At 67.4% G+C, this 54,935-nt stretch carries 55 protein-coding genes and 1 pseudogene (2 of these 56 only partly in view); 17 read left to right on the top strand and 39 right to left on the bottom strand.

The window, feature by feature from the left end; translation table 11 throughout:
* Together HPA01S_RS08945 and HPA01S_RS08940 are read right to left on the bottom strand one after the other, a co-directional pair.
* Nucleotides 1-953, bottom strand: the 5' portion of a protein-coding gene (locus tag HPA01S_RS08945; protein WP_084360566.1) for an ABC transporter substrate-binding protein. Its footprint begins 109 nt before the window's first position; 953 of the gene's 1,062 nt are visible here — the first part of the coding sequence; the start codon lies at nt 951-953; the stop codon falls past the left edge of the window.
* Nucleotides 954-1,380: 427 nt separating this feature from the next.
* A complete protein-coding gene (locus HPA01S_RS08940; protein ID WP_218005332.1) occupies nt 1,381-1,809 on the bottom strand; it encodes a BON domain-containing protein in 429 nt (142 codons plus the stop codon).
* 254 nt (nt 1,810-2,063) lie between these two features.
* Between HPA01S_RS08940 and HPA01S_RS08935 the strand changes: the two genes are divergently transcribed.
* The 3 genes from HPA01S_RS08935 (at nt 2,064) to HPA01S_RS08925 (ending at nt 5,288) form a co-directional block, all read left to right on the top strand.
* Entirely contained in the window at nt 2,064-3,092 is a 1,029-nt protein-coding gene (locus HPA01S_RS08935; protein WP_066269007.1) for an extracellular catalytic domain type 1 short-chain-length polyhydroxyalkanoate depolymerase, read from the top strand.
* A 146-nt stretch (nt 3,093-3,238) separates the two neighbouring features.
* Nucleotides 3,239-4,168: a S1 family peptidase gene (locus tag HPA01S_RS08930; protein WP_084360565.1), complete on the top strand. Its 930-nt coding sequence runs from the start codon at nt 3,239-3,241 to the stop codon at nt 4,166-4,168.
* A 31-nt stretch (nt 4,169-4,199) separates the two neighbouring features.
* Entirely contained in the window at nt 4,200-5,288 is a 1,089-nt protein-coding gene (locus HPA01S_RS08925) for a pyridoxal phosphate-dependent aminotransferase (RefSeq protein WP_066269006.1), read from the top strand.
* A 16-nt stretch (nt 5,289-5,304) separates the two neighbouring features.
* On the opposite strand, the gene HPA01S_RS08920 is transcribed toward HPA01S_RS08925, so the two are convergent.
* The 6 genes from HPA01S_RS08920 to HPA01S_RS08895 form a co-directional block, all read right to left on the bottom strand.
* The gene (locus HPA01S_RS08920; protein ID WP_066269003.1) at nt 5,305-7,035 is read right to left on the bottom strand and encodes an AMP-binding protein; all 1,731 of its coding nucleotides are present in this window, start codon (nt 7,033-7,035) and stop codon (nt 5,305-5,307) included.
* Between the two features lie 140 nt (nt 7,036-7,175).
* Nucleotides 7,176-8,060, bottom strand: coding sequence for a 2-hydroxy-3-oxopropionate reductase (gene glxR / locus HPA01S_RS08915; protein ID WP_066269002.1), 885 nt, complete (start codon nt 8,058-8,060; stop codon nt 7,176-7,178).
* A gap of 47 nt (nt 8,061-8,107) precedes the next feature.
* The gene (locus HPA01S_RS08910) at nt 8,108-8,896 is read right to left on the bottom strand and encodes an HpcH/HpaI aldolase family protein (RefSeq protein ID WP_066269000.1); all 789 of its coding nucleotides are present in this window, start codon (nt 8,894-8,896) and stop codon (nt 8,108-8,110) included.
* A gap of 37 nt (nt 8,897-8,933) precedes the next feature.
* Nucleotides 8,934-10,262, bottom strand: a complete 1,329-nt coding sequence (gudD, locus tag HPA01S_RS08905) for a glucarate dehydratase (RefSeq protein ID WP_157084942.1) — start codon at nt 10,260-10,262, stop codon at nt 8,934-8,936.
* Nucleotides 10,263-10,398: 136 nt separating this feature from the next.
* Entirely contained in the window at nt 10,399-11,349 is a 951-nt protein-coding gene (locus HPA01S_RS08900) for a Bug family tripartite tricarboxylate transporter substrate binding protein (RefSeq protein ID WP_084360574.1), read from the bottom strand.
* A gap of 160 nt (nt 11,350-11,509) precedes the next feature.
* A complete protein-coding gene (locus HPA01S_RS08895; RefSeq protein ID WP_066268993.1) occupies nt 11,510-12,547 on the bottom strand; it encodes a LacI family DNA-binding transcriptional regulator in 1,038 nt (345 codons plus the stop codon).
* A gap of 79 nt (nt 12,548-12,626) precedes the next feature.
* On the opposite strand from HPA01S_RS08895, the gene garD reads away from it, so the two are divergent.
* Complete coding sequence (gene garD, locus HPA01S_RS08890; protein WP_066268988.1) at nt 12,627-14,270, top strand: galactarate dehydratase; 1,644 nt, start codon at nt 12,627-12,629, stop codon at nt 14,268-14,270.
* A 194-nt stretch (nt 14,271-14,464) separates the two neighbouring features.
* On the top strand, nt 14,465-15,844 hold the full coding sequence (locus tag HPA01S_RS08885; protein WP_174525288.1) for a phospholipase D-like domain-containing protein: 1,380 nt from the start codon (nt 14,465-14,467) through the stop codon (nt 15,842-15,844).
* A gap of 14 nt (nt 15,845-15,858) precedes the next feature.
* Here HPA01S_RS08885 and HPA01S_RS08880 read toward each other — a convergent pair whose 3' ends face one another.
* From HPA01S_RS08880 to HPA01S_RS08865, 4 genes are all read right to left on the bottom strand, one after another.
* Nucleotides 15,859-16,431 (bottom strand): hypothetical protein, encoded by a 573-nt coding sequence (locus tag HPA01S_RS08880; RefSeq protein WP_157084941.1) that lies wholly within the window; start codon nt 16,429-16,431, stop codon nt 15,859-15,861.
* Nucleotides 16,432-16,556: 125 nt separating this feature from the next.
* The gene (locus tag HPA01S_RS08875; protein WP_066268981.1) at nt 16,557-16,994 is read right to left on the bottom strand and encodes a hypothetical protein; all 438 of its coding nucleotides are present in this window, start codon (nt 16,992-16,994) and stop codon (nt 16,557-16,559) included.
* An 89-nt stretch (nt 16,995-17,083) separates the two neighbouring features.
* Entirely contained in the window at nt 17,084-18,481 is a 1,398-nt protein-coding gene (locus tag HPA01S_RS08870; protein WP_066268979.1) for a sensor histidine kinase, read from the bottom strand.
* 154 nt (nt 18,482-18,635) lie between these two features.
* Complete coding sequence (locus tag HPA01S_RS08865; protein ID WP_066268976.1) at nt 18,636-19,145, bottom strand: GNAT family N-acetyltransferase; 510 nt, start codon at nt 19,143-19,145, stop codon at nt 18,636-18,638.
* Between the two features lie 162 nt (nt 19,146-19,307).
* On the opposite strand from HPA01S_RS08865, the gene atpE reads away from it, so the two are divergent.
* Entirely contained in the window at nt 19,308-19,550 is a 243-nt protein-coding gene (gene atpE / locus HPA01S_RS08860; RefSeq protein WP_066268974.1) for a F0F1 ATP synthase subunit C, read from the top strand.
* Nucleotides 19,547-20,089 (top strand): beta/alpha barrel domain-containing protein, encoded by a 543-nt coding sequence (locus HPA01S_RS08855; protein WP_066268972.1) that lies wholly within the window; start codon nt 19,547-19,549, stop codon nt 20,087-20,089. Before atpE ends, HPA01S_RS08855 begins: the two co-directional genes overlap by 4 nt.
* A 25-nt stretch (nt 20,090-20,114) precedes the next feature.
* On the opposite strand, the gene HPA01S_RS08850 is transcribed toward HPA01S_RS08855, so the two are convergent.
* The 3 genes from HPA01S_RS08850 to HPA01S_RS08840 form a co-directional block, all read right to left on the bottom strand.
* Complete coding sequence (locus HPA01S_RS08850; RefSeq protein WP_066269121.1) at nt 20,115-20,846, bottom strand: alpha/beta fold hydrolase; 732 nt, start codon at nt 20,844-20,846, stop codon at nt 20,115-20,117.
* 22 nt (nt 20,847-20,868) lie between these two features.
* The gene (locus HPA01S_RS08845) at nt 20,869-21,906 is read right to left on the bottom strand and encodes a Rieske 2Fe-2S domain-containing protein (RefSeq protein WP_157084940.1); all 1,038 of its coding nucleotides are present in this window, start codon (nt 21,904-21,906) and stop codon (nt 20,869-20,871) included.
* Between the two features lie 66 nt (nt 21,907-21,972).
* On the bottom strand, nt 21,973-22,452 hold the full coding sequence (locus HPA01S_RS08840; RefSeq protein WP_084360564.1) for a MarR family winged helix-turn-helix transcriptional regulator: 480 nt from the start codon (nt 22,450-22,452) through the stop codon (nt 21,973-21,975).
* Between the two features lie 215 nt (nt 22,453-22,667).
* On the opposite strand from HPA01S_RS08840, the gene HPA01S_RS23035 reads away from it, so the two are divergent.
* On the top strand, nt 22,668-22,844 hold the full coding sequence (locus tag HPA01S_RS23035; RefSeq protein WP_169801515.1) for a hypothetical protein: 177 nt from the start codon (nt 22,668-22,670) through the stop codon (nt 22,842-22,844).
* 13 nt (nt 22,845-22,857) lie between these two features.
* Here the strand turns inward: HPA01S_RS23035 and HPA01S_RS08835 are convergent, their stop codons facing one another.
* The 8 genes from HPA01S_RS08835 to HPA01S_RS08800 form a co-directional block, all read right to left on the bottom strand.
* Complete coding sequence (locus HPA01S_RS08835) at nt 22,858-23,682, bottom strand: TOBE domain-containing protein (protein ID WP_066268966.1); 825 nt, start codon at nt 23,680-23,682, stop codon at nt 22,858-22,860.
* Between the two features lie 106 nt (nt 23,683-23,788).
* Nucleotides 23,789-24,562, bottom strand: a complete 774-nt coding sequence (locus tag HPA01S_RS08830) for a sulfate/molybdate ABC transporter ATP-binding protein (RefSeq protein ID WP_245638603.1) — start codon at nt 24,560-24,562, stop codon at nt 23,789-23,791.
* 4 nt (nt 24,563-24,566) lie between these two features.
* Nucleotides 24,567-25,241 (bottom strand): molybdate ABC transporter permease subunit, encoded by a 675-nt coding sequence (gene modB / locus HPA01S_RS08825; protein WP_066268964.1) that lies wholly within the window; start codon nt 25,239-25,241, stop codon nt 24,567-24,569.
* Nucleotides 25,242-25,276: 35 nt separating this feature from the next.
* Nucleotides 25,277-26,032, bottom strand: a complete 756-nt coding sequence (modA, locus tag HPA01S_RS08820) for a molybdate ABC transporter substrate-binding protein (RefSeq protein WP_066268961.1) — start codon at nt 26,030-26,032, stop codon at nt 25,277-25,279.
* A gap of 156 nt (nt 26,033-26,188) precedes the next feature.
* On the bottom strand, nt 26,189-27,247 hold the full coding sequence (locus HPA01S_RS08815) for an NUDIX domain-containing protein (RefSeq protein WP_066268959.1): 1,059 nt from the start codon (nt 27,245-27,247) through the stop codon (nt 26,189-26,191).
* Nucleotides 27,248-27,273: 26 nt separating this feature from the next.
* Nucleotides 27,274-28,986, bottom strand: coding sequence for an NAD+ synthase (locus tag HPA01S_RS08810; protein ID WP_066268957.1), 1,713 nt, complete (start codon nt 28,984-28,986; stop codon nt 27,274-27,276).
* Nucleotides 28,987-29,021: 35 nt separating this feature from the next.
* Entirely contained in the window at nt 29,022-30,254 is a 1,233-nt protein-coding gene (gene pncB / locus HPA01S_RS08805) for a nicotinate phosphoribosyltransferase (RefSeq protein ID WP_066268954.1), read from the bottom strand.
* 32 nt (nt 30,255-30,286) lie between these two features.
* Entirely contained in the window at nt 30,287-31,102 is an 816-nt protein-coding gene (locus HPA01S_RS08800; protein ID WP_066268952.1) for a cysteine hydrolase family protein, read from the bottom strand.
* Between the two features lie 160 nt (nt 31,103-31,262).
* On the opposite strand from HPA01S_RS08800, the gene HPA01S_RS08795 reads away from it, so the two are divergent.
* Complete coding sequence (locus HPA01S_RS08795; protein WP_245638602.1) at nt 31,263-31,913, top strand: NUDIX hydrolase; 651 nt, start codon at nt 31,263-31,265, stop codon at nt 31,911-31,913.
* A 64-nt stretch (nt 31,914-31,977) separates the two neighbouring features.
* Here HPA01S_RS08795 and HPA01S_RS08790 read toward each other — a convergent pair.
* From HPA01S_RS08790 to HPA01S_RS08750, 9 genes and pseudogenes are all read right to left on the bottom strand, one after another.
* A pseudogene (locus HPA01S_RS08790) lies at nt 31,978-32,141 on the bottom strand (IS21 family transposase); the annotation flags it as partial.
* Between the two features lie 227 nt (nt 32,142-32,368).
* Nucleotides 32,369-33,349 (bottom strand): Bug family tripartite tricarboxylate transporter substrate binding protein, encoded by a 981-nt coding sequence (locus HPA01S_RS08785; protein WP_066268945.1) that lies wholly within the window; start codon nt 33,347-33,349, stop codon nt 32,369-32,371.
* A gap of 15 nt (nt 33,350-33,364) precedes the next feature.
* A complete protein-coding gene (denD, locus tag HPA01S_RS08780) occupies nt 33,365-34,360 on the bottom strand; it encodes a D-erythronate dehydrogenase (protein WP_066268943.1) in 996 nt (331 codons plus the stop codon).
* Nucleotides 34,357-35,145, bottom strand: a complete 789-nt coding sequence (gene otnI / locus HPA01S_RS08775) for a 2-oxo-tetronate isomerase (protein WP_066268938.1) — start codon at nt 35,143-35,145, stop codon at nt 34,357-34,359. The genes denD and otnI overlap by 4 nt, the downstream gene beginning before the upstream one ends.
* A 13-nt stretch (nt 35,146-35,158) precedes the next feature.
* Nucleotides 35,159-35,830, bottom strand: a complete 672-nt coding sequence (locus tag HPA01S_RS08770; protein ID WP_066268936.1) for a class II aldolase/adducin family protein — start codon at nt 35,828-35,830, stop codon at nt 35,159-35,161.
* The gene (otnK, locus tag HPA01S_RS08765) at nt 35,827-37,101 is read right to left on the bottom strand and encodes a 3-oxo-tetronate kinase (protein WP_066268934.1); all 1,275 of its coding nucleotides are present in this window, start codon (nt 37,099-37,101) and stop codon (nt 35,827-35,829) included. The genes HPA01S_RS08770 and otnK overlap by 4 nt, the downstream gene beginning before the upstream one ends.
* Complete coding sequence (locus HPA01S_RS08760; protein ID WP_066268933.1) at nt 37,094-38,539, bottom strand: FAD-binding oxidoreductase; 1,446 nt, start codon at nt 38,537-38,539, stop codon at nt 37,094-37,096. The genes otnK and HPA01S_RS08760 overlap by 8 nt, the downstream gene beginning before the upstream one ends.
* Nucleotides 38,536-39,513, bottom strand: a complete 978-nt coding sequence (locus tag HPA01S_RS08755) for a Bug family tripartite tricarboxylate transporter substrate binding protein (RefSeq protein WP_066268930.1) — start codon at nt 39,511-39,513, stop codon at nt 38,536-38,538. Before HPA01S_RS08755 ends, HPA01S_RS08760 begins: the two co-directional genes overlap by 4 nt.
* A 24-nt stretch (nt 39,514-39,537) precedes the next feature.
* Nucleotides 39,538-40,323: an HpcH/HpaI aldolase family protein gene (locus HPA01S_RS08750; protein ID WP_066268929.1), complete on the bottom strand. Its 786-nt coding sequence runs from the start codon at nt 40,321-40,323 to the stop codon at nt 39,538-39,540.
* Nucleotides 40,324-40,394: 71 nt separating this feature from the next.
* On the opposite strand from HPA01S_RS08750, the gene HPA01S_RS08745 reads away from it, so the two are divergent.
* Both HPA01S_RS08745 and HPA01S_RS08740 read left to right on the top strand, forming a co-directional pair.
* Nucleotides 40,395-41,312: an NAD(P)-dependent oxidoreductase gene (locus HPA01S_RS08745; RefSeq protein WP_066268928.1), complete on the top strand. Its 918-nt coding sequence runs from the start codon at nt 40,395-40,397 to the stop codon at nt 41,310-41,312.
* Nucleotides 41,309-42,025, top strand: coding sequence for a FadR/GntR family transcriptional regulator (locus HPA01S_RS08740; RefSeq protein ID WP_066268926.1), 717 nt, complete (start codon nt 41,309-41,311; stop codon nt 42,023-42,025). Before HPA01S_RS08745 ends, HPA01S_RS08740 begins: the two co-directional genes overlap by 4 nt.
* A gap of 470 nt (nt 42,026-42,495) precedes the next feature.
* Here the strand turns inward: HPA01S_RS08740 and glmS are convergent, their stop codons facing one another.
* Nucleotides 42,496-44,352 carry a glutamine--fructose-6-phosphate transaminase (isomerizing) gene (gene glmS, locus HPA01S_RS08735; protein WP_066268925.1) on the bottom strand — a complete coding sequence of 619 codons (1,857 nt, stop codon included), beginning with the start codon at nt 44,350-44,352 and terminating at the stop codon, nt 42,496-42,498.
* 134 nt (nt 44,353-44,486) lie between these two features.
* Here glmS and HPA01S_RS08730 point away from each other — a divergent pair, with 134 nt between their 5' ends.
* On the top strand, nt 44,487-44,975 hold the full coding sequence (locus HPA01S_RS08730; protein ID WP_066268923.1) for an Lrp/AsnC family transcriptional regulator: 489 nt from the start codon (nt 44,487-44,489) through the stop codon (nt 44,973-44,975).
* 162 nt (nt 44,976-45,137) lie between these two features.
* Nucleotides 45,138-45,899, top strand: coding sequence for a DUF2726 domain-containing protein (locus HPA01S_RS08725; RefSeq protein WP_066268920.1), 762 nt, complete (start codon nt 45,138-45,140; stop codon nt 45,897-45,899).
* Between the two features lie 55 nt (nt 45,900-45,954).
* Here HPA01S_RS08725 and glmU read toward each other — a convergent pair whose 3' ends face one another.
* A complete protein-coding gene (gene glmU / locus HPA01S_RS08720; RefSeq protein WP_066269113.1) occupies nt 45,955-47,376 on the bottom strand; it encodes a bifunctional UDP-N-acetylglucosamine diphosphorylase/glucosamine-1-phosphate N-acetyltransferase GlmU in 1,422 nt (473 codons plus the stop codon).
* On the opposite strand from glmU, the gene HPA01S_RS08715 reads away from it, so the two are divergent.
* Nucleotides 47,375-48,295 (top strand): DUF6279 family lipoprotein, encoded by a 921-nt coding sequence (locus HPA01S_RS08715; RefSeq protein ID WP_157084938.1) that lies wholly within the window; start codon nt 47,375-47,377, stop codon nt 48,293-48,295. The genes glmU and HPA01S_RS08715 overlap by 2 nt on opposite strands.
* Before the next feature lie 32 nt (nt 48,296-48,327).
* Here the strand turns inward: HPA01S_RS08715 and HPA01S_RS08710 are convergent, their stop codons facing one another.
* The 3 genes from HPA01S_RS08710 to HPA01S_RS08700 form a co-directional block, all read right to left on the bottom strand.
* The gene (locus HPA01S_RS08710) at nt 48,328-49,617 is read right to left on the bottom strand and encodes an SLC13 family permease (RefSeq protein ID WP_066268916.1); all 1,290 of its coding nucleotides are present in this window, start codon (nt 49,615-49,617) and stop codon (nt 48,328-48,330) included.
* Between the two features lie 176 nt (nt 49,618-49,793).
* Nucleotides 49,794-50,774 carry an MBL fold metallo-hydrolase gene (locus tag HPA01S_RS08705; protein ID WP_066268912.1) on the bottom strand — a complete coding sequence of 327 codons (981 nt, stop codon included), beginning with the start codon at nt 50,772-50,774 and terminating at the stop codon, nt 49,794-49,796.
* Nucleotides 50,775-50,864: 90 nt separating this feature from the next.
* On the bottom strand, nt 50,865-51,467 hold the full coding sequence (locus tag HPA01S_RS08700; protein WP_066268911.1) for a TetR/AcrR family transcriptional regulator: 603 nt from the start codon (nt 51,465-51,467) through the stop codon (nt 50,865-50,867).
* 38 nt (nt 51,468-51,505) lie between these two features.
* Here HPA01S_RS08700 and HPA01S_RS08695 point away from each other — a divergent pair, with 38 nt between their 5' ends.
* On the top strand, nt 51,506-51,898 hold the full coding sequence (locus tag HPA01S_RS08695) for a TfoX/Sxy family protein (RefSeq protein WP_066268907.1): 393 nt from the start codon (nt 51,506-51,508) through the stop codon (nt 51,896-51,898).
* Nucleotides 51,899-51,908: 10 nt separating this feature from the next.
* Here the strand turns inward: HPA01S_RS08695 and HPA01S_RS08690 are convergent, their stop codons facing one another.
* On the bottom strand, nt 51,909-52,442 hold the full coding sequence (locus HPA01S_RS08690; protein ID WP_066268905.1) for a DUF2917 domain-containing protein: 534 nt from the start codon (nt 52,440-52,442) through the stop codon (nt 51,909-51,911).
* Nucleotides 52,443-52,570: 128 nt separating this feature from the next.
* On the opposite strand from HPA01S_RS08690, the gene HPA01S_RS08685 reads away from it, so the two are divergent.
* Entirely contained in the window at nt 52,571-53,617 is a 1,047-nt protein-coding gene (locus HPA01S_RS08685; protein ID WP_066268903.1) for a LysR substrate-binding domain-containing protein, read from the top strand.
* A 110-nt stretch (nt 53,618-53,727) separates the two neighbouring features.
* Nucleotides 53,728-54,642 carry a DMT family transporter gene (locus HPA01S_RS08680; protein ID WP_066268900.1) on the top strand — a complete coding sequence of 305 codons (915 nt, stop codon included), beginning with the start codon at nt 53,728-53,730 and terminating at the stop codon, nt 54,640-54,642.
* Between the two features lie 33 nt (nt 54,643-54,675).
* Here HPA01S_RS08680 and HPA01S_RS08675 read toward each other — a convergent pair whose 3' ends face one another.
* Nucleotides 54,676-54,935: the 3' end of a 5-formyltetrahydrofolate cyclo-ligase gene (locus tag HPA01S_RS08675; RefSeq protein WP_084360573.1), read on the bottom strand. 391 nt of this gene lie beyond the right edge of the window; 260 of the gene's 651 nt are visible here — the last part of the coding sequence; the start codon falls outside the window, past its right edge; it ends in the stop codon at nt 54,676-54,678.

The raw sequence follows: 54,935 nt of genomic DNA, 5'->3' as shown, positions 1-54,935 counted from the left end.
ACGGCCTGGCCCTGTTGCGCCAGCCGCGGCGGGTCACCGCTGAGCAGCTGCAGCGATTCGACCGGGGTGTAGAAGCGCAGACCCTTCTGCACGGCTTCGTATTGCGCTGGCGTGAGGCCGGCACCCGGTGCCAGCGCCGCGGCCGCGCCGATCGGGTCTTGCTGCAGCGCCGCCAGGCCGGTGGCCCAGCTCGCCATCAGCGCGTCCACCGCCTTGGGCCGGTTGCGCAGCACCTCGGTGCGCACGACCAGCACGTCAACGATCTCACCCGGCATGGCCCGGCTGTCGAAGATCGGGCGGAAACCTTCGCGCTGCATCGGTTCGTCGATCGGCGCATAACTCACGGCGGCGGCCACGCGCCCGCTTTGCAGCGCGGTCAGGTGCTGGGTGGCGTCCAGCCGCAACACAGTCACCTGCTCGCGGCGCAACCCGGCCTGGTCCAGCAGGCGGTCGAGCATCAGCGTGCCCACGGTCGCGTCTTCCACCGCGATGCGCGCGCCACGCAGGCCGCCCAGCTGGCGGATATGGGGCGCGACCAGCACCACGTCGGCACCGGCGGAGGTGTCGAGCACGGCGACGATGCGCGCGTCAAAACCGCTGTCGATCAGGCGCAAGGCCTCGCCCATGGTCAGGCCGGCGGCGTCCAGCAGGCCGTTGCGCAGGTGGCGCAAGGCCTCTGCGCTGGAGATCAGCTCGACCACCTTGACCTGCTGCGGATCGGCCAGGCCGCGGTCGCGCGCCAGCACCAGCGGGTCGTAGCCGATCCGGGTGTTGATGCCCACCAGCAGCGGCGGCGCGGGCACTTCGCTGCAGGCCAGCACAACCATGGCCAGTGCCGCCAGCGCGGCGCAGCGCAGCATGCGCAGGCCGCGCGTGCGCCACGCCATGCTGGAGGCCGTACGCCCACAGCAAAACCCACCGAACACCGGCATCACGTGCAATCCGTTTGACATGGAAACATTCTGTCACTTGAACGCTGCATTTCAGCCGGATGCGATGGGGAATGCTGCCCGGAAGCGCCAAGCGGCAGTCCCCGCGCAGGAAAGTGTGCCTTTTTCGCCATCCGCAGCCCTGCCCGTCCGGCTCACATCACCCTGTGATGTGCCGGCTGTAGGGCGCGCCTGTCGAGCTTGCGGCGTGCGCGGTGCTTGGCGTTGCGTGGGGAAAACTTGCGTGGGGAAAGGTTGCTGGGGGGGGTGATTGCGGACGCGGCCCAACGCCGGCAGCGGCTTGTGGCGCTGGTGCTGGTCCGCCCGACCGAAAAAAGACCAGCGCGCTCAGCCAAGGCTCGGACGCACGACCTGTTGCCGCACACATGCGGCGAGACCCGGAGACGCTGCCGTGCAGCAGCACCTTGGCCGGATCAACACCGCAGTGTCGTCACGGCTTGAGGGTGACGCCGTTCTGTACCCGAAGGACGCCTTCCACACCCTTGGCCACCTCCACTGCGCGGTCGATCTGCGCCTGACTGGCGACGGCGCCCGAGAGCTGCACTTCACCCGCCACCGTGGTGACAGAGATATCGGCTCCCTTGACGGCTTCGTCGGCCAGCAGGGCGGTTTTCACCTTGGTGGTGATCACGGTGTCGTCGATCTTCTCGCCCATGGTGGTGGACGGTGCGGCGGACTCGGTGCTGGCGCTCGGCGGTGTGGGCATCACCGGCGGTGCTTCGGCCGGGGCCGAGTTCGGGGGCGGAGCCGCAGGGGCTTCCATCGGGGTTTCGGCCCGGTTGCAGGCGACCAGGGTGGTCATGGCCAAGGCCACTGCGGCGGCAAACACCGGACGGTAAAGGGGGTGCGGCTTGCGCATGGGACTTCTCCTTGTCAGGGGCACCGACCTGGTGCCCTGCGTTCACTGTCGGGCGCACGGCGCACCTGTGTCGGTTCGACAGCGCACACAACACCGCGTGCCCCGGGGAGCGCACACACAGGGTTACACAAGCCTGCGGCACACTGGGTTCCACACCCCTGCTCCATGAACGGAACGCCCATGCGACGCTGCCACCGCCTGCTCTCCTGCCCCACCCGGTCCACCGCCGCTCCACGCACCCGGCGCGCCGGCGCATGAGCCGCCGCCGCGGCAGCGCCAGTTGGGTACGCGCCTTCAACCGCAGCCTGCGCGCCGTGACGCGCGCCGCACTCACACCGCCGCGTGCAGCGCCCAAGAAGAAGCCGGTGCGCGCGGCCACCCCGGCGCCGCGCAAGGCGCCAGCGGCCGGCGCGGGCGACTGGCAGCCCGGCCTGGCCATGGGCCCAGGTGGCGCGCGCCGCTACCGCCTTTACCGCCCGCCCGATCTGCTGCCCGGTGAACGACTGCCGCTGCTGGTGATGCTGCACGGCTGCGGCCAGGACGCGGCAGGTTTTGCCGCCAGCACCCGCATGAACACGCTGGCGCGGCGCGAACGTTTCATGGTGCTCTACCCCGAGCAGGACCGGCTGGCCCATCCGCAACGCTGCTGGAACTGGTATGCGCTGCGCAACGGCCGCGCGCAGAGCGAGATGGCCTTGTTGATGCTGGCCATCGACCAAGTCTGCCTGCTGCAGCCGGTGGACCCGGCGCGCATCGCCATCGCCGGCCTGTCGGCCGGTGCCAGCATGGCGGCCCTGCTGGCCACGCGCCACCCGGCACGCTTCCGCGCGGTGGTGATGCATTCGGGCGTGGCGCCCGGCGCGGCCGAATCCACCGCCACGGCTTTGGCCGCCATGCGTGGCCAGCGCCTGCCGGCACCGGGCACCGCCAGCGCCGGGCCATCCACCGTGCGCTGGCCACCGCTGCTGGTGATCCAGGGTGCGGACGACGGCGTGGTGTCACCGCGCAACGGCACCGCCGCCGCCCTGCTGTGGGCCGAACACGCAGGCGCCAAACCAATGGCGCCACGCGTGCTGCGGCGCGGCCAGCGCCACCCCATGGCCGTGACCGATTTCAAACAGCGCGCGCGCGTGGTGGCTTCGCTGGTGGACGTCTCGCGCCTGGGCCACGCCTGGAGCGGCGGCGCGGCCAGCCAGGCCTTCAGCGACGCCAACGGGCCCGACGCCACACGCATGGCATGGGCCTTCATCGAGAAGCAGTTCCGCCTGCCACCACCGGCCTGATCCGTGCAAGAGCGTGTGATGACGCACAGACCTGCGCACGGCCTGCGCATTAGCCTGACCGCCACATACACACACCGACCATCACCACAAACCCCCAGGCGGAACGGGCTTGCCCGTGCGGCCAGCAAGGGTGCGACACTCCCCACATGACCAGGCCACCCTTTGTCCCCGAAGACCCGCAAACCGCCGTGCCCGCAGCCCACATCGACGCCCCCGTGGACCCGCTGTTCCTCTCGACACCCCGCGTCTCCACCTTTCACGGCCTGCAACCCCTGACCAACGCCAGCGGCTTTTTCTTCGAGCGCGAAGGCCGCCTGTACCTGGTGACCAGCCGGCACGTGGTGATCGACGATGTATCGCAGCATTTCCCCGACCGGCTGGAGATCGAACTGCACATCGACGGCACCAACCTCACGCGCTCCACCGGCTTCTCGATCCCGCTGTACGACGACGGCCAGGCGGTGTGGCGCCAGGGCCTGGACAGCGGTGGTGACATCGACGTCGCGGTGGTCGAGATCGACCGCAGCGCCCTGCCCGAGGCCACCGTCATCCGCGCCTTCACGCCCGACCACCTGCAGACCGCCTTCAACGAAGTGGTGCCCGGCCAGTCGCTGCTGGTGGTGGGTTTTCCGCTCGGCTTCCACGACGGCCTGCACCACCTGCCGGTGCTGCGCCAGGCGGTGGTGGCCTCGCCCTACGGCATCCGTTTTCAGGGCCACGGTTATTTCCTCACCGACGCCCGCACCCACCGCGGCACCAGCGGCGCGGCGGTGGTGATGCGCGACCTCGGCGCGCCCACCGACGGCTCGGCCATCCTGCCCTGGAAGCTGCTCGGTGTGCACTCGGCGCGCATGGACATGGGCAACCGCGACCTGGTGCTGGACGAATCGCTCGGCCTGAACTGCGCCTGGTACGCCGACATCCTGCTCACGCTGACCGAAGCGCGCGAGGCGGTGGCTGAACAGGAGGTGGTGGCCGCACCGCCCGCACCCGACGTGGTGACCGTGTCCGACCAGGCCGACGCCGCCGCCCCGGTGAACACCCGCACGGCAAAGGGCAAGGGCAGCCCGTCCTGAGCCCCTGCGCGTTTGGCGGGACAATGCCCGCATGTCCCTGCCCATTCGCCCGGCCGTGCTGGCCAGCCCCGACTACCCCTTCGCCCCCATCTCGGCCCCGGTCAAGCTCGACCAGAACGAGTCCTTCGCCGACTTCCCCGACGCGCTCAAGGCACTCGCGCTGGAGCGCCTGCGCCAGTTGCCCTGGCACCGTTACACCGACCTCAACGCCGAAAGCCTGAGCGAGGCGCTGGCGCGCTTCGAAGGCTGGTCACCGGCGGGCACGGTGATCACCACCGGCAGCAATGTGCTGATCTCATTGCTGATCCAGCTCAGTGCACTGGGCGGTGGCCGCGTGCTCACGGTCACGCCCAACTTCGCGCTCTACGGGCTGGACGCGCAGCTGCTCGGCGCCCGGCTCACCGAGGTGCCGCTGCGCGCGGCCGACCAGTCGATGGACTTCGACGCCCTGATCGCCGCACTCGACGAGCAGAGCCCCGACACCGAGACACAGCAGCCACAAGGCGTGATCTACCTGCCGCGCCCACATGCCCCCACCGGTTCGCTGTGCGCACTGGACGAACTCGAACGCCTGGCCACCGCCAGCCGCAACGGCTGGCTGTTGGTGGTCGACGAGGCCTATCATCACTTCATCGGTGGTGAAGACGCGCGCGCGCTGGCGCGCCGCCACCCGCACGTGGTGCTGCTGCGCACCTTCTCCAAGGCCTGGGGCCTGGCCGGCCTGCGCCTGGGTTACGCACTGACCTCGGACGCCGTGGCGCAGCAACTGCGCAAGCTGGTGCCGCCGTTCGGCGTGTCGCTGCTGCAATCGGTGAGTGCCGAGGTGGCGCTGGCACACGCCGACTACCTGCACGAACGCGTGGCGCAGACGCGGAGCGAGCGCGAGCGCCTGTTCCAGGCCTTGCGGCAACACCCGAGCTGGGTGCCGCTGTCCTCACACGCCAACTTCCTGCTGGTGCGCACGCCCGATGCCGCGGCCGCGCACGCGCAGCTGCTGGCCGGCGGTGTGCTGGTGCGCCGGCAAGACCGCCTGCACGGCCTGCAGGGCTGCATCCGCGTGACCGTGGGCACGGTGGACGAGAACAACACCTTCCTGCGCGCGGCCGGGCTCACGCCGTAGCCGCACCCAGGCCGGATCAGCCCGCCTGCCGCAACGCCGGGAAGTCTTCTTCCAGGTACTCGGCCTCACCGCGCGTGCCGGCCAGTTGGCGCTCGACTTCCTGCTTGCGCAACTGCACGCGGCGGATCTTGCCGGAGATGGTCTTGGGCAGTTCGGCGACGAACTCGATGCGGCGCACGCGCTTGTAGGGCGCGAGTTGCTGCCGTCCGAACGCCAGGATGGCTTCGGCCAGCGCGGGGCCTGGCGTGGCGCCCGGCGCCAGGATGAGATAGGCCTTGGGCACCGCCGTGCGCACCGGGTCCGGGCAGGGCACGACCGCGACCTCGACCACCGCCTCGTGTTCGATCAGCGCGCTCTCCAGTTCAAACGGGCTGATGCGGTAGTCCGAGGCCTTGAACACGTCGTCGGCGCGGCCGACGAAGGTGTAGTAACCGTCGGCGTCGCGCGCTGCAGTGTCGCCCGTGTGGTAGTGGCCGTCGCGCATCACATCGGCGGTTTTCTCGGCGCTGTCGAGGTAGGCGTCCATCAGGCCGAGCGGGCGCTCGTCGAGCGCAATGCAGACCTCGCCTTCGTCGGCCTCGCGGCCATCGACATCGAGCAACACGATGCGGTAACCCGGCAGCGGTTGCCCCATGGAGCCGGCCTTGAGCGGCTGGCCGGGGGCGTTGCCGATCTGCGCCGTGGTTTCGGTCTGGCCGTAGCCGTCGCGCAGCGTGAGGCCCCAGGCCTTTTGCACCTGCTCGATGATTTCGGGGTTGAGCGGTTCACCGGCGCCGATCACTTCGCGCAGCGCCAGCTTCGGCCGCCACGCCGCCAGGTCTTCCTGGATCAACATGCGCCACACGGTGGGCGGCGCGCACAAGCTGGTGACGGCGCAGCGCGCCAGCGTGGTCAGCAGCTCCTGCGGGTTGAAGCGCGGCGTGTTGTGGATGAACACGCAGGCGCCCGCGTTCCAGGGCGCGAAGAAGCAGCTCCAGGCGTGTTTGGCCCAACCCGGCGACGAGATGTTGAGGTGCACGTCGCGCGGGCGCAGGCCGAGCCAGTACATGGTGGAGAGGTGGCCGACCGGATAACTCTGGTGCGAGTGCAGCACCAGCTTGGGCAGCGCGGTGGTGCCGGAGGTGAAGTACAGCAGCAGCGGGTCGGTGGCCAGGGTCTGGCCTTCGGGCTCGAACACCGTCGCTTGCTCGCGTGCGCGCTCGAAGTCCAGCCAGCCCGGCTGCGGCGCGCCGACGCAGATGCGCGTGAAGCCGCCCTGCAACGCCGCGAACTTGGGCACCTGGGCCGTGCCCGCCACCACGTGGCGCACGTCGCCGCGCGTGATGCGGTCGTGCAGGTCGTCGGCGGTGAGCAGCGCGGTGGCCGGGATCAGCACCGCGCCGATCTTGATGGCGGCCAGCATGGTTTCCCACAGCGCGAATTCGTTGCCCAGCACCATCAGCACGCGGTCACCGCGCCGCACGCCCTGCGCGCGCAGGAAGTTGGCAACCTGCGCCGAGCGCGTCGAGAGCTCGGCAAAGCTCAGGCGCTGCTCGCGGCCGTCGGCCTCCAGGATCCACAGCGCCGGGTCATTGGCCTGCGGACCTGCGGCCAGCGCGTCAAAGTGGTCGAGCGCCCAGTTGAAATGCCGAAGCCGCGGCCAGCGGAAACCCTCCACCGCGGCAGCGCGGTCCTCGCGGGTCTGCAGCAGCAGGTCGCGGGCCTGCAAAAAACGGAGGGTGTCGGCGGAGGCGGAAGCAGCGGGCATGGCGGGGCGAAAAGATGGGTTGTGGGCATGGAGGGGGACAGCCCATCCTGCCGTACGCCCTGCCGCACCGGGAGCCGGGGATTACCCTAGCACCGAGTGTTCCGCCATGGCACACCCGGCGGCATCACCGGCCCGCAGGCTCAGCCTTGCGCGACCTCGTGGTTCGCCATCAACTCCAGCGCCTTCACCAGCGCCGAGTGGTCCAGCTCGCCCATGCCGTTGGCGGCGCAGGCTTGCATGAGCTGCGCGGCGTTGGCGGTTTGCGGCAGGCCGACGCCGAGTTCCTTCGCGCCTTGCAGCGCGAGGTTCAGGTCTTTCTGGTGCAGCTTGATGCGGAAGCCCGGGTTGAAGGTGCGCTTGATCATGCGTTCACCGTGCACTTCCAGGATGCGGCTGGCGGCGAAGCCGCCCATCAATGCCTGGCGCACCTTGGCCGGGTCGGCGCCGGCCTTGCTGGCGAACACCAGGGCTTCGCTCACGGCGGCGATGTTAAGCGCCACGATGATCTGGTTGGCCACCTTGGTGGTCTGGCCGTCGCCGTTGCCGCCGACCAGGGTGATGTTCTTGCCCATCAGTTCCAGCAGCGGGCGCACGCGTTCGAACACGGCCTCGTCGCCGCCGCACATGATGGTGAGCGATGCGGCCTTGGCGCCGACTTCACCACCGGACACCGGCGCGTCGATGTAGTCGCAGCCGAGTGCGTTGATCTTCTTCGCAAACGCTTTGGTGGCCATGGGCGAGATCGAGCTCATGTCGACCACCACCTTGCCTTTGCTCAAGCCCTGCGCCACGCCGTTCTCGCCGAACAGCACGGCCTCGACGTCGGGTGTGTCGGGAACCATCGTGAAGACCACCTCGGCCTCGCGGGCCACGGCGGCGGCGTTGTCGCAGCGCACACCACCGGCGGCCTGGATGGCTTCGGGCACCTGGCTGCGGGTGTGCACGTACAGCGTGTGGCCGGCGTTGACGAGGTGCAGTGCCATGGGCGTGCCCATGATGCCGAGGCCGATGAAACCGATCTTCATGTTTTTCCTTTGTGAACACCCCGCCGCGCTGGGTGGGGTTGTGGGGATCAATAGCCGCTCACGCCCTTCGGCGCTTGCGAGGCGCGCAGGGTGGAGAGTACTTGCTGCGAACCGGCGGCCATGAGGCGGGCGTCGGAGCCGATGGTGACGAACTGGAAACCCATGGCGATGCGGCGTGCCGCGGCCTCGGGCGAACCGTTGTGGATGCCGGCCACCAGGCCGTGCGCCTTGGCGCGCGCCAGGATGTGCTCCACCGCCTGTGCGGCCTTGGGGTCGAGGTCGTCGAAGGTGGGATTGCAGCCGAGCGCGAGCGACAGGTCGGACGGCCCGATGTAGATGGCGTCCAGGCCGGGCACCGACAGGATCTCTTCGAGGTTGTCGAGCGCCTGCGCGGTCTCGATCATGGCGAAGGTGACGATGGTGTCGTTGGCGTGTTTGGGGTAGTCGGCGCCGCCGTAGAGCAGCGCGCGCACCGGGCCGAAGCTGCGTGTGCCACGCGGCGCGTAGTGGGTGTAGGCCACCAGCTTCTGCGCGTCTTCGCGCGTGTTCACCATCGGGCAGATGACACCGTAGGCACCGGCGTCGAGCGTCTTCATGAGAATGCCGGGCTCCAGCCAGGGCACACGCACCACGGGCACGGTGTCGGTGGTGGAGATGGCCTGCAGCATGGTCACCATGGTCTGGTAATCGACCACGCCGTGTTGCAGGTCGATGGTCAACGAGTCCCAGCCCTGGTGGGCCATGGTCTCGGCCGAGAAGCTGTTGGGAATGGCCAGCCAGCCATTGGCCACCGCACCTCCCTTGGCCCAGATTTCGCGCAGACGGTTGGGTCTCATCGCAGTCCTTGTTTCTTGATTCAATGTGGCAAAAAATTCAGCGGTCCAGCGCCGGGCGCTTCGGGTCGAAGCGCCAGTTCGGCACCAGGCTCTGCATGGCCATCGCATCGTCACGCGCGCCCAGGCCGTGTTCGAGGTACAGCCGGTGCGCCTTCTCCAGCTCGGCCATGTCGAGCTCCAGCCCCAGGCCGGGTTTCTTCGGCACCTGCACGTGGCCGCCGACGATCTGCAGCGGCTCTTTGGTGAGGCGCTGGCCGTCCTGCCAGATCCAGTGGGTGTCGATGGCCGTCACCTTGCCCGGTGCGGCCGCGCCGACGTGGGTGAACATGGCGAGCGAAATGTCGAAGTGGTTGTTGGAGTGCGAGCCCCAGGTCAGGCCCCAGTCGCGGCAGGTCTGCGCCACGCGCACGCTGCCGGCCATGGTCCAGAAGTGCGGGTCGGCCAGCGGAATGTCCACGCTCTGCAGCGACAGCGCGTGCGTGAGCTGGCGCCAGTCGGTGGCGACCATGTTGGTGGCCGTGGGCAGGCCGGTGGCGCGGCGGAATTCGGCCATCACCTCGCGGCCCGAGAAACCGTCTTCTGCGCCGCAGGGGTCTTCGGCATAGGCCACCACGCCACGCATGCGCTGGCCGAGGCGGATCGCGTCCTTCAGCAGCCAGCCGCCATTGGGGTCGAGCGTGACGCGCGCATCCGGGAAACGTTCGTGCAACGCGGTCACCGCGTCCACTTCTTCGTCGCCGCGCAACACGCCGCCCTTGAGCTTGAAGTCGTTGAAGCCATAACGCTCGCGCGCGGCCTCGGCCAGGCGCACCACGGACTCGGGCGTCATCGCTTCTTCGTGCCGCAGGCGGAACCAGGCGTTGTCGGCGCCGGGCTCGCTGGCGTAAGGCAGGTTCGTCTTCTTCTTGTCGCCGACGAAGAACAGGTAACCCAGCATCTCCACCGACTCGCGCTGCTGGCCTTCGCCCAGCAAGGCGGCAACCGGCACGTCGAGGTGTTGGCCCAGCAGATCGAGCAGGGCCGATTCCACTGCGGTGACGGCGTGGATGGTGGTGCGCAGGTCGAAGGTCTGCAGGCCGCGCCCGCCCGCGTCGCGGTCGGCAAAGCGGGTCTGCAGTTCACGCAGCAGGGACTGGTGCTCGCCGATGGACCGGCCCACCACCAGTTCACGCGCATCGTCCAGCGTCTGCCGGATCTTCTCGCCCCCCGGCACCTCGCCCACACCGGTGCGCCCGGCGCTGTCGGTGAGGATGAGGATGTTGCGCGTGAAGAACGGCGCGTGCGCACCGCTCAGGTTGAGCAACATGCTGTCGCGCCCCGCGACAGGGACGACGCGCAGTTCGGTGATGCGGGGAGTGGACGACATGAGGCAGCGTGAAGAGGTTGGAACAGGGAGAAGGTTGTCGGCGTGCAGGGAGGTCATCCAGAGACACCGAGGAACCGGCTCCGCCGGTCCTCAGGTGTCGCCCCCTGCCAGGGGGTCGCTCGCAGCGCGGCGGGGGTCAGTCCACCTTGATCTTGCGGTTTTCGATCAGCGCCTTCCAGCGCGCGAACTCGGCGGCCTGGAATGCCGTGAACTGCTCGGGCGTGTTGGCCACGACTTCAAACCCCAGCTCCAGCAGCCTGGATTTGATGGCGGGGTCGTTCAGCGCGTCCTTGATGGCGGCCTGCAGCTGGTTCTTCAGGTCTGCCGGCATGCCCTTGGGGCCGGCCACGGCTTGCCAGGATTGCACGTTGGCCTGCTGCACGCCGAGTTCCTGCAGCGTCGGCACATCGGGCAGCAGGGGCGAACGTTGTGCGCTGGTAATGGTGAGCGCGCGCAGCTTGCCCGCGGTGATCTGCGGCATGGCGGTGTTGATGTTCATGAACGACGAGTCCACCTGGTTGCCCAGCAGGTCGGTCATCACCGGGCCACCGCCCTTGTAGGGCACGTGCACGCCCGAGGTGTTGGTCTGTTGCCAGAAGAGTTCGGCCGTCAGGTGGTCGCTGCTGCCGTTGCCGGACGACGCGAAGGTCATCTTGTTCGGGTTGGCTTTCTGGAACGCCAGCACGTCGGCCAGGCTCTTGTGCGGCGAGGCGGCGGGCACCACCAGCACGTTGGGCGCCTGCACCGCAACGCTGATGTAGTCGAAGTCCTTGACGGCGTCGTAGGTCACCTTGAACAGGTGGGGCGCGATCACGAACGGGCCGAGGGAGGAAACGAACAGGGTGTGGCCGTCGGGTGCAGAGCGCACGACCTGGGTGGCGCCGATGGTGCCGGTGGCGCCGGGCTTGTTGTCCACCACGAAGGTGCCGCCGAACTTCTCCTGCAGTTTGGGCTGCAGCGCGCGGGCGATCAGGTCGGTGGATCCGCCGGGCGGGAAAGGCACGACGATGGTGACAGGTTTGGTGGGCCAGGCCATGGCCGAGGTGAGGGTCATGGTCGCGCCCAGCGCGAGCAACAGCTTCTTCATCATGTGTCTTGTCTCCTGTGTGTTGGGATGGCGTCGCAACGCAAACGAACCGGACAGGTCTTCAAGCCTGTTCGACCGGACGCAGATGGTAGCGGTACCAAATCAGGACGTCAACGCATTTCTGGGCAGGCGGCGCGCTGCCGCCTGCCCAGCCCTGGGTTCAGGTGGTGGCGCGTTCGACGATGGAGAAGCCGACGTCGATCACCCGCTCGGCCACGTCGCGGCCCTCGGCGCGGTCGATCAGGTGGCGCGCGGCCAGGCGCCCGATGTCGGGGCCGTTGATGCGCACGGTGCTCATGGCCGGTTCGAGGTCGGCGGCAAACGGCACGTCGCCAAAGCCGATGACGGCCAGCTGGTCGGGCACCGTCACGCCGCGCGCACGCGCTTCGGTGAGTGCCCCCAGCGCCAGCAGGTCGGAGCTGCAGAACAGGGCATCGACATCGGGCGCCTGCTCCAGCAAACGGGCCAGCGCGTCGCGGCCGCTGCGCAAGGAGCGCGAGGCGCCGACGTTGATCACCACCACCGGCGGCAGGCCGGCGCGTGCCACGGCATCGGCAAAGGCGGTGGCGCGGCGGTCGGCGCGTTCGTCTTCGGCGCGGATCAGCGCCAGGCGCCGGCGCCCCTTGCCCATGAGGAAACGCGCCACTTCACGGCCGATCGCGGTGTGCGAGAAGCCCACCAGCATGTCGATGGGTGTGGGGGTCAGGTCCCAGGTTTCCACCACCGGAATGCCCGACGCCAGCAGGCGTGTGCGCCCCAGGCTGGGCGGCATGATGCCGGTGATGAAGATGCCGTCGGGGCGGCGGCCGATGATGGCCTCCAGCAGCGATTCCTCGCGGCTGGTCGAGTAGTCGGACTGGCCCAGCATGAGCTGGTAACCGGTGTCGAACAGGGTTTCGTTGAGCGCCTCGATGGTCGGCATGAAGACCGACATCACGGTGCTCGGCACCACCGCCGCGATCAGCCGGCTGCGTGAAGACGCCAGCCCGCCGGCCATGCGGTTGGGCACGTAACCGGTCTTCTGCACCGCCTCCAGCACCTTCTTGCGCACCTCGGCCGACACCTGCTCCGGCGTGTTGAGCGCGCGCGAGGCCGTGATGGGCGCCACCCCGGCGAGCCGGGCCACGTCACGCAGGGTGATGGCCCCGCTGCCGCGGCGGGCGCGCCGGTTATTGTCGGATGCTTTGTTTTGCGGCATAAAATGGTACCGGTACCAGTTCGTTCACCATCACAACCCGACATGGGTTGCGGTTCGGTCTGGATCATAGGAGATGCGCATGCCCGACACCCTTCTCGCCCCGGCCGCCGAGCTGCAGCCCTTGACCATCCGCATGCACGCCGGCGACAACGTGGCCATCGTCGCCAACCAGGGCGGCCTGCCCGCCGGCACCGCCCTGCCCGATGGTGGCCCGGTGCTGCGCGAACGTGTGCCGCAAGGCCACAAGGTGGCGCTGGTGGACCTGGCCCGCGGCGACGCGGTGCTGCGCTACGGCGTGCCCATCGGCCACGCGCTGGACGCCATTCCCGCCGGCAGCTGGGTCAACGAGCGCCTGCTGCAGATGCCCGAGGCCCGTGGCCTGGACCACCTGCCGATGGCCACCGTGCACCCCGAGCCGCAGCCGCCGCTGATGGGTTTCACCTTCGAGGGTTACCGCAACCCGGACGGTTCGGTCGGCACGCGCAACATCCTGGCCATCACCCAGACCGTGCAGTGCGTGGCCGGCGTCACCGACTTCGCGGTGCAGCGCATCAAGGCCGAGCTGCTGCCGCGTTACCCGCATGTGGACGACGTGGTGGCGTTGGAGCACGGCTACGGCTGCGGCGTTGCCATCGACGCGCCGGATGCCGTCATCCCGATCCGCACCCTGCGCAATATCAGCCAGAACCCGAACTTCGGCGGTGAGGTGATGGTGGTCAGCCTGGGCTGCGAGAAGCTGCAGCCCGAGCGCCTGTTTCCCGCCAACGCGATCCCGATCCAGGACACCCGTGGAACCGGCTCTGCCGGGCCACAGGGGGTGCCCCCCCTCCCAGGGGGGGCGCCGCACAGCGGCGCAGGGGGGCTGGACACCATCTGCCTGCAGGACGACGCACACGTCGGCTTCATGTCCATGGTCGATTCCATCCTGCGCCAGGCCGAGGTGCACCTGAAGCGCCTGAACGCACGCCGACGCGAAACCGTGCCGGCCAGCGAGCTGGTGGTGGGCGTGCAGTGCGGCGGCAGCGACGCCTTCAGCGGCGTGACGGCCAACCCGGCGGTGGGCTTCTGCACCGACCTGCTGGTGCGCGCCGGCGCCAGCGTGGTGTTCTCCGAGACCACCGAGGTGCGCGACGGCATTGCCCAGCTCACCGCACGTGCCACCACACCCGAGGTGGCGCAAGCCATGGTGCGCGAGATGGCCTGGTACGACGCCTACCTGCAGCGTGGCGGCGTGGACCGCAGCGCCAACACCACGCCGGGCAACAAGAAGGGCGGCCTGTCGAACATCGTCGAGAAGGCCATGGGTTCGATCGTGAAATCGGGCAGCGCGCCGATCTCCAGCGTGCTGGCCCCGGGCGAGAAGCTGACAAGCAAAGGCCTGACCTACGCCGCCACACCAGCCAGCGACTTCATCTGCGGCACGCTGCAACTGGCCGCCGGCATGAACCTGCACGTGTTCACCACCGGCCGCGGCACGCCCTACGGCCTGGCCGCGGTGCCGGTGATCAAGGTGGCCACGCGCAGCGAGCTGGCGCGGCGCTGGCACGACCTGATGGACCTCAACGCCGGCACCATCGCCGACGGCACGGCCAGCATCGAGCAGGTGGGCTGGGAGCTGTTCCGCCTGATGCTCGACGTGGCCAGCGGCCGCCAGCGGACCTGGGCCGAGCGCTGGAAACTGCACAACCAGCTGGTGCTGTTCAACCCCGCACCGGTGACCTGAGCGCACCGCCGCATCTGCGGCGGCGTGTTGGCGGGGCATGCAAAAGCCCCGGCGGCCGAAGCCCGAACGCCCTACTATCTGTGGCAGCCGCACACACCTTCACGCAGGGTGTGCGCCGAGACAGGTCACGGATCACAGACAAGGGCTCGCAGATGACTCTCACGCCGCGCTTCCCATGGCCCCGCCTGCGCTGGATGCCTGCCGCAGGGGTTGTGCTGCTGCTGTTCACGCTGGTCGGCTGCAAGAGCCTGCCGCGCGTGGTGCCCGACCAGCAGCGGCGCCCGCCGCCCGTGAAGCTGGAGGGCACGCAGGGGCCCCTGTCGGCCGAACGCAGCCGCGCGATCCTGGAACGCCTGCGCGCCGAGGGCCAGGGCACGGATGTGCTGTCGCGCCACCTGGCGCTGGAAGAAGCCGTCGTCGGCAGCCCGCTGACCGCCGGCAACCAGGCGGTGCTGCTGGAAGACGGTGCCGCCACCTACGAGGCCATGCTCGCGGCCATCGCCGCGGCCAAAGACCACATCCACCTGGAAACCTACATCCTCGACGACGACGAAGTCGGGCAACGTTTTGCGGACGCGTTGATCGCCAAGCGGCAACAGGGCGTGCAGGTGCTGCTGATCCACGACAGCGTGGGCACGCTCAACACACCCGTCGAGTTCTTCCAGCGACTCACCGACAGCGGCATCCAGGTGCTGGAGTTCAACCCGATCAACCCGGCGCAGACGCGGCAGAAGGAATGGGTGCTCAACGAACGCGACCACCGCAAGCTGCTGATCGTGGACGGCCGCGTGGCCTTCCTCGGCGGCATCAACATCAGCGGCGTGTACTCCAGTGGCTCGTTCGCGTCGGCGTCGAGCGGCGGCCCGGCCGGCGGCGGTGACAACACACCCTGGCGCGACACGCACGTGCAGCTGCGCGGGCCGGTGGTAGCCGAATTCCAGAAGCTCTTCCTGCAGACCTGGGCAGCGCAGAACGGCGCGCCACTGGACGAGCGCGCGTACTACCCCACGCCCGAGCGCGTGGGCCGCGACGTGGTGCGCGCCATCGGCAGCTCACCGCAGGACGCATACAGCACCATCTACGCCACCCTGCTCTCGGCCATCCAGAGCGCGGAGAGCACGGTCTACCTCACCAACGCCTACTTCGCCCCAGACCCGCAGTTGCTCGCCGCCCTGTCGGACGCGGCGCAGCGCGGCGTCGACGTGAAGCTGATCCTGCCCGGCAAGACCGACTCCTGGCTGGTCTTCCACGCCGGCCGCCACTACTACACGCAGTTGCTGCGCGCAGGCGTGAAGATCTACGAGCGCCAGGGCGTGATCCTGCACACCAAGACCGGCTCGATCGACGGCGTGTGGTCCACCGTCGGCTCCACCAACCTGGACTGGCGCAGCTTCCTGCACAACTACGAACTCAACGCCGTGGTGCTGGGCGGCGAGTTCGCATCGCAGTTGCAGCGGTTGTTCGACGCCGACTTGGCGGCGTCGCGCCAGGTCACGCTGGAGGAGTGGCGCCGGCGTGGCGTCGGGCCGCGCGTGAAGGAGTTCTTCGCGCGCGCCTGGGAGTACTGGCTCTGAGCTGACCGCTGTCGTCAGCGCGGCTGCATCGGGACCGGCGCGGGCACAGGTGGTGGTGGCAGCAAGGCCGGCCCGTCGGCCGGTGCCGGCATGGGCTGCATGGGTGGCAGGCTGCCGGGCGTGCCGAGTGGCGGCGGTGGTGCGGGCACCGTCGTCTCCAGTTCACGGATCACACCACCGCCCCGCACCGAGCCGGACGCCTGGCCTTCGCCCCGCGCCATGCGCTCGCAGATCTCGCGCCCTTCCGTGGTCGGGTGTTCCTCGCAACGCTTGAGCGCGTTCTGTTTCAGCTGCTCGGGTGACGGCACGGTGCGCGGCGCGCCGCTGCGCAAGGCCTGGCTGCGTGCGGCCGCGGCATCGCGCAGGCAGTTGCTCCGGTCCGGGGGTGTGGTGATGGCCTGGCAGGCCGCGCGGTCGCGCTGGTAGTTGGCTTCCACCGCCGCCTTGTTGGGCGCCGGGGTGGTGGTTTGCGCCGCCAGCGGCAGGCTGCAGCACAGGGCCACGGCGGCGATGAGGCCGGCGCGGGAGCGCCAGCGGTGCATGGGGTTCTGCAACAGGTTCTGCAACGGGATTTGCAATGCGTGCATGGCGAGACCTTCCTCACTGGCGGTGCCCACACCGCCCGAAAACCCATGCTAGACCTGCGGCGAAACAGCGTCTGTAGGCCACGTCCGACCCGCCGCGGCACCCCTGCCGGCACCTGCGCAGACACTCACTCCCACTGCAGGCGCATCAGTTTCCAGTCGCTGCCGTCCAGCCGCCACTCCAGCTGGATGGCATAGGGTTCGGCGCGTTCGGGAATCAGGCCCTGGGCGCCCGTCACCAGCACCTGGGCTTCGGTGTGGCCCACCTGCGAGCTGCCGCTGTCGATGCGGCTGTGGCGCGTGACGGCGATGATGCGGATGTTGGCGTAACGCATGAACATCAGGGCCATGGTGCGTTTCGCCCATTCGCGGTCCATGCCTTCGCCACCGGCCTGGAAGCCCGGGTGCAGTTGGTCGAGCACGGCGCTGGCCTTCTTCGCTTCCAGGTTGTCCTGCAGGGTCTGCACCGCCGCTTCCAGTGCGGTTTTGGGATCGGTCTTGCCGCAGCCCGACAACAGCAGCAGCGGCAGCAGCACACAGATCCAGACACTTCGGCGGGCGAGCATGGGCCATCCTTTTCGGGCGTTGAAAACCGCGCCGACCTTACCACCGCGCGGTGCGGCCACCATGACCGATGAAGGCCCGGCCCGCCGCCTCAGCCCTGCGGAGCTGCAGGCACCGTCCACCAGAAGGCCGCGCCCCGGCCCGGTTCGGACGAAGCACCCACGGAGCCGCCATGCCGCTCCACCGCGCGCTTCACCACCGTCAGCCCCAGCCCGGTGCCACCCGCCTGGCGTTCGTCGAGGCGCGAAAACGGCTTGAACAGTTCGTGGCTCTTGGCGGGATCGAAACCCGGGCCGTTGTCCGCCACGGAGAAGCGCCAGAAGCCGCCGTCTTCCCGTGCTTCGAGCGCGATGCGCAGGTCGCGCCGCTCGCCGCCGAACTTGAGCGCGTTGCCGAGCAGGTTCATCAACACGTGCCGCATCAGGCCCGCGTCGGCCTGCACCACCGGCAAGGGCGATGCCTGCACCACATCGGACGCTTGCGGGAACTGCACCGAGAGCGATTGCAGGCAGTCGCGCAGCAGCGCCTGCATGTCCACCGCTTCGGGGCTGGGGGCCTCCTCGTCGACCTTGGCGAGTGTGAGCAGGTCGTTCACCATGCTGGAGGCGCGCTGCGCCTCACGGCGGATCCGTTGCAAGGCCTGTTCCGTGCCCTCGGCGTGGCCGGCCCGGTACTCATCCAGCGCCAGATCGGCCAGGCCGGCGGTGTTGCGCAAAGGGCCGCGCAAGTCGTGCGAGACCATGCCGGCGAACGAGCGCAGGCCCTGGATGATTTCCTCCAGCTGGCGCGTGCGGCTGCGCACGATTTCCTCCAGCGAGTCGGTGAGTTGCTGCAGGGCGATTTCGGCCTTGACGCGTTCGCGCAGTTCGCGCACGACGATCTTCGACTCGCGCTGCATGATCAGCGTCATCACGAACACGAAGGCAATGCTCACCGGCAAGGGCGTGAGCTGGCGGAGCTGCAACAGGCTCAGACCGGCGAGCATGGCCACCAAGAACAGCAGCGGATAGGCCAGGAACAGCACGGCCAGCACCAGCTGGCCACCCCAGCCGTCGCGCAGCCAGAGCGATACCAGCCAGACCGATGCGGCGGAAAAGATCAGGGCAATGGTGGCGGGGCCGGCAAAGTTCCAGCCGTGCAGCAAGGTGCTCATCGCCACCACCAACAGGGGCGCCCCCACCAGCAGGCCGATGAACACGCGCATGGGTGGCATGCCACCGGGCGAAAAACAGGCCTGCAGGCCCGCCATCACGGCGGCCATGGTCGCCAGCCCCATCACGGAGCCGATCGGCCCGACCACCGAGGCGCTCACCCAGCCCAGCGCATCCATCGACACCAGCGCACCCTGCGACACACCGAACACCAGCGCCGCGCCGGCCAGCCATTTCACGTAAGGCCAGGACCGCGAGCTGGCGTGCGCCAGGAAAGTCATGCCCAGCATGCCGATCAGGATCGCTGACAGGATGCGGGTGTCACTGAAGAAGCTCAACGCTGGATGCGTCACATCGGCCTCCTACAGGGTGGCTGCGGGTGCGACGGGCCGTCCAAGACCTGCGGTACCGCATAGATACTCCCCAGTGTATGACAGGCAGTAGAGGCATGCATGCTGCGGCGCAAGAACGAAAGCCTCGGTCCGTCCGACGTTACCCGGGCGTGGCGGCGCGCGGCAGCGGCGCCAACAGCCGCGACATCAGGATTTCGTCGACGTAGTGTTCCTGCGCGGCGCGCTTGTAGGCCGCGCGCAGCGTGCCCTCGTGCTCGAAGCCGAGCTTGCGGTAGAACGCCATCGCGCGCGGGTTGTCGGCCTCCAGCATGAGCTCCACGCGCAACACCCCCTCGGCCGCGAGCCGGGTGATCACATCGTTCATCATGCCGGCGGCAAAGCCCGTACCCTTCGCGTCGGGCAACACCGCCAGCGTGCCCAGGTACGCGGTGTGCCCGGCGCGGCCGGCGTGCCGCTGCACACGGTAGAAGCCCTGCACCACGCCAGCGCGTTCGACCACATGGAAACCACCGCCGGCCAACAGGCCGTCGAACACCGGCTGGAATTCCGCCAGCGGCATGGGCTCGACGCCGAGAAAGGGCACGACCTCGTCGTGCATGTAGATGCGGTGAACCGCGTGAAGGTCGGTGGTCTGGGCCAGGCGGTGCATGGTGGTCTCGGGTCCCGGTGTTGTGGTGTGGAATCGGCGCCGCCCATCCTAAGGCAGCAGGGCCTGGCCGCTCGGCGATGACCTGTCAGGTCATGGCGTTGATGCAGGCCCACTGGCACAGTGAAGCCATCACACAGACCTTCATCCCTCCAGGAGCTTTGCATGTCAGACCTCAGCCAACTCCCACTCGCCGTCGGCCACATGATCGGCCTGGGCGCCCTCGGTTCCTGCATCGGCATCGGCCTGATGGCAAGCAAGTACCTGGAGGCGTCCGCCCGCCAGCCTGAGATGATGGACGCCATGCAACCCAAGGTTTTCCTGCTCGCCGGCCTGCTGGACGGCGCCTTCATCATCTCGGTCGCGCTGGGCGTGTGGTTCGCCCTCGCGGCGCCCTTCCCCCGATGAGCGAAGCCGCGCCACCACCCCGCCATGTGCTCGTGGCCGGCGCCGGTGGCGCCACCGGCAGCGCGGTGCTGCACGAGCTGCTGGGCGAGACGAACCAGGACCGCGTGACGGTGCTGACCACCCGCGCCTTCCTGCAGACGACCGCGCGCCTGGACCACGCGGTGGTGCGCGACGCAGCCGGCTGGGCCGATGCCCTGCCGGCCGCGGACCACGCGGTCATCGTGTTCGGCACCGCCCGGCGGGCGCGCGAGGCGGTGTACTGGCAACCCGCGCGTGCCGACCTGCTGCCGCTGGCGCGCGCCCTGCACGCGCGCGGTGTGCGCAGCCTGGAGGTGGTGCTGGCGGAAGGCGGGCTCGATGTGGTCGAGCGGCTGGAGATTCAGCGCATCGGTTTTCACACCGTCACCGACCGCCGCCGCAGCACGGCCTCGGTCATCGCCAGCGGTCAGCCCAGAGGGATTTGGCCCGAGCGGCTGGCGGCGTGGATGATCCACCTCGTGGTGAGCACCATGCAGCAGCTGATGCGCGGCAAACGCTGAACCCGGCCAGGGGCTCGCACACGTTTCAGCGCGTGATGGTGTGCCGTTGCATCCAGGCGCGGATGGCGTGCGCCACGAACAGCGGCTGCTCCATGGGCAGCATGTGGCCCGCGTCTTCAATGATCTGCAATTGCGCCAGGCCCGGCGGCACCAGCTGGCCCATGGCCGCGTGGCGCGCGGGTGGGCTCCAGCTGTCCTGCGCACCACACAGCAGCAACACCGGCACGCTCAACCCACTCAGGGTGGCCGTGGCATCGGGTCGGTTCAACAAGGCCTGCACATGGTTCTCGAACGTGCGCGGCGTGTGGCGGGCGATCATCGCCACCACATCGGCTTCCACCGGCGAACCCAGGTGCTCGGGCTTGAGCATGCCCTTGACCCATCGTTCGCCCATGGCGCGCATGCCATCGCCCTGCGCCAGCGCCACCAGCTGGGCGCGGCCTTCGCGCTCGCGCTGGCCGGCCTCATCGCCCGGCAAGGCCTGGTAACCGGTGCTGCAGAGCACCAGGCCACACAGCGACGGCCCGAGCTGGCGCGCGGCCTCCAGCGCCACACGGCCGCCCATGGAGTGGCCGATGAGGCAGACCCGGCGACCCGCCGCGGCGGCCAGCACGCGCTGCGCCATGGCGCCGATGCTGCGCTCGTCCGGGTAAGTGATCACCGGGCCGGGTGCGGCCCAGTGCGCGTGCACCCCGGCCCACACCGCCTCGTCGCACACGAGGCCCGGCAGCCAGATTGCCAGCGGCTCGTCGGCCATGTTCACACGCAGGGGGGGCGGCTCAGGCCGTCGCCGTTTCCTGCGCCATGTGCTCGTCGATCAGGCGCCGCGCCTGCACCCCACCAGCGTCGATGTTGAGCTTGAGCAGCTTGCGCTCGGCAAACGCCTCCAGGTTTTGCTGCTGGCGCTCCAGCACCTCCAGGTCTTCCGAGAAGATGCCATGCTGGCCGTCGCGGATGCGCGTGGTGAGGTCCTTGTCCTGCGGCTGGAAGCGCCGTGCCATGCCCCAGAAGTACCACATCGAACCGTCCGTCTCGGGCGTGATGAAGTCGGTCACCACGCTGTAGACCTTCTTGTCGTCGGGCGCGTCGTAGCCCCCGTGGCCAGCCAGCGCCACACCCACCTCGATCATCACGTGGCTGGGCGGCGAGAAGCGGCACACCTGCCAGCGGTCCACCTTGGGGTTGCCGCTCACACCAATCGCCTCCAGCGCCCCGCGCCAGAACGGCGGCGCCTCGATGTTCTCCATGAAGCGGCTGGTGACCACGGTCTTGCCTTCGCGGCGCGTGGTGCACGGCGTCTCGTCGATCTCCTGCTGGCCGATGCTGGTCGAGTGCACGTAGGTCTCGTGCGTCAGGTCCATCAGGTTGTCGATCATCAGGCGGTAGTCGGCCTTGATGTGGAACAGCCCGCCGTCGTAGGCCCAGGCCGGGTTGTCGTGCCACTCCAGCACCGGGATGGTGGTGGGGTCGGCCTCGTCGGCCACACCGGCCCAGACCCAGATGAAGCCGTAACGCTCCTCCACCGCAAAACGCTGGATGCGCGGGAAGGCCTGCACGCGCTGGCCCGGCATGGAGCGGGTGACGCCATCACCGCCCATCACCAGGCCGTGGTAACCGCACACCAGCTCACCCTTGCAGACGCGGCCCAGCGAGAGCGCGGCGCCGCGGTGCGGACAAAAATCTTCCACCGCCTGCACCCGGCCCTCGGCGTCGCGGAAAAAGGCCATGCGTGCGCCCAGCAGGCGGCGGCCCAGCGGGGCGTCACCGACTTCGGCCGAGGTGGCACCCACGTACCAAGCATTGCGTATCCAGCTCATCGTTGTCTCCTTCATTCAGTACACTGAATCAAATGTAGCCAAAGCCCGCTCGCGCGTCAACCGGGTTCAGACGGGGGGTTTGCCGAGCAGCTTGTGCATCAGGCCCATGAGCAGCTCGCGCTCGCCGGCGTCGAGCGGGGCGAGGATGCGGTCGGCCAGCAGGGCTTCGGACTGCAGCATGTCGCTGATCACGCGCTGCCCTTCGGCGGTGAGTTCGAGGCGGCGCTGGCGGCGCGCGCCGATCTCGCGCACGATCCAGCCGTCGCGCTCCAGCCGCACGGCGATCTCGGCCGCGGTCGAGGTGTCCAGCGCGATCGCCGCGGCCAGCGTCACCTGGTCGATGCCGGGGTGCTCCTGCAGCACGCGCAGCGCCGCGTACTGCAGTGGCGTGACCGCGCGGCCGAAGACGGCGTTGAAGCAGGCCACCGAATGCTGGTGCGCGCGACGGAACAAATGGCCGGGCTCGTGCAGGCCGAGCGTGGTGTCGGCGCCCCCGGTCTGCGGGGCGGGTGCGGCGGTGGAACGGGGGCGGCGGGAGACAGGCATGGCAACAGAGGCGGCAGGTTCGGACAAGGCGTCAAAGGCTCCCGGTGCAACGCCGGGATGGACGGACATTCTGGCGCAAGCGCAGGCCACCCGCCCCGGCACAACTGTCACTACACGGGCACCGGGGCCCCGCACGGCGGCGCGCGGCGCACCACACACCGGCCCGGCTGCGGGCCCGAAACGCCGCGCCGCACCGTTTCCGGGAGACCACGAGCATGCGCATGCTGCTGGCTGAAGACGACGCCGCACTGGGCAACTGGCTCACCCAGGCGCTCGGGCAGAACGACCTTCAGGTGGACCGGATGAACGATGGCCGCCTGGTGCGACGCAGCCTCAAGGAGACGCGCCACGGCGCCCTGAGCGGGCTGCACGAAGACGACCCGGTGAAATGAAAACGAAGAGGCCTCAGCTGGCGACGGCGAGGATCACGTCCGAGGCCTTGACCAGCGCGGTCACCGCGACCCCGGGCGCCAGCGCCAGCGAGGCCACCGCACCCTGGGTGACGATGGCCACCACGTCCAGGCCGTCGCGGGTGCGCACGGTCACCTCGGCGTTCACCGCGCCCGGCGTCAGCGCGTGCACCGTGCCGTCGATACGGTTGCGCGCCGACACGCGCACACCATCGAGTTCGGTGGCAAGCAGGACCGAGGACGCCTTGACCAGCACGATCACCGACAGCTCGGTCTTGAGGCCGAGCGTCTGCGTGCTCTCGTGCGTGATGATGGCCGCGAGGCGCTGGCCGCCCGGCAGGGTGACCTCGACCTCGTCGTTGACGGCACCCGAGCGCACCGCACTGACCTTGCCGACCCATTGGTTTCGCGCGCTGGTTTTCATGTTGAGTACCTTCAGCAGTGAAAAATCTTCGTCCAGGTCCATCGCGCCTTCGTCCAGCAGGGACACGAAGCGCTGGTGGATCGCATCCACCTTCTCGTAACGCTCGACCAGCAGGCGGCCGTGCGCCGTCAGGCGCGTGGAGCCACCACCCTTGCCACCCACCGCACGCTCGATCAGCGGCGTGCGCGAGAGGGCATTCATCTTGTGGATCGCATCCCAGGCCGCCTTGTAGCTCATGCCGAAAGCCTTGGCAGCCTGCGTGATCGAGCCGTGCTGCTCCACCGCACGCAACAAGGCCATGCGGCCGTGGCCGCCCACGCTGTCTTCGTCCACCGACAACCAGATCGATCCCCGGATGTCCAGCCGTCCACTGCCCTTGCGTTTCTTCGTCACCATGCCGGCTCCCGCTGCTTGTCCTGTGGGCCGCCGGCACCGGACCCACCGGTGCCCGGGCGGCACGTTTTGAGCATAGCAGCCGGCCTTGCGCGCACCGCGCGCGGCATCAGTCGGGGCGGGTACCGGGCGTGTCGACCACGCGCCCACCTTCGATGTAGACCACCTGCTCGCCCAGGCTGCGCACGTCGTCGTCGTCGTGCGTGATCAGCAGCATCGGCAGGCCGAGCGGGTCCAGCAGCTGGCGCAGCTCGCTGCGCAGGCGTTCGCGCAGGCCCTTGTCGAGCGCGGCAAAGGGTTCGTCCAGCAACAGGGCCGTGGGGTTGGTGACCAGGGCGCGCGCCAGTGCGGTGCGCTGGCGCTGGCCGCCCGAGATCTGGTGCGGGTAGTGGCCGGCGATGGCTTCGAGGTGGAAGGCGGTGATCCAGCGCTGCACGCTCTCGTCAACGATGGCCTTGGCCGGGTTGCGCCAGCCGCGCCGCAGCGCAAAGGCCACGTTCTGGATCACGGTGAGGTGGGGAAACAGCGCGTAGTCCTGGAACACATAGGCCAGGCGCCGCTCCTGCGGCGAGGTCTGCAGGCCCTGCGCGGTGTCGCACAACACGCGCCCGGCCACCACCACGCGCGCCTGCTCGGGCGCCACGATGCCGGCGATCATGCGCAGGGTCTGCGTCTTGCCCGCGCCCGAGGGGCCGAACAGCACCACGCGCGGCGCCGTGGCCTGGAAGCGCACGTCGAGCTCGAAGCGCGAGCCGGCCTGGCGCAAGGATTTGCGCAGCGCCACGTCCCAGGTGAAGGCCGGTGTCATGCCGGCATTGTGGCTGGCGGCCGCGTCCGGCGACGGCACGGCCAAAGGTGGTGGGGCGGCGTGTTCGCGGTACATGGCATCAACCCCGCACCATCACACGGCCAGGCACCAGCCGCCCGGCACTCAGCAACACGGCGACGCAGACGATGGAGGTGACCACCACCAGGAAGTTGGCGGTGTTGTCCTGCCCGGCCTGCACGGCTTCGTAGATGGCGATCGACAGGGTCTGCGTCTTGCCGGCGATGCTGCCGGCCACCATCAGCGTGGCACCGAACTCGCCCAGTGCGCGCGCGAACGACAGCAGCAGGCCGGCGAGGATGCCGCGCCAGGCCAGCGGCAGCGAGACGCGGAAGAACACCGCCCATTCGTTGATGCCGAGCGTGCGCGCCGCGTCTTCGAGTTGCGGGTCCACCGTCTCGAAGGCCGCGCGCGCGGCCTTGAACACCATGGGGAAGGACACGATGGTGGCGGCAATGATGGCCGCCTCCACCGTGAAGATCAGGCGGATGCCGAAGTGCTGCAATAGCCACGCGCCCACCACGCCCTGCGTGCCGATCACCACCAGCAGGTAATAACCGAGCACGGTGGGCGGCATGACCATGGGCAGGGTCAATGCGGCGTCAACCAGATCACGGCCCGGGAAGCGCCAGCGCGCAATGGCATAACCCACACCCACCCCCAGGAACAGGTTGAGCGCCGTGGCCCAGCCCGCCACCTTGAGCGTGAGGGCAAGCGGTATCCAGGCTTCGGCCATGGCGCCTCCGGTGTCCTGTATTCAGGGCCTGGGTCTCAGGGCTTGCCGAAGCCGTACTTGCTCAGGATGGCCTGCGCCGGCGGGGTGAACAGGAAGTCCACGAACTGCGCGCCCTGGGCCGCGTTCGGGCCGGCGGGCAGCGGTGCCACCGGGTACAGGATGGGCTTGGCGGTGGGCACGGTGAGCGCGACCTTGACCTTGTCCGGCATGATGGCCGCGTCCGTCGCGTAGACGAAGCCGGCGTTCACCTCGGCGCGCGCCACATAGTCCAGTGCCTGGCGCACATTGGTGGCGCCGATCATCTTGGGTTCAATCGCGCCCCACAGGTTGGCGGCTTCCAGCACGCCCTTGGTGTAGCGCCCCACCGGCACGCTGGCCGGCAGGCCGATGGCGATGCGGCCGTACGCCGGCTGCGCCAGGTCGTTGACGCTTTTCGGCTGCTGGGTGCTGGCGGTCGGCACGATCACCACCAGAGCGTTGGAGACGAAGTCGCGGCGCTGCGCGGCCTGCACCAGGCCCTGGGCCTGCGCCTGGTCCATGGTGTCCTGGTCGGCGCTGGCGAACACGTCGGCCGGCGCCCCCTTGGCAATCTGCGCCAGCAACGCACCCGAGGCGGCAAAGTTGAACTGCAGCTTGGTGCCCGAGTGGGCGGCCTCGAACAGCGGCGCGATGTCGCGGAAGGCGTTGGTCAGGCTGGCGGCGGCAGACACCGTGATGTCGGCCGCGTGGGCGGACAGGGCCATGCCGGAGGCCAGCCACAGGGCCAGGGTGCGCTTCAGGAAGGGTTTCATGGATGTCTCGCCGGGTGTTTATTTCGCAATATACGAGTATATACATCGAAACCCGAAATCACCCACCCTGCATAGTGAAGATCTGGCAACCGACCGCTATATACCGCCAGGGAAATCCAGCAAACCAGGCTCCCGTGCACCGGCGGCGCCGCGCCCTCAGGCCGGGCCGGGTGTGTCGTGGTACAGGCCGACCAGGCGGTCCAGGATGCAGTCGTGGTCTTCGAAGAACTGCCCCGCCATGCCGGGCAGGTCGGCCACGGGAACCCAGGCGGCCAGCTGCGCGTCGTCGGCCGCCTTCACCTCGGGCAGGTGATTCATCTGGCCCAGGTCGAAGCGGAAGGCCATGGACACGATGCCGCCACGCGGGCTGCGCAACTCGTGGTCGAACACGGCCGAGTCGCGCAGCGCGGCCTGCAGCGTGGACGGCAGTGGCGCATAACCCGTCTCTTCGCGCAGCTCGCGCATGGCGGCCTGCAGGAAACGCTCGCCCCGGTCGACAAAACCACCCGGCAGCGCCCACAGGCCATGGCCCACCTGGCCGCCGCGCCGGATCAGCAACACGTGATCGTTGACCACCACCAGGGCGTCTGCCGCCAGGTAGTGGGGCGCGGTGTACTTCTGCCGGATCGCCGCCACCGCGCGCGCTTCGTCGCAGCGGCGGCGGTACTCGGGCAGCAACGACCAGGCCTGCAGGTAGGCCACGGTGCTGGGGTGCAGGTAAGGCGTGAGCACGGTCAGGGCCATGCCGGTGTCTTCGCTGCCGAAATAGACCTTGCGCAAGGCGGTGGCGTCCAGCCCGTCCACCGGCTCGACGCCCACGCGCCGCCACGCAGGAAACCGGTTCAGGTAGGCGCTGGTGGCGTCCTTGATGTGGCCGATGAGGGCAATCTGGCGCGAGCCGCCCGCCACGACCTGCACCTGATCGGTGACGGCGCGCGCCCAGCGCTCGTCGTCGTAGTAATCGCGCACCGGCACGAACTGCAGGCGCTCGGCCTGGCCGGGCAACATGGCGAGGATCATGTCGCGCCGCTCTTCCCAGGTGAAAGGGTTGCGCACGTCGCGCGAGCGGAACGCCGACCCGATCACCACCACCACGCGCGGCGCGCTCTGCAGCGCGGCCTCGAACAGCTTCAGGTGACCGAGGTGGGGCAGTTGCCAGCGGCCGATGACGACGGCCAGATCGGCAGAGGACACAACAGAGGACGCGGTGGACATGGAATCTCCTGGCGGGTGGTCGTGAATCAGACCGCGCTGACCGCGGCGATCGGCATCTGGCGCCCGCTGCCAAAAGCGCGTGGCCGCAGCCGCAGCACCGGGGGCGCCTGGCGCCGCTTGTATTCGTTGCGCGCGATCATGCGGGCCACCCGCTGCACCAGGGCACGGCCCGCCTCGCTGGCCTGCAGCTCGGCCACGGTGCGCAGCGAACGCGCCTTCTCCCAGGCCGGCAAGCGCTCGCCTTCGATGAGCTGCTTGAGGATCTCGTCCAGCACCTCGTAGGGTGGCAGGCTGTCGGTGTCCTTCTGGTCGGGCGCGAGTTCGGCCGACGGGGGTTTGTCGATGATGGCCTGCGGAATCAGCTCGCGGCCGGCCGCCTGGTTGAGGTGGCGCGAGAGCTCGAACACCTCGGTCTTGTAGAGGTCACCCAGCAGGCCCAGGCCGCCGTTGGTGTCGCCGTACAAGGTGCAGTAACCGACCGAGACTTCGGACTTGTTGCCGGTGGTGAGCAGCAGGTGGCCGAAGCGGTTGGAGTAGGCCATCAGGATGGTGCCGCGCACGCGCGCCTGCAGGTTCTCCAGCGCCAGGCCTTCCAGGCGTTCACCGAACGCGGGCTGAAAGCCTTGCTCGTAGCCGCTCACGATGGCGTGGATCGGGTGCTCCATGAGTGCGATGCCCAGGTTGCGGCACAGGCGCACCGAGTCAGACACGCTGCCCTCGCTGGAGAAACGCGAGGGCATGGTGATGGCCACCACGTTGTCCGCGCCCATGGCCTCCACCGCCAATGCCAGCGTGAGCGCCGAGTCGATGCCGCCCGACGAACCCACCACCACCTGCCGAAAGCCGCAGCGGCGCGCGTAGTCCTTCAGGCCGAGCACGATCTGGCGCCGGTAGAAGTCCATGGTGTGCAGGCCCTCGGGTTGCACCGCCTGCAACGGGCTGCCACTCGCATCGACAAAGCTCTGGTGCCCGGGATCGAAGCCGAGCGTGGTCACGTCGGGCACGAAGCGTTGTGCCTCGAAGACGATGCGCCCGGACGCGTCCACCGCGAAGGACGCGCCGTCGTACACCAGCTGGTCGTGGCCGCCGATCTGGTTGACGTACAACAAGGCCAGCTTGTGGCGCGCGCAGGCCTTGCTGAAGACCTGGTGGCGCTGCTCGCGTTTGCCGATGTTGCTCGGGCTGGCGTTGATCGACACCACCAGATCGGGCAGCACCTCGGCCAGCTGGCTGAAGGGGTTGACGCTGTAGTCCGCGCCGTCGTCGTTCCAGCCGTCCTCGCAGACCATGAAGGCCACGCGCACGCCTTCGATGCGCAGGGTGCGCGCGCTGTGTTCGGGGCCGGGTTCGAAGTGGCGGCGTTCGTCGAACACGTTGTAGGTGGGCAGCAGCTGCTTGGCGTACTGCAGCAGCACCTCGCCGTTGCGCAGCACCAGCAGCGCGTTGTAAAACTTCTTGCCCGGGCCTTCACGCTGCAGCGGCGCGCCCACCACCCAATGCAACTCGGGCACCTCGCGCGTGGCGCGCTTGAGCGCCTGGATGCCCTCGGCAACCCGTTGCTGGAACGGCCGCTCGTCGAGCATGTCGCCGGGGTAGTAGGCGGTCAAGCTCATCTCGGGAAACACCACGAGTTGCGAGCCGTCCAGCCGCGCCTGGCGCGCGGCTTCGAGCATCAGGCGGATGTTGCCGTCGATGTCGCCAATGGTGGGGTTGATCTGGGCACTGGTGATGCGCAGCATGGGCAGCTCCTTGCCATGGCTGATTGAAAGAACACTCAGGCGCCGATGCGGAACACCTTGCGCAGGTAGGCGAGAAAGGTCTCGTCGTCGCAGATCGTCTTGCCCGGCGAGTCGGACAGCTTGGCCACCGGCTGGCCATTGCAGCTCACCAGCTTCATGACGATGTTGAGCGTGCGCAGGCCCATGTCGTTGGTGAGGTTGGTGCCGATGCCGAAGCCGGTCTGGATGCGGTCCCCGAAGTGGTGGTACAGGCCGAGCGCGGCCGGCAGGTCGAGCCCGTCGGAGAACACCAGGCGCTTGGTGTGGGCGTTGATCTTCAGCCGCTCGTAGTGCGCCAGCGCCTTCTCGCCCCAGGCCACCGGGTCGCCGGAGTCGTGGCGCAGGCCATCGAACAGCTTGGCGAAGTACAGGTCGAAGTCGGCAATGAACGCGTCCATGCCGACCACGTCGGTCAGGGCCACGCCGAGGTCACCGCGGTACTCCTGCACCCAGGTTTCCAGCGCCGCCTTCTGAAAGTCCTTGAGCTGCACGTTGAGCGCCTGGAAAGTCTGCAGGTACTCGTGCGCCATGGTGCCGATGGGCACCAGGCCGTACTTCTTCGCCAGGTACACGTTGGAAGTGCCCTTGAAGTACTCAGGCAACTCGCGCGCGAAGGTGGCCACCACCTCCTCCTGCCAGTCGGCCGAGAAACGGCGGCGCACGCCGAAATCAAAAAACTCGAACGGGTGGCGCCGGGTGGCGCTGCGGCCCAGCTCGCGCAGCAGTGCCACCTTGCCGTGCAGGCGCCGGCGGCCTTCGTCCAGCACCGCCGGTGTGCTGAAGCGGCGGAAGTAGATCTCGTTGACGATGGCCAGCACGAAGATCTCGAAGAACATCACGTGGATTTGCGGGCCCTGGGCGACGATGCTCAACTGGTCGCCGTCGGCGCTCACGCGGATGTAGCGGTGCTGCAGCTGGAAGATGCGCAGGAAATCGACGAAGTCCGACTTGATGTACCGCAGCGCACCCAGGTACTGCAGCTCGTCCTCGGTAAAGCGCAGCGTGCACAGGTGGTCCAGCTGGCGCTCGACTTCGTCAAGGATCTCGACCAGCGGGTAACCGGGCTGGTTGCGGCACACGAAGCGGTACTCGGCCTGGTTGGCCGGCATCGAGTGCAGCATGGGCTGCAGCATGGTGAACTTGTAGAGGTCGGTGCCGAGCAGCGAGGTGACGACGGGCACGAAGGCCTCGGCGGTAGCGGCAGCGGTCGGGGTCTGGAGGTCGCTCATGGTGGTCTCCGTGAAATCTCGGCGTGGATGATTCAGCCCAGGTTCTTCGCCAGCTCGCCCACCGTCAGCACCCGCGTGCCGGCAGCGCGTGCGCGCTCGAACAAGGCATCGGCCAGTGGCTCGAAGCCGGGCACCGGGCTCATGCAGTCGCGCAGCAGCACGACCTGCGGCGCGAAGGCCGGCGACCGCGCGAGGAAGCGCATGAACTGGTCGTAGCTGGAGGCCACGCAGTGGCTGGAGGCCTGGCCGGCAATCGCAATCAAGTCGGCCCCGCTGGCGAGCGACGCGGCCAGTGCCCGGTTGAACTGCGTGCCGGGCACCGACGCGACCGGCGCATCGGCCTCGAACACACCGAAGTGCTCACTCAAGGGGTACTCGCCCTTGAGCACCTTGCTGACGGAGCGCTGGTGCGCCATCTCCCAACCGGCGAGGGCCTGCGCCACATCGCTCTGGATGTTGTGGCCCCAGGTGCCGGTGACACAGTGCACCGGCCAGACCACCATGCCCGGCTTGCCGGCGGCTGCCAGCTGCTCCAGCATGGCCAGCACGGGTGCTGTCAGCGCGGCATTGCGCGGGCGGTACTCGCCTTCGCGGACGTTGTCCACCGTGAGAAACGTGAACGGCGCCACCGCCTCGCCGTTGCGGTCGACCCAGAAAGTTGTGCGTTCCACCGCCACGCTGGCGTGTGAATCGAGCGTGACGGTGATGTCGTCGATGCGGTCGGTGTGCGCGGCGATGAAGGCGGCCAGGCGCTGCAGGTCGGCGTTGGCGCCGGCCACCGGCAGGGTGGCGCCGTCGATGTCGCAGAAGTCGTTCTGGGGATCAATGATCAGGAGCTTGGTGCGCATGTCGGTCCTTCAGGGATGGCGGTCAACGGCCTCAGTATATCTACTTAGACTCATTTTGAATCTTTGTATTTTCAAAAACTCGATAGGTGAATTTCAAGCGCCATTGCACTGTAGATGCAATTTGAATCCAAGCCTTAGAATGCGCAGAAAACCCCACGCCATGGCCACCATTCTGACCGTCGACGCCGTGCTGCTCACCCTCATCGAGAGCGAGCTGCACGTGGCACTTTTCAAACGCGACAGCGCACCCTTCAAAGGCGTGTGGGCGCTGCCGGGTGGTTATGTGCACGAGAACGAAGACGACCACGCCGGCGCCGCGGCCGCGCGCGTGCTGCTGGACAAGGCCGGTGTGGTGAGCCCCTACCTGGAGGAGTACGGCACCTTCTCGGGCCCGGCGCGCGACCCGCGCGGCTGGTCGCTCACGGTGGTGTATTACGCGCTGGTGCCTGCGCCCGTGCTGGGCAGCAGCGTGCAATGGTTCCCGGTCGACAAGCTCCCGGCGTTGCCGTTCGACCACGCCCACATCATCACCGGCGTGGTGGCGCGGGTGCGCAGCAAGGCGGCTTACTCGTCGCTGCCGGTGTTCCTGTGTGGCGAACAGTTCACCGTGCCCGAGCTGCACGCGGTGTACGAAGCGGTGTTGTCCGAGCCACTGAACCGGGCCAACTTCCGGCGCAAGCTGGAAGACCTGGACATCCTGGAAGAAGTGCCCGGCGCCACCCGCCCCGGCATCCGCAGCCGGCCGGCCCAGCTGTACCGGCTGAGAAAGCCATACCGCTCGGCCCTGAGCGTGCGCGAGCGCGGGCTGTGAGAAGGGCCGGCGTGTTGCCGACGCGGAGTCAATCGAGGCGCATGATGCAGTTCGCGCTCTGCATGCTGGCTTCGATCAACAGCCATGTAAGGCGCTTTTCAGCGGAAGGATCGAGCTTGCTGGAGCTCGAGCGCTTGGCATAGCAGGGCTCTTCGCCACCTACCCTCAGGTGCTTCTGAACAGTGTTGCGAGCCGAACTGTTGGCCTGGAGATTTCGCGAATGGACATCTTCTCGCGCAATGCCCAGCACCATATGGCACTCAGTGTCACCACGTCCTGCACTCGTGAAATCTCCTGCCACCCAAATCAGCAGGATAGGGTTCTCGCGTGGGACAAATTTGAGTGAGAACGGCTGCTCTGACCAGGGAACTTCAGGGCGAATGCAATGCGTTGTTCACCTTCTTGGCTTGCAGATGCCTTCAGCCAAGACGGTGAAAAGACAACTTCGCTGAAGTTCAGTCAACAACGACGTTCACGTCCTTGGCCACCTTCTTCCATTGAACAATCTCACTCTGCACGTAGCGAGTGAACTCTTCTGGTGTGCCACCCACAGTGGTCAGGCCAGCAGCGCTGAAACCGCTCTTGATGGAGGGCATGCTTTGCACACGGTTAATCGCCTCATTGAGCTTCTTGACGATCGCCGGTGACATGCCGGCGGGGCCAGAAATGCCTTGCCAGCCCGAAATCTCAAAGCCCGGCAGCTTCGCAGCCTCGACCACCGTCGGAACGTCTGGCAATTCAGGCACACGCTGCAGACCGGCTGTGGCGATCAAACGAAGTTTGCCGGCCTTCACATGCGGCATCATGCTGGCCTGGTCGGCGAAAGCGACTTTGATGTGACCGGCGATCAGGTCCGTCACCAGCGCACCGACACCTTTGTAAGGCACGTGCACCAGATCCGCCCCGGTGCGCGACTTGAACAGTTCGGCGGCAAGATGCTGGGCACTGCCGCTGCCCGAAGAACCATAGGTCAACTTCCCGGGATTGGCTTTGGCGTAAGCCAGGAGCTCGGGAATGGTCTGCACTGGCAGATCGGGGTTGACAATCAGCACATAGGGCACCATCACCGTCTGCACCACCGGAGTGAAGTCCTTCAAGGGGTCGTAAGACATCTTGCTATACGTGGCCGGGTTCATGGCATACACGGCGATGTTGCCGACCAAAAGGGTGTAGCCATCCGGCGCTGCCTTGGCCACCGCTTCGGCGCCGATCATGCCACTAGCACCCGCACGGTTGTCGATGATGACAGGCTGGCCAAGAACCTTGGAAAGCTCCGGTTGAATGCTGCGAGCGTACAAGTCCACGCCGCCTCCAGGTGGAAACGGCACCACCAATCGCACCGGCTTGTTCGGGTAGTCATCGGCTGCCGCGGGAACGGTCCACAGCGCGGAAAGAGTGAGCAGCAGAAAGCCAACAATGCGCAGACGGATATGCATAGCGATTTTTCCAGATCAATGGGTGGAGGTGGGCGCGTGGTCGCGCATGTACTGCTCGATGACCGAGCGGAAATCGACATCCGCGCGCAGGCCCAGCGCCTGCGCGCGTTCGCTGTGAAAGCGAGCTGGCCAGCCACCGACGATGCGTTCCACAGCCTCGTTGCGTTCGAAACGCACACGCTGCATAACGTCGTCGCCAACCACTGCCTGCAAGGCAGCGAGCATCTCCCGCACGGTGACCGTGAGGGCGGGAAGATTCAGCGCCGTGCGTCCACCAAAGTCTTCACGTGACGCTTCGGCCACGGCGACAATGCCGGCGATGGTCGTGGCGGGAGATGCCAACGCCACGGCAGTGTCCAGATCCACCGGGCAAACGGCCTCCATGTCCGCGAGAGGTTCGCGCACGATGCCAGACAGGAAACTGGACGCCGCGCCGTTGGGACGGCCAGGGCGCACTGAAACTGTCATCAGTCGCGCACAACGGCCATCGATGTAAGCCTTGCGGGTGTAGTCGGCTACCAGCTGTTCACACACGAACTTGTGGATGCCATAGCTTGACTGTGGCGTTGGAAGGGTGTGATCTTCCACGGCGGAGGGCAGGGGGAGTGCCGGGTCCGAGCCATACACCGCCACCGAACTGGAGAAGAAAAACAGCGGAGCGTTGCCGCCACGTTCGGCCTGCTGCCGGCACGCATCCAGCAGCGCGCGCGTGGTGTCCAGATTCGAGCGCAGACCCAGGTTGAAGTCGGACTCGCACTCCGCTGACACCGCCGAGGCGAGATGAAACACGGCATCCACGGGCTCGCCCATCAGCACGGGAAGCTGTTCAAGCAGATCCCCTGCCCTGCATTGCACGCGTGCATCGGCGCGAAGCGCTTCATCACGACTCTCGACCAGATCGGCCAGCACCAACTGGTCAATGGGGGCGCCGCGCAGTGTGCCTTGCTCCAGCAGAGCGCGAGCCAGCAGGGTGCCCAGAAAACCGGCGCCGCCGGTGATGATCACTTTCATACTTGAGAATCCTTGTAGGGTTGAATCCAGTTCAGTCCGCTGGACGTGGCGGCGCGGGGCCGGTATTCGCACCCCACGTAGCCCGAGTAGCCCAACGCGTCGAGTTCGGCGAGCAACCAGGCGTGGTCCAGCTCGCCCTCATCGGGCTCGTGGCGGTGAGGAACACCCGCGATCTGGACGTGTCCCACGTCCTTCAGATGGCGCTCCAGTCGCGTGCGCACGTCGCCTTCCATGATCTGGCAGTGATAGAAGTCCATCTGCACCTTCAGATTGGGTGCAGCCACTTCTGCCACGATGTCGTGCGCCTGCTGCTGGTAGTTGAGGAAGTAGCCAGGCATGTCGCGCGTGTTGATCGGTTCGATAAGCAGCGTGATGCCATGCGGCGCCAGTTGCCTCGCAGCCAGGCGCAGGTTGCTGACGAACGTCTGGCGCATTTGCACTCGATCGGCTCCCGCGGGCACCAGCCCGGCCATGGCGTGAAGCCTGTGGCAACCAATGGCCCGGGCATAGCCGATGGCACGGCCCACACTCTCGGCAAATTCATCTTCCCGGCCCGGCAGGGCGGCCATGCCGCGCTCCCCAGCAGCCCAGTCACCGGGCGGCAGGTTGAACAAGGCTTGGTTCAGCCCGTTGCGGCGCAATGCGAGGGCAATGTGCTCCGGCGCATGCTCATAAGGGAAGAGAAATTCGACAGCGCGAAAGCCATCGGCGGCGGCGGCATCGAATCGATCCAGGAAGGCATGCTCCTGGTACATCATGGAAAGGTTGGCGGCGAAGAGAGGCATGTGATTTCCGTTCTCACCAGCGAGCGCCCATGTGGCGCGTCAGTTCGTCGATCTGTGCTGCCTGCAGCGGTTGCGGCCGTGGCTCGCATGTGAGCCACAGGCGCGCGGTCTCTTCCAGTTCTTCCAGCACCGCCATGGCGGCGGCCGGGCTCTCGTGCCACACGTTGGGACCCAGGCGGTCCAGCATCACGGCGCGGATGGGGGCGCCGCGCTGCTGGCCGCGCGCGATCACGGCAACCACCTCGGCCGCCGCAGCCGGATCACCCGGTCGGTGGTAGCGGATGAGAGGGACGTGCCCCACCTTCATCACGTAATAGGGCGTGATCGGCGGCAGGATGTCTTCTTCATGCCAGACACCCTGCAGCGTCAGCCGGACCAGATGCGTCGAGTGTGTGTGGATGACGCAACGGGCGGTCTCGTCGGCTGCGTAGATTCGGCGATGAAGGGCCAGGGTCTTGCTGGCGCGTTCGCCAGACTGTTGCACGCCTTCTTCGTCCACCCAGGCCAGCGCCTCGGGTCGCAGAAAACCCAGACAGGCGTCTGTGGGCGTGATGAGAAAACCACCACCGAGCCCGGCGTCCAGTCGCACACTGATGTTCCCCGCCGTCGCATGGACGTAGCCGCGCAAGAACAGGGAGCGTCCGACGCGGCAGATTTCGGCCCGCAGGTCTTGCAAGGTCGTCATGCGGTCAGCGCCAGGGCTTTGGCGAAGAAATCTACTGCCCCGAAATTGCCAGACTTCAAGGCCAGAAGCAGCTCACGGCCCACTGCCTGGGTCCAGGGAACCCCCGGGTCGATCGTCCCGCCGATGCGCAACTGTTGAACATCCAGCGCCTGCACCACTGCGCCAGAAGTCTCGCCTCCGGCGACCACGAACCGGCGAACACCCCGCTCGGCTAGTCCCGCAGCGATGTCTGCCAGACACTGTTCAACCAGCAGGCCCGCCTGCTCGACGCCCAACAAAGCCTGTGCAGCCTTCACCTGTTCAACGCCGGCGGTGGCGTACACCAGCACTGGTCCCTCGACAAGGCGAGGCGTGGCCCATTCGATTGCGCCCTGCGCAAGCGACTTTCCTGCGGCCAAAGCCAGCACGTCGATCTGCAGCGCAGGCCGCCCCGCTTCGATCCAGTGCCGGACCTGCGCGTTGGTCGCCGTGGAGCACGAACCGGATAGCACGACACCAAAGCCGCCCACACCTGGCAGATCGGCCGCACGGGCATCGAGCTTCAGCCAGCCGCGCGCCTCATAGGCCGCAGGCAATCCAAGTGCCACCCCAGATCCGGCGGTGATCAGGGGCAGGTCAGCGCAAGCGTCTGCCAGTGTGCGCAGGTCCTGGTTATCGATGGCATCTGCAATGGCCAGTCGCACGCCTTCGGTGCGCAGTTGTGCCATTCGTTCTCGCGTGGCGGCCACACCCGGTCCAACGGATTCGAACGCAATCAACCCGACCTTGCCCTTGGTCTGCGCCTGAAGCACTCGCATGAGGTTGGCGTCGTTCATGGGGGTCAGCGGGTGGTGACGCATGCCCGAGTCGGAGAGCAGCGTGTCGCCCACGAACAGATGCCCTCGATAAACCGTGCGCCCGTTCTCCGGAAACGCCGGACATGCAATGCTGAACTCGCTGCCCAGCGCATCCAGCAGTGCATCGGCCACGGGGCCGATGTTGCCCTCAGGGGTCGAGTCGAAGGTGGAGCAATACTTAAAGTAAATCTGCCGGGCCCCAGCCGCCTTGAGCCACTTCAAAGCGTCGAGCGATTCCTGCACCGCCTCGGCGGCGGGTACGGTTCGGGTCTTGAGGGCCACCACGACCGCGTCGGCCTCGGGCACGAGTCCCTGTGGCACACCAATGACCTGAACCGTTCGCATGCCCGAGCGCACCAGCATGCTGGCCACGTCGGTTGCACCGGTGAAATCGTCCGCAATTACGCCCAGGACAGGCTTTGCACGATCAGCCATCGATCAACTTGCCCGGATTCATCAATCCCTCTGGATCGAATGCCACTCGAACACGGCGCATCATTTCCAACTCTAGCGGCGCACGCAGCCGGCTCAGTTCATCCACCAAAACGTAACCCACGCCGTGTTCGGCGCTGAAGGTACCGCCGAGCGCTACGGCCTCGTCGTGGACCGCCGCGCGCACGGCATCCGCCACAACGGGCTGGTCTTCGACTTGCGACCACGCCTCGAACGAATACCTCGGGATGAAATGCACGTTGCCATCGCCCATGTGCGCCACCAGGACGATCTCAAGCTGGGGCCAGCGGGCCAGCACGGCGCGGCTGGCGTTCTCGATGAACACCGCCAGAGATTTCACCGGCACCGCCACGTCGGTGGACAGGCCCATGCCCGCCTTGCGGTTGGCCTCGGAAATGCCATGCCGGATGTGCCAGAAGGCGGCGCGCTGAGCTTCGCTCGCAGCAATGGCGGCATCGCGAAGCAGCCCGCGCTCGCTGAGTTGACCGAGTGCGTCTTCCATCAGCCCGTTCAGGTCTGCGCGAGCGTAGGTGTCGCTGAGCTCCAGCAGCACGGCATAGGGCGCATCTGGATCGGCAGGCAGGCGCACATCGGGGAAATGGTCCTGCACGGCACGCAACTGCGCGCGGTTGAGCAGCTCATAGGCCGCAATGCGGTCGCCAGCGATCGACTGCAGATGAGCCAGACACGCCAGAGCGTTCTCGACGCTGTCAAGCGTCAACCAGGCGTTGGCGAGCACGGCCGGACGTGGGTGCAGGCGCACCGCCACCGCCGTGACGATGCCCAGCGTGCCTTCGCCACCGATGAACAGGTGCTTGAGGTTGTAGCCAGCGTTGTCCTTTCGCAGCGTGCGCAGGCCGTTCCAGATGCGGCCATCAGGCAGCACCACTTCCAGGCCCAGCACCTGCTCGCGGGTGTTGCCGTATTTGAGAACCCCCGTGCCACCCGCGTTGGTGGAGACGTTGCCGCCAATCTGGCAAGAGCCCTGCGCACCGAAGGTCACCCCGTACAGGCGTCCCTGTTCGGCCGCAGCCTGTTGCAGGGTTTCCAGCACGCATCCTGCCTCGGCCACCAACGTATTACCGACAGGATCAATCTCCCGAATCCGGTTCATCCGTCGCATGGCGACGATCACCGGCGCACTGCCGTCGTCGCGGCGTGCACCCACAGGCGTGGCACCGCCCACAAGGCCGGTGTGCCCTCCCTGGGGTAGCACCTTCACTCCGGCCTGCGCGCAAAGACGCACGACGGCGGACAACTCTTCGGTGCTGGCGGGCAACACAACGGCGCAGACTTCCCCCCGGTAGCGACCGCGCCAGTCCTCGACGAAAGGCGCCAGATCAGGCGGCTCTGTCAAGACATGTTCGGCTCCGACAACCTTGGCCAGGGCGGCCGGCAAGTCCACGATGGAGGTGTTCATTTCAGTATTTCGCGAAGGTTCAGTTTGTCGATTAGCACGGTTTCTTCGGCATATGACTGCTCAATGTACTTTCGGTAATCCGCCGGCTCCTGGTACATGAGTGGCATATCGAATTTATCGAGCGCAGCCTTGAACTCCGTACTTTTGCTGGCCTGCCGGAAAGCCTCGGCCAATTTCGCCGACACATCGGCGGGCAGTCCGGCCGGGCCCGCCACGCCGCCGGGCGCGGACATCAGGACGTTGTATCCCAGCTCCCTCATGGTCGGCACGTCGGGGAAGCGCGCCAATCGCTGCTCTCCCCACACGGTCAATAGACGCAGCTTGCCCTGCAGCACCAGCGGCGCCCATCCCGACGAGTCAGCCACCATGTCGACATGGCGGCCCAACAGTCCTTGCGTTGCGTCGTTGCCGCCCTTGTAGGGCACATGCAGGAACTTCACACCCGTGGCCATCTCGATGACTTCCATGCCGATGTGAGTCTGATTACCAACGCCGGGTGAACCGTACGTGAGCTTGCCCGGATTGGCCTTGGCATAGGCAAGCAGGTCCTTCATTGACTTGAAGGGGGAGTCGTTATGCACCACGATACCGAATGTGAGACCGGCGACACGTGCAATGGGTGTGAGATCCTTGCGCGGATCAATCTTGAGCGTGCCCAACTGCGAGAAGCGCGTGGCCGACAGCGGCAGTTGGCCAATGGTGTAGCCATCGGGCCTCGCATTGGCCAGCGCCCCAACACCCAACGTGCCGGAAGCGCCTGGCTTGTTATCAATGACGATGGGCTGGCCCAGATGCTCGGAGGCAACCTGTGACAGCACTCGCATGGTGTTGTCGGACGTGCTGCCAGCCGGCCACGGCACGATGAAGGTGATGGGGCGCTGCGGGAAGGTTTGCGCGTGGGCAAACGGCGCGACCAGGGCCATAGAAGCGCCAACGAGCAGGACGCGGCGGCGGGTCAATCGTTTGGTAGTCATATGTCTCCTTTTTTGTGGAATGAATCAATAGCCTGCGGCACCACTCGCCGGGCGGGACTTCACGGTGCGGAACAACTCCTGAGCGGCCATCGCCAGCAGGCGCCCGTCGTTCGAGACGGTGCGCAGCGAAAAGCCTTTGTTAGCCATTCGCATGGCGTAGTCGATGGGTGAGCAGTGCATGACACTGAACTTGCCAGCACGCTCAACGGCCACTCGGATCGTCTCGATCGCGGCCAGCAGGGTGGGGTGGTCCAGATCCGCCACGGGATCCAGGCCGAGCGTCAGGCTCAAATCGGAGGGACCGATATAGACGCCGTCCAGGCCCGGCACCGACACGATGGCGTCGATGTTCTCCACGGCCTGGCGGGTTTCGATCATGGCGAACGTCAACACTTCGTCGTTGGCCTTCTTCCAATAGTCGGCGCCCGCAACGACGGGCGCGCGCGTAGGGCCGAAGCTACGGGTGCCCTGTGGCGCGTAGCGGCAGACCGACACGAACTGCTCGCACTGCTCGCGGGTGTTGACCATGGGGCAGATCACACCAAAGGCACCCGCATCGAGCACCTTCTGGATCAGCCCGGGCTCCATCCAGGGCACACGCACCATGGGCGTGACGTCCGACCCGTTCATGGCGCGCAGCATGTGAACCGTGGCCTCGAAATCGGAAAGCCCATGCTGCATGTCCACGGTCATCGAATCCCAGGGCTGGCGCGACATCACCTCCGCCACGGCCGGACTGCCCAGCACCAGCCACGCATTTAGCAGCCCCGGCTCCCGAGCCTGCATCCGAGCCTTGAGTCGGTTGTTCATGGATTTGTCTCCTTGGTTAAGTCTTATGATAACCATATAATCTGCTCAATTCAAGCCAATCCACAACTCACATGACACAACCTGCTTGCCGCGTCGGCTTCATCGGCCTCGGACTCATGGGCCATGCCCTGGCCTCTAACTCGGCTCGCGCGGGGCATGCGGTGTCCTTGCTGATTCGCAACGACAAAGACCGCAACACCGCGGCCGCCCTGCTCGCTCAAGGCGGCCAGGAGGCGTCCACGCCAGCGGCGCTGCTGGAGCAGGTCGATACCGTGGTGATCTGCGTGAGTGCCACGCCTCAGGTGGAGGACGTTGTGTTCGGAGCCTCGGGCTTGTTGTCCGGCCCGATCGCCGGGCGCACTGTCATCGATTGCTCGACGTCCATTCCCGAGTCCTCGCTACGAATCGCTGCGGCACTGCGAGCTCAAGGTGCCGAGTTTGTTGACGCTGCCATGACCGGCACGCCCCGAGACGCCGAGGCAGGCGCCATCAACCTGCTGCTCGGCGGCGCCCCCCAGGTGCTGGCCCGTTTGGAAGGTCTGATGCACTGCTGGGCCAGGAACCTCTACCACTGCGGCGACACTGGCACCGGGCACTCGGTAAAGCTGTTGCACCAGTTCGTGGTACTGAGCAATGCCGCCGTGCTGGCGGAGGCCTATTCGCTGGCCCGCAAGACCGGTGTGAACCTCAATGTGCTCGGTGAGGTGATCGCCAGCGGTGGCGCCAACAGCACGGCCTTTCAGCGACTGCGCCCCTACGTGGAAGAGGGCAACGACGAAATGTTCCGCTTCTCGCTGGGCAATGCACTCAAGGACATGCGGTACTACAGGAGCATGAACGAAGCCGCCAACGCGCAAGGCGCCCTCAGCGAAGCCACGATCTCGGCCTACACTAGTGCATCCGAGCAGGGACTGGAAGCGCTTTTCGTCCCGCACCTGCTTGATGCCATGGACCGACTGAATGGACTAGCCCCTCCCGATCGCATATGAACGACGCCGCGCTCACAGATGACCTCGCGAAGCCGACGCTCACCGACAGACTGGCGCAACGCTTGATCGACGAGATCCAGAGAGGGGTGCTCAAGCCGGGCGAACAACTGCCAACCGGTCAAGAGTTGTCGAAGCGATTTGGCGTCAGTCTGTCAGTGGTGCGCGAGGCCATATCGACCCTCAAGGCAGAGGGCATGATCCAGACCCGCCAGGGCGCTGGCGCATTCGTCAACTTGGACAGCACATCGCGCCCGTTCAGGCTCACCTCCCGCCAGGCATCACCCGTCGGACCACAGAAACTGTTCGAGTTGCGCACCGGCGTTGAAATGCAGGCCGCCACCCTGGCGGCCGAGCGAGCCACCGACGCGCAGTTGCGCGCCATCGAAGACGCCTACGCTGCCATGGAAGCCGACATTGCCGCAGGGGGCGACAGTGTTGCCTCGGACGTGCTGTTCCACCGGCGGATCGCAGAGGCGGCCGACAACGAACTGTTTTCCAACTTTCTCGATTTCCTTTCGGATCACATCCGCGGCACGATCAAGGAATCGCGCGAAGACGACGCTTGGCAGACCCACCGAGATGAGGTGATGGCCGAGCATCGCGCCTTGCTGGACGCCATCCGCAGCCGCGACCCGGAAGCCGCACGCGCAGCGGCTCAGGCACACATGAGCAACTGTCTCAAGCGCTGCCTACCCGCAGCCGACGGCGCATAAGACTCGTCAAAGCAGGTGCAAGAGCCGCCCTTCGTGGCACCACCTCGACCCGGCGCGCTCACCTCCAAGGTGATGGCAAGTGAGCCAATGAGCGCGGCATCGAACTCGAATCCAGCCGACCCGGCAAGCCGACCGATAGCGCCAACATGGAGAGCCCTAACGATCGGCAGCGCAGGAAATGCCTCAATGCCACCTGGTTCAGGCTGCTGAAGGCGCTCGGAGCAAGATCGAAACACCGCGGCAGCACGACAACGAGAGCCGCCCCCTCCGTGCGGACCGTGCCATCCCGACGAGTTGGCAAGCCGTTGCAGCGTGCACGCTGCAACGGCGATCTCAGAGAGGCCAGAACGCTCTACTTCCGTGCAGTACTGAATACGGCACAAGGTCACTCGCAGCCATCAACCTTGACTCGATTCTGAGTAAACGGTTTCGTTTCCCTCGCACACAAAGCGCACGAAATCATCACCCCATCATTCGACGGTCACCGACTTGGCCAGGTTTCTGGGCTTGTCCACGTCCGTGCCCTTGGCCAGCGCGGTGTGGTACGCCAGCATCTGCAGCGGCACCACGTGCAGCAGCGGGCTCAGGGCGCCGTAGTGCTCGGGCATGCGGATCACGTGGATGCCTTCGCCGCTGGTGATGCGCGTGTCGGCATCGGCCAGCACGTACAGCACACCGCCGCGCGCGCGCACTTCCTGCATGTTGCTCTTGAGCTTCTCCACCAGCGCGTCATTGGGAGCCACCGTCACCACCGGCATGGCCGCAGTCACCAGCGCCAGCGGGCCGTGCTTGAGTTCACCGGCCGGGTAGGCCTCGGCGTGGATGTAGCTGATTTCCTTCAGCTTGAGCGCGCCTTCCAGCGCAATCGGGTAGTGCAGGCCACGGCCGAGGAACAGCGCGTTTTCCATGCGCGCGAAGTCTTCGGCCCAGCTGATCACCTGCGGCTCCAGCGCCAGCACGGCCTGCAGGGCCACCGGCAGGTGGCGCATGGCTTTCAGGTGTTGCGCTTCTGCCTCTTCGCTGAGGTGGCCGCGCGATTGCGCGAGCGCCAGCGTGAGCAGGAACAGGCCGGCCAGCTGGGTGGTGAAGGCCTTGGTGGATGCCACGCCGATCTCCACGCCGGCGCGTGTGATGTAGGCCAGTTCACATTCGCGCACCATGGCCGAGGTGGCCACGTTGCAGACCGTCAGCGTGTGCTTCATGCCCAGGCTTTGCGCGTGGCGCAGCGCGGCCAGGGTGTCGGCGGTCTCGCCGCTCTGGGTGATGGTCACCACCAGGGTGCGCGGGTTGGGCACGCTGGTGCGGTAACGGTATTCGCTCGCCACTTCCACCTGGGTCGGGATGCGTGCGATCTCTTCCAGCCAGTACTTGGCCGTGCAACCGCTGTAGTAGCTGGTGCCGCAGGCCAGGATGAGCACGTTGTCGATTTCCTTGAAGATGCCGTACGCGCCGTCGCCGAACAGCTCGGGCGTGATGCCCTCGACGCCTTCGAGCGTGTCGCCAATGGCGCGCGGCTGCTCGAAGATTTCCTTCTGCATGTAGTGGCGGTAGGGGCCGAGCTCGGCCGCGCCGCTGTGCGCCTGCACCGTCTTCACGGGCCGCTGCTCGGACGACAGCGAACGCCCCTTGGCGTCCAGCACCCAGTAACGGCCGAGTTGCAGGTCGACCAGGTCGCCCTCTTCCAGGTACACGATCTGATCCGTCACACCGGCCAAGGCCATGGCGTCGCTGGCGAGGAAGTGTTCGCTCGCGTCCTGGCCGACACCCAGCACCAGGGGTGAGCCGGCGCGCGCGCCGACCACGCGGTGCGGCTCGTCCTTGTGGAACACGGCCAGCGCATACGCGCCATGCAGTTGCGCCACCGCGCCTTGCAGCGCCGCGAACACATCGCCTTCGTAAAGGGAGTCGATCAGGTGGGCAATGACCTCGGTGTCGGTCTGGCTCTCGAACACATAGCCCTTGGCCTGCAAGGCTTCGCGCAGCTGGTCGTGGTTTTCGATGATGCCGTTGTGCACCAGCGCCACCCGGCCGGGCGTGCCGGCGGCCGCGCCCGGGCCGTGGCTGAAATGCGGGTGGGCGTTGTGCACCACCGGCGCACCGTGCGTGGCCCAGCGGGTGTGGGCGATGCCGGTGCCGCTGGCAATGGCCTCCTGCTGCACCTGTTGGGCCAGCTCGGCCACGCGTGCCGTGCTGCGTGCGCGGCGCAGGCCGCCGTTGTGCACCGCGACACCGCAAGAGTCATAACCGCGGTACTCCAGCCGCTGCAGACCTTGAACCAGCACGGGCACGATGTCGCGCCCCGAAACCCCTGCCACGATGCCACACATACGCTGTACTCCTGAATTGCGATGCTGGATGCTAAGCAAGCCCATCAGAAATTAATCATCAAATATTCAAGGCATATGGCCGATAATTTCTCGCAGCAAATAGCGAGGCCAAATATTTCATAGATTCAAAATTCATGGAATCAATCAACATCGACGACGCCGACCTGCGCTTGCTGGACCTGCTGCAAGCCGATGCCTCACGCAGCAACCAGGCGCTGGCCGAGCTCGCGCACCTCTCACCGCCCACCAGCCTGCGACGCATCAAACGCCTGCGCCAGCTCGGCCTGATCGAACGGCAGGTGGCCCTGCTCAGCGCCGACCGCCTCGCCCCGCTGCTCGGCCACGGCCTGACCGCCCTGGTCGAGGTGACGCTGGAACGCCAAAGCGCCGAGCAGCTCGACGCCTTCGAGGCCCGCATCCTGCCGGCACCGGAGGTGCAGCAGTGTTACCGCGTGAGCCCCGGGCCGGATTTCATGCTGGTGGTGCACTGCGCCGACATGCCGGCCTACCTGGCACTGGCGCAGCGCCTCTTCACCAGCGACGCCAACGTGCGCAACATCAAGGCCTTTTTCAGCCTCAAACGGGCCAAGTTCGACCCTCGGTTGCCGCTGGCGCGCAGCTAACACTAAATCAACACAAAGCTGCCGACGCCTGTTTTCTTTTGATGCATATCTCACGGAACCCCCATCTGAGAGGCTTGCGCGGGCCAGAAGATGTACCCAGTCTGTAACACGCCCCTAAAATGCGGCCAAACGACAACATTTGTTTGGTTCAAGGAGCAGGTTATGGAGATGTGGACGATTGCGACTGTCATCGCTGCCGTTCTGGTGCTGATGGCGCTGACCCTCTGGGCGGTCAAGCGTTCCGCGCGCAACGCCTCTTCGGGGCGGGACGACCGCTACACACCGGAGCGCATCCTCACGCCCGAACAGGCCCACATGCTGGACTACCTGCAGGACACGTTCCCGGGCCAGGTGGTGTTGCCCAACATCACCCTCACCGGCATGCTGTCGGTGCGCCGCGCGGTGAACCGCACCCGGGCGCAACAGCGCCTGAACGAACAAAAGGTGGACTTCATCGTCTGCGGCGAAGATGGCCGCCCCAGCTTTGCGTTCGACATCGAACAACACCACCTGAGCGACGCCAAGGCCAAGGCGCACAAGGTCAAGATGAAGAACCGCATCCTCAAGAGCGCGGGAGTGCGGTTCGTGTTTCTGAAGAACGGCATCCACCGCATGCCGTCGCCCGCCGACTTCCGTGCCCAGCTCAACCTGGCCGAGCTGCCCAAGCCCCCACCCAAAGTGGACAAGCGCGACAGCGCCATGCAGCAACTGGAAAGCCAGTTCTCCGGCTTCGACCAGCAGCACAGCAGCAACAACGGCTTTCGCGAGTCCGAAGTCATGGGCATGAGCGGCTTGATGGACCTCCCACGCCAACTCGGTGGTGGCCGCCCACGCAACAAGGTCGGCAACGGCAGTTTCGGCGAGAGCCGCCAGCCGGGTGAGAGCGGCTTCGACGGCAGCTCTTACGACGTGCGCGGGGGCTGACAGCCCCCGTCCTGCGGCAAGGCGGCGTCAGCGCCTGACCAGCCGCCGCAGGGCTTCAGCCCTTTTTCTTCGCCGGTCGCTGCCAGTTCTCCAGCGCCATCTGCTTGCCGCGCGCCACCGCGAGGGCGCCCGGTGCGGTGCTCTTGGTGATGGTTGAACCCGCGCCCACCGTGCCACCGGCACCGATGGTGACGGGCGCCACCAGCACGCAGTTGCTGCCGACGTGCACGTCGGCCTCGATCACCGTACGGTGCTTGTTGGCACCGTCGTAGTTGGCGGTGATGCTGCCCGCGCCGTAGTTCACCCGCTCGCCCACGGTGGCGTCGCCCAGATAGGCCAGGTGGTTGGCTTTGGCGCCGGCGGCCAGGGTGCTGTTCTTCACTTCCACGAAGTTGCCGATGTGCACCGCCTCGCCCAGCTGCGCGCCCGGTCGCAGGCGCGCGAACGGCCCGATCAGCGCGCCCCGGCCCACCGACACGCCGAGCTTCTCGCCGTCGATGTGGGTGAACGGGTGGATCACCGCTCCGTCGTCGATGGCGGCGTTGGCGATCACGCAGTTGGCGCCAATGCGCACGCCCTCGCCCAGCTTCACGCGGCCCTCGAACACGCAGTTGACGTCGATCTCCACGTCAGCCCCGCACAGCAGTTCGCCACGCACATCCAGCCGCGCCGGATCGGCCAGGCGCACGCCCTGCTCCATGAAGGCTTCGGCCAGGCGGCGCTGGTAGGCCCGCTCCAGGTCGGCCAGTTGCACCGGGCTGTTCACGCCGGCCACCTCCACCGCGTCGTGCGTCACCACTGCGCGCACCGCCAGGCCTTGCGCCACCGCGTGTTTGACGACGTCGGTGAGGTAGTACTCGGCCTGGCTGTTGTCGTTGGTCAAACCGGCCAGCAAGGGTTTGAGCAGGGCCGCGGGCGCGGCCATCACGCCGCTGTACCACTCGGTGATGCGGCGCTGCGCCTCGTTGGCGTCCTTGTGTTCCACGATGGCGTGCACCGAACGGTCGGCGTCGAGCGAGCGCACGATGCGGCCATAACCGGTGGCATCACCACCCGTGTCCACGGTCAACAGGGCGAGGTGCTGGCCTTCGCAGGCCTGCAGCAGGGTCTCCAGCGTGGCCTGCCCGATCAGGGGCACGTCGCCGTTGAGGATCAGCACCACGCCGTCGTCCGGCAGCACCGGCACGGCCTGCTGCACCGCGTGGCCGGTGCCGAGCTGGGGTTGCTGGCGCACGAAGCGCAGCTGGGGGTCGGCATGGTCAGCGTTGCCAATCGGGGCCGTGAGGCCGGCTTCCACCTGTTCGGCGCCGTGGCCAGTAATCACCACCACCGAGCGCGCGGATAACCGCGCTGCGCAGTCGATGACGTGCTGGGCCAATGCGCGGCCGCCCAAACGGTGCAACACTTTGGGCCGCGAGCTTTTCATGCGCGTGCCTTTGCCCGCCGCCATCACCACCACATCCACAGGGAACGACATGAACACCTCTTGCAAAGACGGGTTGCACAGCGTTCTTGCCGGCCATCACCCGCTGCGGATTATCGCCCGCCGGGTCGCCAGGCCCCTGGCGCTGCTGGGCATGTGCGTGGTGCTGGCCGCGTGCACCACGACACGCCTGGCCTACAACCAGGCACCAACACTGAGCTACTGGTGGATCCACCGCCATGTGGACCTGAACGACACGCAGACGGCCCAGACGCGCGAAGACCTCAAGACGTTCTTCCAGTGGCACCGCAGCCAGGAACTGCCGGCCTATGCCAGTCTGCTGCAGCAGTGGCAGGCCATGGCCACCGACCGGCTCACACCCGCGCAGGCTTGCACCCAGCTCGACGACATCCGCGCGCGGCTCGACCGCGTGGCCGAGGAAGCCGTCGAACCGCTGGCGCGGCTGGCGCGCCGGCTCAGCCCCGAGCAGCTGGAGCACCTGAAGCAGCGGCAGGCCAGGAGCAACGCGGACTTTGAGAAGGACTTCCTGCGCGGCAGCCCCGAGCAGCGCCTGAACAAACGGCTGGACAAGGCGGTGGAGCGCAGCGAGTCGTTCTACGGCACGCTCAGCACCGCCCAGCGCGAGTTGCTGCGCGAGCTGTTGCAAACCTCGCCGTTCGACCCGCAGCGCACCCAGTCGGAACGCCTGCGGCGTCAGGCCGATCTGCTGCAGACGGTGCGCGACGTGCAGGCCAGCCCCGCGCGTGCCGAACAACTGGTGCGCGAACACATCGACCGCATCCGGCAGTCACCCGACCCGGCCTACCAGGCCTACAGCGAGGCTTTGCTGCGCCAGAGCTGCAACCAGTTCGCCGCGCTGCACAACAGCACCACGGCCGAGCAACGCGCCAGCGCGGTGCGTGCGCTCAAGGCCTACGAAGACGACTTCCGCACCCTGCACGCGCAGCGTTGAAGCCAGCGCAGGCGCTGCCGTCGCGCCCGCCGTCAGCCGAGTCCGAAGCGCATCCAGCCCCAGACCACGGCCAGCGTGAGCAGGGTCACCGGAATGCCGGTGACGGCGTGGCGCTTCCAGTCGATCACGATGCCCTGCTCGCGCGCCAGGTCGGCCACGATCAGGTTCGCAATCGAACCCACCAGCAGCAGGTTGCCGGCGAAGGTGGTGACCAGCGCCAGCATCACCCCGGACTGCGCACCGGCGCCGCCCATGTGCGGCAGCAGCAGCATCACCGCCGGCACGTTGGACACCAGGTTGGACAGCACCGCGCCGGCCACCAGCAAAGGGCCCGGCTCCACCAGGTGCACGCCCTGCTCGCCCAGCCAGGCCACCGCCTGCGCGGCCAGGCCGGTGGTCTCGAACGCGTGGTTCACCACGAACAGGCCCATGAACAGCAGCAGCAGCGGCCAGTCGATCAGGCCCAGCACACGCGAGGAATGCAGCCGCCGGCTCAGCAGCAGCAGGCCGGCGCCCACCAGCGCGGCGACATCGCGCGGCCAGTCGGTGAACAGGAAGATGCCCATGAGCGCCGCCGCCACGGTGAGGCCCTTGCTGGTCTGCCAGCGGTCAAACGCCGGCTCTTCGGGCGGCGCGGCCTCGAACACCGCCGCCGGCAGCGGGCGGGCGGGTGCGCCCGGCGCGGGCGCGGCGGCGCGCGCGCCGGGCCCGAAGGCCAGCCACAGCCAGAGCAGGCCCAGGCCTATCAGCACCGGCGGCAGGGCCTGGCGCACGTAGGCGCCGAAGGGCAACTGCAGCACCGAGCCGATCAGCATGTTCTGCGGATTGCCGATCAGCGTCGCGGCCGAGCCGATGTTGGCCGCGCAGGCCAGGCCGATCAGGAAGGGCAGCGGGTTCAGGCCACGCTGCAGGCACAGGCGCGCCACCACCGGCGTCATCGCCAGGCACACCACGTCGTTGGAGAACACGGCGGAAAGTGCACCGGCCACCACGATCAGCGCGGCCAGCAGGCCATGGCGCGACAGCGGCATGGCCGCCACGCGGCGCGTGACCGCGCCGTAAAACCCGCCCAGGCGCATCTGCGCCGACACCACCATGAAGGCGAACAGCATCACGATGGTGGGCAGGTCGATGGAGCGCGCCGCGTCCTCCACAGGCAGACCGCTCAGGGCGATGACCGCGATCGCACCCAGCAGGGCAACCCCGGCGCGGTCCAGCTTCAGGCGCGGCAGGCCTCCAAGAAACATGCCGAGGTAGACGATGGCGAACACCGCGACGATGCCCCAGTCGGTGGCGGTGTGGTGCAGGTGCGGTGTGGGCATGGGCAGGCGGTGGCGGACGGTGCGGTGGATCGTAGCGTGTACGACAAAAAGCCGCCCGAGGGCGGCTTATGTGGTTTATGTGTTGGGTTCTGCAGCATCGGAGCGCCTGGCTTTCAGACCTGCCCGTTCCGGTCAGGCTTGCAGCGCTGAAGCGCTTGTAAGCCTGCCCCTGCGGGTCAGGCCTGCAAGGCCGCCCACATCTCCTTGTCCCGCTCGGCGGTCCAGATGCGGGGGTTCTTGATGCCCTGGGCTTCGTCGTAGGCGCGGCTCACGTCGAACGGCAGGCAGTGTTCGTAGATGAACACGTGGCCGAACACCGGGTCCATGCTCTTGCGGGTGTGGGCCATGGCGGCCTTCAGGTCCATGCCGGCGGCGGCGGCTTCCTTGCCGGCCTGGAACAGGGTGGTCACCCAGCGCTGGGTGTAGTCCAGCGCCTTGTTGACGTCGGCGTTGCCCTTCATGGCTTCGCCACGGCCCGGCACGATGTACTCGGCCTTGAGCGCGCGCAGGGCTTCGAGCGTGGCGGGCCACTCTTGCAATTGGGCGTCGCCGGTGTAGACGCCGGCTTCGTATTCCACCAGGTCGCCACTGAACAGCACTTTTTCTTCTTCCACCCAGGCGATGGTGTCGCCGCGCGTGTGGCCCTGGCCGGGGTGCCAGATCTGCACCTTCACGCCACCCAGGTCCACCTCCAGGGTGCCCTGGCGACCGGGCTGGCCGTCACCAACCACCAGCGTGGGCCAGGTCAGTCCGGGCACGCTGTCGGCGCCGCGGAACAGGCGCGGGAAACGCTCCATCTCGCTCTGCATGTCCTGCGCACCACGTTCGACGATCAGCTCGTAGGTGCCGCGGCTGGCGATCACCTCGGTCGCGCCTTCGGCCTTGTAGGCGCTGGCGCCGAGCACGCGCACGGCGTGGTAGTGCGTCAGCAGCACGTACTTGATGGGCTTGTCGGAGACGGTGCGGATGTTGCGGATCAGGTCCTGCGCCATCGCCGGCGTGGCGGTGGCGTCGCTCACCATGATGAACTGCTCGCCAATGATCACGCCCGAGTTCGGGTCGCCTTCGGCGGTGTAGGCCCAGCAGTGTTTGCTGAGTTGCTCGAAGGTGGTCTTCTTGTCGGCCAGGTCGGCCTGGGAGGCAAAGGCTTTGCTCATGGGGTCTCCGTGTGGGGGAAGCCGGAATTTTACCTAACCGAAATCAATTACGCATCAGTAAACCTCAAGACCCGGCGCGCGGATGTGGATTCAGCCGCCAGAAAGGCCCCGCTCCAGCACCTGCACCACCTCGTCGGCGAAGGCCTGGTAGCTCATGCTGCCGTCCGGGCGCAGCCAGGTGAAGGTCCAGTTGATCATGCCGAACAGCATCATGGTCAGCGCCGTCTGGTTGGCCGGTGTCACGCGCTCCGGGTAGGCGCGCTTGAGGAAACGGGTGAAGGCGGCGACCACGTCGCGCTGCCGGTTGAGGATGGTCTCGCGTTGCAGCTCACCCAGGAACTTGGTGTCGGACAACAGCGCCACGTGGCGCGTGGCCGAGGTTTCGTACTCGTCCAGAAAGGCCCGCACCAGCTCGCTCAGGGCATCGCGCTCGTTCAGGTTCTTGCGCTGGGCACGCGCCTCGGCCTCGCCGATCAGCGCCAGCAGGCGCTGGGTGTAGCGGTCCAGCAGGTCGAACAGGATCGCGTCCTTGCTCTCGTAGTAGTGGTACAGCCGCGCCTTGCTGGTGCCGCAGGCGGCGGCGATGTCGTTCATGCTGGCGGCCGGGAAGCTCTGCGCCGCGAAGCAGCGCGCCGCCACGTCGAGGATCTGGTCGCGCTTGAGGTCGTGCGTCGCGGATTTGGGTCTGGCCATGGGTGGATTGTCGCCCCCGTGCCGCTTACCATGCCGCCATGGCCAAACCCGTCGATCCCTTCGCGCTGCACGCCTGTGAACTGCTCTCGTGCGTGGGACCGTGTGTGCCCAAGCGCATGTTCGGCGGCTGGGGCATCGGCACCGATGGCATGAACATCGCACTGATCTTTGACGAAACGCTCTTCCTGAAGAGCAACGCCGAGACCGAGCCGCAGTGGCTGGCGGCCCGCGGCCGGCCTTTCCTCTACGAGTTCAAGGACGGCACATCCGGCAGGCTGAACTACCACACGCCGCCGGACGAAGCGCTGGAGTCCCCCGCCCTGATGCTGCCCTGGGCGCGGCTGGCGCTGGAGGCGGCGGTGGCCGCGCGCCGGCCCAAAAAGCGGGCGGCTGCGGCCGGCCCGCGCACCAGCAAGAAGAAAAAGGGCTGACGCCGCGCGTTCAGCGGGTGCGCGGATCGCAGGCCGTGGCCAGCGGGCGCGCGCGGCCGGTGACCAGCAGGCCGCCGTAACCGAACAGGCCACGCACCAGCCGGCCCACCGCCGCACCCACCTGCCAGAGCGCCTGGGCGAGCTCGCGCGAGGGTGCCACCACCTCCCGCACAAAACCGTCGCGCCAGAGGGCCACGGCCGGCACGGGCGATTCGGCCTGCCAGTCGAAGCGCACCGGGCCGACGGTACCGGCCGGCTGCCAGGGTTCCATCACCAGGCGCGCACCGGCCGGCACACGCAGGATTTCCCCGGCACAGAGCATGAAGTCACCCGACTGGTTGCCCCGGCCCATGCCCGGGCCCTGGCGCGGCAGGTCGAGGGTGACCCAGGCGCGGCCTTCGGTGATCTCCAGCCGGCTCGGCAACTGCGGCCGCAGGCTCATGGCCAGCCGCTCTTCGAGGCGCCAGCCACGCGGTGCCGCCGGCGTGCGGACACGGTCGGCACGGGATTCGGCAACGGCAGAGGCGGTGGAAGGGGTGGTCATGGGAGGCTCCTGGGAAAGGGGACGATGGCTCATCCTGGGAATGAATGATCGGCGCACAGCCCCCGTCCGTCCAATGAATACGCAGTAAGCTATTGATTCTCGAACCGCATCAATGCCCCGGAGCCCCCATGCAGCTCACCAGCAGCCACCCCCGCACCCGCCCGATTGCCGCCGGGCACCTGCGCGCCTTCGAGGCGGTGGCCCGGCACCTGAACTTCCGCGCCGCCGCGGAAGAGCTGTCGCTCACACAGAGCGCGGTGAGCCGGCAGATCCAGTCGCTAGAAGACGAGGTCGGCACCGCCCTGTTCCTGCGCCACACGCGCGCGGTCGAGCTCACCGCCGCCGGCTCGCAACTGCTGCGCGCGTCCAGCATGGCGCTGGAGCGCATCGATGCCGCGGTGCGCCAGATCCGCCAGAGCGCCGGGCGCAAGAGTGTGGCCATCACCACCTGGGCCTCGTTCGCCTCGATGTGGCTGATCCCGCGGCTGGAAGCCTTTCAGCGCGACCACCCCGACATCGACATCCGCATCGACGCCACCGATGCCGCGGTGGACCTCACCACCTCCGACGTTGACCTGGCGCTGCGTTATGCCGTGCCGCAAGCGATGCCGGCCAACGCACAACGCCTCTTTGGCGAACAGCTTACGCCGGTGGCCAGCCCCTGGCTGCTCAAGTCGCACCCGATCCGCAGCATCGAAGACCTGTCGCGCTGCGCGCTGATCGAGGCCGGCGACGCGCACCGCACGCGCCACCTTGAGTGGCTCACCTGGCAGCGCTGGCTCGAAACCTTCGGCGGCGCGCCGCTCGCCGGCACCGAGGCCGGCGCCAAAGGCAAACGCAGCACCGCGCGCAGCGCACCGGCCAAGCTTTCGCCGCAACGCTGGATGTACTTCAACTACGCCAACCAGATCGTGCAGGCCGCGCTCACCGGCCAGGGCGTGGCGCTGGCGCGCCTGCCGCTGGTGGCCGAGAGCCTGGCCAGCGGCGCGCTGGTGGAGCCCCTGCCCCACGTCCGGCTGGACTCGCCGCTGGTGTACTGGCTGCTGGTGGCGCCGCGCAGCGCGCAGCGCCCCGAGGTGAAGGCCTTCTGCGACTGGCTGCTGCTGCAGGCCGCGGCCACGCGCGAGGCCATCGGCGACGTGCCCGACCCGGACACGGTGGACAACATGGATTGACGGCCCCGCGCCACCTGCGGCGCAGCCTCCCGAAAGAGGCAACACTGGCGGCCCGGCAAAACCGGCTCCGCGGTGTGCTGGCCCGCACAATTCGCTCCACAAACGCATTCATGAACAAACCGCTCCTCGCTTCCGGCAACCTGCGCAGCATCGTCTTCATGGTGATGGCGGTGGGCTGTTTTGCGCTCATGGACGCCTTGCTCAAGGCGCTTTCGGCGCGTTACCCGGTTCTGCAGATCGCGGCCCTGCGCGGCATGACGGCGCTGCCCCTGGTGCTGCTCTACATCAGCTGGCGCCGCGCCTGGCACACCGTGCTCAAGGTGCGCTGGCCGCTGCACCTGCTGCGCGGCGCGCTGGGCATCACCATGCTGGCGCTGTTCACCCTGGGCGTGCGCGAGCTGCCGCTGTCGGCCGCCTACACGCTGTTCTTCATCTCGCCGCTGCTGATCACCGCGCTGGCGGTGCCGGTGCTCAAGGAGCGGGTGCCGCCGGCGCACTGGTGGGCCATCGGCGCCGGTTTCATCGGCGTGCTGATCGCGCTGCGGCCCAGCGGTGACGCCCTGCAGGCAGGCTTCTTTACCCTCGGTGGCCTGGCCACGCTGACCGCGGCCCTGTGTTACGCGGTGACAGCGGTGGCCGGGCGGCTGGCCAGCCGCACCGACAGCAGCGAGAGCATGGTGCTGTCGATGATGTTGCTGGTGGCCATCGGCGCCGGCGCGCTGGCCTGGCCCGACTGGGTGGCGGTGCAGCGCAGCGACGCGCCACTGCTGCTGGCGCTGGCGGTCACCGGCTTCTGCGGCCAGCTGGCCATCACCGAAGCCTTCCGCCACGGCCAGGCCTCGGCCGTGGCGCCCTTCGAGTACACCGCGCTGGCCTGGGGTGTCGGGCTGGACTGGGTGGTCTGGCAGACACTGCCAAGCGGCCACACCTGGCTGGGCGCGGCCATCATCATCGGCAGCGGGCTCTACCTGGTGCGGCGCGAGAAACGCATCACCGAAGTGCACGCCAGCGCCGAGCACCCCTGAGGGGCGCCGCCGCAGCGAGGGGGCCTTGCCGGTCTAGCGTTCAGGCCACATCACCCCGGTGTCCGACAGGATCGCGTCCAGCGGCACATCGTGGATCTCGGGCCGCAGGTCCGGCACCCAGCCGAAGTCGTAACCCAGGCCGACGGTGAAAGGTTTGGGGCTCAGGCTGGCCAGCGTGCGGTCGTAGAAACCGCCGCCGTAGCCGAGCCGGTAACCACCCGGGCCGTAGCCCACACAGGGCACGAAGATCAGCGTCGGTTCAACGATCTCGGTGTCCTTGGGCTTGGGAATGC

Source organism: Hydrogenophaga palleronii NBRC 102513, from assembly GCF_001571225.1.
Taxonomy (GTDB): domain Bacteria; phylum Pseudomonadota; class Gammaproteobacteria; order Burkholderiales; family Burkholderiaceae_C; genus Hydrogenophaga; species Hydrogenophaga palleronii.
This window is presented reverse-complemented; position numbering and strand designations above follow the sequence as displayed.

Coding starts and splice junctions, on each gene's coding strand:
- HPA01S_RS08760 (WP_066268933.1), bottom strand. CDS start 38,539: ATGAACACCTCCATCGTGGACTTGCCGGCCGCCCTGGCCAAGGTTGTC.
- HPA01S_RS08895 (WP_066268993.1), bottom strand. CDS start 12,547: ATGCCGCAAAACAAAGCATCCGACAATAACCGGCGCGCCCGCCGCGGC.
- modB (WP_066268964.1), bottom strand. CDS start 25,241: ATGGCCGAAGCCTGGATACCGCTTGCCCTCACGCTCAAGGTGGCGGGC.
- HPA01S_RS08795 (WP_245638602.1), top strand. CDS start 31,263: ATGGCCACCATTCTGACCGTCGACGCCGTGCTGCTCACCCTCATCGAG.
- glxR (WP_066269002.1), bottom strand. CDS start 8,060: ATGAAGATCGGTTTCATCGGCCTCGGCATCATGGGCACGCCCATGGCA.
- denD (WP_066268943.1), bottom strand. CDS start 34,360: ATGAAAGTGATCATCACCGGCGGCGCCGGTTTTCTGGGCACCCTGCTG.
- HPA01S_RS08715 (WP_157084938.1), top strand. CDS start 47,375: ATGAACACCTCTTGCAAAGACGGGTTGCACAGCGTTCTTGCCGGCCAT.
- HPA01S_RS08930 (WP_084360565.1), top strand. CDS start 3,239: ATGACCAGGCCACCCTTTGTCCCCGAAGACCCGCAAACCGCCGTGCCC.
- HPA01S_RS08845 (WP_157084940.1), bottom strand. CDS start 21,906: ATGAGCTGGATACGCAATGCTTGGTACGTGGGTGCCACCTCGGCCGAA.
- HPA01S_RS08840 (WP_084360564.1), bottom strand. CDS start 22,452: ATGCCTGTCTCCCGCCGCCCCCGTTCCACCGCCGCACCCGCCCCGCAG.
- HPA01S_RS08700 (WP_066268911.1), bottom strand. CDS start 51,467: ATGGCCAGACCCAAATCCGCGACGCACGACCTCAAGCGCGACCAGATC.
- HPA01S_RS08770 (WP_066268936.1), bottom strand. CDS start 35,830: ATGACGACCTTGCAAGACCTGCGGGCCGAAATCTGCCGCGTCGGACGC.
- otnI (WP_066268938.1), bottom strand. CDS start 35,145: ATGCCTCTCTTCGCCGCCAACCTTTCCATGATGTACCAGGAGCATGCC.
- HPA01S_RS08690 (WP_066268905.1), bottom strand. CDS start 52,442: ATGACCACCCCTTCCACCGCCTCTGCCGTTGCCGAATCCCGTGCCGAC.
- HPA01S_RS08900 (WP_084360574.1), bottom strand. CDS start 11,349: ATGAAGAAGCTGTTGCTCGCGCTGGGCGCGACCATGACCCTCACCTCG.
- HPA01S_RS08800 (WP_066268952.1), bottom strand. CDS start 31,102: ATGCGCACCAAGCTCCTGATCATTGATCCCCAGAACGACTTCTGCGAC.
- HPA01S_RS08935 (WP_066269007.1), top strand. CDS start 2,064: ATGAGCCGCCGCCGCGGCAGCGCCAGTTGGGTACGCGCCTTCAACCGC.
- HPA01S_RS08835 (WP_066268966.1), bottom strand. CDS start 23,682: ATGGTGACGAAGAAACGCAAGGGCAGTGGACGGCTGGACATCCGGGGA.
- pncB (WP_066268954.1), bottom strand. CDS start 30,254: ATGAGCGACCTCCAGACCCCGACCGCTGCCGCTACCGCCGAGGCCTTC.
- HPA01S_RS08685 (WP_066268903.1), top strand. CDS start 52,571: ATGCAGCTCACCAGCAGCCACCCCCGCACCCGCCCGATTGCCGCCGGG.
- HPA01S_RS08695 (WP_066268907.1), top strand. CDS start 51,506: ATGGCCAAACCCGTCGATCCCTTCGCGCTGCACGCCTGTGAACTGCTC.
- HPA01S_RS08755 (WP_066268930.1), bottom strand. CDS start 39,513: ATGACTACCAAACGATTGACCCGCCGCCGCGTCCTGCTCGTTGGCGCT.
- HPA01S_RS08725 (WP_066268920.1), top strand. CDS start 45,138: ATGGAGATGTGGACGATTGCGACTGTCATCGCTGCCGTTCTGGTGCTG.
- HPA01S_RS08745 (WP_066268928.1), top strand. CDS start 40,395: ATGACACAACCTGCTTGCCGCGTCGGCTTCATCGGCCTCGGACTCATG.
- HPA01S_RS08740 (WP_066268926.1), top strand. CDS start 41,309: ATGAACGACGCCGCGCTCACAGATGACCTCGCGAAGCCGACGCTCACC.
- HPA01S_RS08920 (WP_066269003.1), bottom strand. CDS start 7,035: ATGCCCGCTGCTTCCGCCTCCGCCGACACCCTCCGTTTTTTGCAGGCC.
- otnK (WP_066268934.1), bottom strand. CDS start 37,101: ATGGCTGATCGTGCAAAGCCTGTCCTGGGCGTAATTGCGGACGATTTC.
- HPA01S_RS08705 (WP_066268912.1), bottom strand. CDS start 50,774: ATGAGCAAAGCCTTTGCCTCCCAGGCCGACCTGGCCGACAAGAAGACC.
- HPA01S_RS08815 (WP_066268959.1), bottom strand. CDS start 27,247: ATGTCCACCGCGTCCTCTGTTGTGTCCTCTGCCGATCTGGCCGTCGTC.
- glmS (WP_066268925.1), bottom strand. CDS start 44,352: ATGTGTGGCATCGTGGCAGGGGTTTCGGGGCGCGACATCGTGCCCGTG.
- HPA01S_RS08910 (WP_066269000.1), bottom strand. CDS start 8,896: ATGAGACCCAACCGTCTGCGCGAAATCTGGGCCAAGGGAGGTGCGGTG.
- HPA01S_RS08940 (WP_218005332.1), bottom strand. CDS start 1,809: ATGCGCAAGCCGCACCCCCTTTACCGTCCGGTGTTTGCCGCCGCAGTG.
- gudD (WP_157084942.1), bottom strand. CDS start 10,262: ATGTCGTCCACTCCCCGCATCACCGAACTGCGCGTCGTCCCTGTCGCG.
- HPA01S_RS08680 (WP_066268900.1), top strand. CDS start 53,728: ATGAACAAACCGCTCCTCGCTTCCGGCAACCTGCGCAGCATCGTCTTC.
- HPA01S_RS08865 (WP_066268976.1), bottom strand. CDS start 19,145: ATGCACCGCCTGGCCCAGACCACCGACCTTCACGCGGTTCACCGCATC.
- garD (WP_066268988.1), top strand. CDS start 12,627: ATGCCCGACACCCTTCTCGCCCCGGCCGCCGAGCTGCAGCCCTTGACC.
- HPA01S_RS08925 (WP_066269006.1), top strand. CDS start 4,200: ATGTCCCTGCCCATTCGCCCGGCCGTGCTGGCCAGCCCCGACTACCCC.
- atpE (WP_066268974.1), top strand. CDS start 19,308: ATGTCAGACCTCAGCCAACTCCCACTCGCCGTCGGCCACATGATCGGC.
- HPA01S_RS08750 (WP_066268929.1), bottom strand. CDS start 40,323: ATGAACAACCGACTCAAGGCTCGGATGCAGGCTCGGGAGCCGGGGCTG.
- HPA01S_RS08710 (WP_066268916.1), bottom strand. CDS start 49,617: ATGCCCACACCGCACCTGCACCACACCGCCACCGACTGGGGCATCGTC.
- modA (WP_066268961.1), bottom strand. CDS start 26,032: ATGAAACCCTTCCTGAAGCGCACCCTGGCCCTGTGGCTGGCCTCCGGC.
- HPA01S_RS08885 (WP_174525288.1), top strand. CDS start 14,465: ATGCCTGCCGCAGGGGTTGTGCTGCTGCTGTTCACGCTGGTCGGCTGC.
- HPA01S_RS08880 (WP_157084941.1), bottom strand. CDS start 16,431: ATGCACGCATTGCAAATCCCGTTGCAGAACCTGTTGCAGAACCCCATG.
- HPA01S_RS08855 (WP_066268972.1), top strand. CDS start 19,547: ATGAGCGAAGCCGCGCCACCACCCCGCCATGTGCTCGTGGCCGGCGCC.
- HPA01S_RS08830 (WP_245638603.1), bottom strand. CDS start 24,562: ATGTACCGCGAACACGCCGCCCCACCACCTTTGGCCGTGCCGTCGCCG.
- HPA01S_RS23035 (WP_169801515.1), top strand. CDS start 22,668: ATGCGCATGCTGCTGGCTGAAGACGACGCCGCACTGGGCAACTGGCTC.
- HPA01S_RS08730 (WP_066268923.1), top strand. CDS start 44,487: ATGGAATCAATCAACATCGACGACGCCGACCTGCGCTTGCTGGACCTG.
- HPA01S_RS08875 (WP_066268981.1), bottom strand. CDS start 16,994: ATGCTCGCCCGCCGAAGTGTCTGGATCTGTGTGCTGCTGCCGCTGCTG.
- glmU (WP_066269113.1), bottom strand. CDS start 47,376: ATGTCGTTCCCTGTGGATGTGGTGGTGATGGCGGCGGGCAAAGGCACG.
- HPA01S_RS08850 (WP_066269121.1), bottom strand. CDS start 20,846: ATGGCCGACGAGCCGCTGGCAATCTGGCTGCCGGGCCTCGTGTGCGAC.
- HPA01S_RS08810 (WP_066268957.1), bottom strand. CDS start 28,986: ATGCTGCGCATCACCAGTGCCCAGATCAACCCCACCATTGGCGACATC.
- HPA01S_RS08785 (WP_066268945.1), bottom strand. CDS start 33,349: ATGCATATCCGTCTGCGCATTGTTGGCTTTCTGCTGCTCACTCTTTCC.